This window comes from Candidatus Polarisedimenticolia bacterium (genome assembly GCA_036001465.1).
Classification (GTDB): Bacteria; Acidobacteriota; Polarisedimenticolia; order Gp22-AA2; family Gp22-AA2; genus Gp22-AA3.
This window is the reverse complement of the sequence record DASYUH010000010.1, coordinates 1-57671: the sequence shown is the minus strand read 5'-3', so window position 1 is coordinate 57671 and position 57671 is coordinate 1. Positions and strand designations below refer to the sequence as shown.

Genomic DNA, 57671 nt, shown 5'->3' with positions numbered 1-57671 from the left:
GACTCTGCTGCTCCGTCAAGGCAGGACTCGATCAGCCGACGTCCTGAGCGCGGCCCTCGACTCGCGGCCGCGACTGCCATTCAATCCACCGGGCGTCGAATTGTCGAAGGGCTTGCGGACCGGTGCCCTGGCCGAGGCGGCGGCCTACGCGTCACGCGAAGGGCGCAGCGCCGTGGTCGCGGACGACCTCCTGACAGCCCTTCTCTCGCCCGCCTCTGGTATTTCCGCCACTCTACGCGAGGAAGTAGGCCGGCGTGTGGGCGCGGAGGCCGCGGAGCGGGTCTCGCCACCCGACGAATCGGCGCGTGAAATCGTTCCCATGCCATCCACGGATGAGACGGGGCCGCGAACCAGTAATTGCCTGCAGCCCTTTCGGCCGCGCCGGGACGATCGCTTCCTGGTGGATCGGCGGCTCCTGGTGGAAGAAGTCCTCCTGAGCCTTCTCTATTGCAACCCTCTCCTCGTCGGGCCGGTCGGCAGCGGTCGCCGTTCGCTCGTCCGTCTAGTCATTCGAAGGATTAGGGAGGGGGCCTGCCCCGAGACCTTGAGGAAGTTGGAGTTCGCGGAGCTCGATCCGACCCGACTCGTCGCCGGCACGACGTACCGCGGCGAGCTGGAGCAGCGAGTCGAGTGTCTCGTCCAGGGGATCCTGGCGACCGAAACGCCCCACGTGCTGGTCGTCGAAGACCTGCACCTCCTCGCGGGGGGCGGCTCGACGGGTGGCGGCATCGACATCGCCTCCACCCTGCTTCCCTACCTCAAGAGCCAGGAGATCACAATCCTCGGCTGCACGACACACGATCTCTTGCGCGAGAAAATGGAAAAACAGGTCTCGTTCCTGCGCTGCTTCGGCCAGGTGCAGGTCGCACCCGCGACGGCCGAAGAAGGCCGCCGGCTTCTGGCGACCCAGTCCGAGCGGCTCCGCGAGAGTTTCGGGGTGGAAGCGGGCGATGACGCGATCGAGAGCGCGCTGACGCTGTGTCGCGAGCACCTGCCGCATATCCCGCTCCCGGGGGCCGCCGAAGGGCTGCTTCGCGGGGCGGCGGCGCGGGTCGCCTTCGAGGAGGGCATGCGACCCGAAGGGAGTGCCGGGTCCGTCACCAGAGTCGTGACGCCACGGGAGGTTCTGCTGTCTCTGTCCCAGCAACATCGTATCCCGATCGAGCACCTCGACAGCGGAGTCGGCGACAAGATTCGTGGTCTCGAGCGCGCCTTCGGCGAGCAGATCTTCGGGCAGGGCCACGTTCTCCCGGTCCTCGAGAAGACGGTCAAGGTGGCGCTCATGAACCTCTCCGATCCTCGGAGGCCACGGGGTCGCATCTTTTTCCTCGGACCGCCCGGCACCGGAAAAACGGAGTGCGCGCGCCTTCTCGCCCACTATCTGATGGGAAGCGAGTCGATGCTGCTGCGCTACGACATGAGCGAATACCAGTCGCGCTCCTCCATCTCCACCCTCATCGGCTCCGACAAGGGTCTTGTCCAGAGCGAAGAGGGGGGCCGTCTCACGGAGCCGCTGCGCGAGAACCCGCACCGGGTCATTTTGTTCGACGAGATCGAGAAGGCGCATCCGGCCATCTTCAATCTCTTCCTGCAGATCCTGGATAACGGCGAGATTCACGACAAGCGCGGTTGTCTCGTGTCGTTCCGTCATGCATTTTGCGTCTTCACGTCCAACGCCGGGTGTGAGGGCGGAGAGGCGCTCTCGGGCGCCACGCGCGAAGCGATCCTGGAGCGGCTGCGGCCGATCTTCCGTCCGGAATTCCTCGATAGAATCGAATCATTCGTTCCCTTCCAGGCGCTCGACGCCAAGGCACGCGCCGCGATTGCCGCTTACCAGCTCGAGCGCTTGCGTGCGCTCGCTCTTCGAACTCACGATGTCGATCTGACCTGGGATGATCCCGTAGTCAAGGCGGCGAGTCGGCCCGCGGACGGGGAGGCAGGAGCGCGACATATCCTGAGGTATCTTCAATCCGAGGCGACGCCGGCGGTCGTCGATGCCCTCCTCTCGGTGCCGGTCGATGCCCCCAAGGCCGCGTCGATCAGACTGGCCGTCGCCGAGGACGGCCGACTCCTGGCGCGCGCGGAATCCACAACGACGCCTCGATGATTGCCAACCTCGTCAGGCGATTCGCTGCCCTGCTCCCACGCTCCCTGACCCCGAGCCCGCGGTGTGAGCCGGATCGCGTCGTGATCGACTGCGTCGAGACGACTCCGCGACCGGATTCCGTGCGCCTTCCCGATCCGTCGTCGGTCTCCTGCTTGTTCCAGGCTCTGAACCTACCCCTGGGCGATCTCACGAGAATCTATTCCGAAGAGACGCTGAAGACACTTCGCATGGCCGCGCGTGACCTGATGGTGCTCATGGCCGGCAGCGATCGAGACTCCAGGTTCTGCCTGGAAGAAGCGGCGTACCTCGCGTTTCGCCTCAAGGAAGTGCATAAGGCCGCGGTCCTTCGGCTGCTCGAGATTTCGGTCCCCAACGAGACGCTGGTGAGGACCCTGGCCTGGGCGCTCGACGCAAGCCGGCCCTGGCGCTACTCCGTCGTGGCCGTGTCCCCGGAAGCCGCGCAGCTGCTGGCGGACACGATACACGGTCCGTTCCGTGCGCTTTGCTGGATGGCAGGGGAGCCGATCTCCAGCGATCTCCTGAGCACGGCGCAGGCCTCCGGGGTGGTCGTCATTGCGGACAGCGGCCAGTCAGGCCTCGAAGCCGCGGGATCGCACCTTCTGCTTGGCATGAATCAGGCCACGATCGAGCTGCCCGCGCTGGATAACCAGCCGCGCCGGCTCACCCTCTCCCCGATCGCCTCCATCGTGCAGGCGTTGCTGACAGGGCCCTCGGATGGCGCGTGGCGCCGCATCCGTCCACCAAAAGGGTTTCTGGCCCTGGCCGAGGACTGCTCGGCCCGCCAAGCGCGTGATCTCCTCGCGCGCGGCTTGATCTCCCTCGTCAGCGAGGGGCCGATTCCAGGACAAATCGTGATCGCCGACGATTTCTTCCCGAAAACCAGCTCGCTGGGCCGTTGGATCGAACGAAAGAAGACGGCAAGGTTCCTCAACGAAGGGGAGGATCTCAGGATGTCGATACCCAAGTCGGACATCGTTTATCCGCAGGAGATTTCGGGCGCCGATCCCGTATCGGACGGGACAATCGAAATCGTCTGTCCGTTCAATGTCCCGCCTGGTGGCCGAACGAAGGACGAGCTGGATCGCGGCCTGCGACAGATCAAGGTGAATAGCGTCCGCGACATCAGCCGCGGCTTCGATATTCGCCTGGAGGGGAACGTCAAGGGCGTAGGCGGCGAGACCGTTCATCTCTCGATCCCGGTCGAGGACGAGGACACCTTCACGCCCGACGGCATGACGCGCCGGGACCCGACGCTGTTCGGCTGGTACGTACGGTACCGGACGTACGAGGAGTGCCAGCGATACCTGAGCGAACGCGGCCGGGGTCGACTCACCCCCGAAGAGATCGCCAAACTCCAGTCCATGCTTCGATTCCTCGAGGAGGCGGAGAAGAACCATGAGTGAAGACATCGTCCAGGTCAGGGAACAAGCGAGTACGGCTTCGGCGCTCCCCGCCGATCCCGAGGTGATGCAGCCCGAGCTCATCGGCATGCTTCCGGGGCTGAGACCGGCGTCGGGCGATCCCGTGCGGATCGCGGCACCGGGCATCGCCATCAGGGAAGACGAGGCGGACTTCCAGCAGATTCTCGCCGGCCAGGATCCGGAGACCCGGATGCGGCGGCGCGGCCTCCTGGAGCAGATTCACGCCCTGCTCGAACTCGATCGTAGCGCGAGGGAAAAAGGGCTCACGCTCGCCGAGAGCGCGCGCGAGCAGGCGGACGTCTATCGGGACACTATGGAGGCCGCCTGGGTGACGCTCCTGGAAGGCAATCGTCAAAAGGAGGAAGCGGTCCGGTACGCCGCCCTCACCTTCGAGAACATGCAGAACGCCCGCGATCACTTCCGAGACAAGATCTTCGCGATCAACGCTTCGGCGGACGAGATTGCGTCCGACATCGGCTGTCGGTTCCTGGCCGACGAGCTGAGCCGGTACGTCGACAAGCCGGATCCACGCAAGTCCCGGGCGTTTCTCCTGGTACAGGGGTGGGTGGGCGGCACGACCAAGCTGAAGCGCCTGGCGCGCGTGGTCCACGAACATCGCTGCATCCTGTTCAGCGACGCTCCTTCCTACGACTCCCTCGACAAGCTCCGCCGGGCCTCGGCCGAGGGCGGGCTGCTCGAGACGCTGCCGGGCGACGAGGTGGACCTGCGTCACGCCGGGCTCATCGCGAACAAGGGTCTCGTTCGCCAGCGCATCGAAGGGCGGCATGCGGCCGAGAAACAGGACGTTTACATCTCTCTTTCGGGACCCTGGTTCGGGATGTATCTCGATCTGATTGCCCAGGGAAAGCCCTGGCAGCCCCCGGACGGTTACATGCACCCGATCGCCGGCGTGCAAGGAGTCTTGCTCGATCTGCGTCTCAAGGACAAGGACCACTCGGGTCTTTACGGGGCGCATCGCCTGAACCCCGCCATCACGCTCTCCGAGGGGAGCAACCAGGTCGTCGTGTGGGGTCCGTACATGCTCAGCCGGTCGGGCGGCGGGGTCCAGATCGGCATGGCGGTCGTCGAGATGCGCCTCATCCGCTACACCGAGTGGATCGTCAACAAGTACGGCCTGCTCCATGACCTGGAGGAGGCGCAGCGCGTCGTGGAGCACAAGCTGTCTGATTTCATGGTCCTCAATACCGGTGTCGATCGGATGTTCCGCGACGGCAGCCGGGCCAAGGTGACGACCGATGAGGCGAAACGCTCACTGATGATCGATTTCGAGCTGTACTACCGCGAAATCACAGAAAGGGCCGAAATCCGCCTGTCCAAGCCGTTGAAGAAGGAGAAACTCGGAGAGTACGAGATTCGCTAATCATCCCCCGCCATGGCGGCGTGCTCGGGGTCGAGGAGGCTGAAACATGGTGAAGCTGAAGGTGAAGTTGACGCCCGCGCAGGGCGGCAGTCAGTTCGAGGTCAAGAACGTGACCGACCTGAGGTGGGGCTTCGGGCGCCCACCCGGTCCAGGGGGCCACTTGGGAATGGATGGTTTCGACATCGATACCCTCCTCCTGAGCCGCATCAAATCGATGCCGGATGAGAACGGCAAAACGCAGCGTGAGGACGAGACCGTCCGGGCGGCCGCGGCTCTCGGTCAGAGGGCGACGCTCAAAGGGGAGATCACGGTCGCCCCGGCCAACGAGCCTACGAACATCATTCAGACGATTCGCTGGGACAACGGTTTCATTTCGGGCCTGAGAACCGCAGTGCATGGGCACGAGATGCGCGAGGAGATCGAGGTCACGGTCACTGGGCTGAAGGTCGGAGACTACAACATCCCGAGGTACAACACGGAGCGCGTCTGAGGAATCCACTCCCGATCGCGCCGCGAGACTTTTCGATGATGCATGGTATCCAGTGCCGCCTCGAGGTCCTCTCGTCCGGCCGGACTCTCCGGCCGCACGGGGAGATCGTTCTGACCGAGGATATCGACCGGGGCAGCCGGTTGTTCGCCCAGCTGGAGGAGACACCGGCTGCCCCCGGGATCGGCGAGCCCCTGCACATCCGCGTCCAGCAGACTGACCCGGGAGGGGAGCAGGTTCTCGAGGCGGCGCTCTGGACCTCCGAGGTATCACGGCTCGACGATGGCCGGATGCGAACCCTTTTCGTCGAGGCGATCGATCCGCTCGGCTTCTCGAACCTGCAAAGACAGTTCGTCTCCCGGGCGGGGCGGATCCCCCTCCTGCGCCTGGCCGATCAAGTCCTGGCGGCGCAGCCGGGTGCGCTCGCCGACCTGCGACCTTCCTCACAGGACTCCCCTCAGGTGCCCGAAGACTGGCTCCTGCAATGCGACGAGACGGGAAGGGAGTTCTTGAATCGGATCGCGCGCAGCCTGGGTCATCTCGTCTATTGGGCGAGGGGTGAGCTGCGCTGCGACGTCATCGGCCGGACGCCCGCGCAGGACGGACCGCCCGCCCGGCTGCAATTCGGGCGCGACCTCTTGTCACTGATGACCCGGGAAACCCCGGACCTCGATTCGCAGCGCATTTTTTGGACCGATCCGGTGACCCGCCATGTCAGCGCTGCCAATTTTGAAGGCCAGGTTGTGAACGGACGGACGCCCGCGAACGGTCTCGCCCGCCGTGTCAGCTCCTGCTCGAGACCCGAAGCGCCCTCCTGCGTAGGAGAGGTGGGAACCGACGAGTTCGGCGTCCGCCTTCTCATCGAGACGACGCGTCCGGACCTGGCCCTGGGGGCGCAGATTCAGGTCGAGGGCGGGCCGGCCTGTCTGGTGACCGCCATCGAACACCATCTCCACGCCCAGGGCTCGTACCGCAATCGCCTGGTCTGTGTTCCGGACAACCGGTGGGGTATCGGCGGCGCGCCTGCGATCCGCGGCCTGAAGGGGCCGTTCCAGGGGGAGGTCACCCACAACGACGATCCCCTGGGACAGCAGAGAGTCCGGATCATCCTCTCGGAGGATCCCGAGCGCCGGCCCACTCCGTGGCTGCCGCTCACCACGGTGTCCGCGGGCGAGGGGCGCGGCCTCTACTGGTTGCCGGAAGTCGGAGACATCGTCCTGGTGACCGCGAACGCGGAGTGCCCGGAGTCGCTCGTTTGCATCGGGTCGCTTCGCGGCAAGCATCAAAAGGCCGAGACCTCATGGCGGTCGGGTAAGAACGCCGTCAAGGTCCTTGGATTGCGAAACGGAGTTCGCATCGTCTTCGACGATGAGAAGAAGACGATCCGCCTCGAGACCGGGGGGGCGTACCTCGAGCTGCGAGGCGACGGTAAGTTTCACCTGAGCGGGCGGGAGTTGGACGTCGCGATGGCCGCGAATATACGACTCGACGCGGCCCGCATCGATCTGGGCTCGTGATCTGTCATGCATGACGAAGCGCGCGCAATGATCTTGAAGACGCTCCAGGGTATCGAAGAGGACCTGATCAGAAGGGTCGACCTGGCGCGTATGAATGCTCTCCTCGGTCTCGCGGATCCGGCCCTCGTCCTACCCTCCCCCGGCGTGGGGCTCATGGCCCTACAAGCGCGACGTCCGATCCGGACCGGTCCCTCGACTCTGTTGCGCTCGCTCGAGCCGATCTGTGCCGAAGGAGAGGTGCTCCTCGCCCCGGTGGAGCCGGAGATCACGATCCATCCGTGGCAGGTGCGCCGGGCCACGTGGCAGGTTCCGGGGAGCTTGACGCCAGAGGCAGGTCAGGTGGAAAGACCCCTCGTCCCGCGTCTCCAAGTTGAGCTGGTGTGCCCCGAGGACTCCGTTGGTTCGGCCGGATGGCTCTCGCTCCATGTGGCCGGCCCCGAGGGATTGCGATGGGCCTTGGCGCGGGCCCGGGTGTATTTCGCGGGCCTCCGACTTCCGAGCCGATCGATCGCTCCGCCCTCGCTGGCGAACGATGCCACTGGATCGCCGCTATCCGTGACGCTGCACCATCTACAGGAACTCTCAGAGAACCTGCTACTCGTCGAGATTCCCCAGCAATTGGCGTCCCGGACGGAGCTGACGCTCGAGCTCTTCTTCCCTGAGGGTCTCCGGCTCGCGGATCTCGGCAGGGAGCCGGTCGCTCTCGCGAACGTGTATCCCGTGTGGAACTCGCTCGCTTGTCGTGCTCCCGCCTTTCACGAGATCGATGCCGCGACGAGGGAGCGGGGGAACAGGTTCGTCCACCCTCTGGTACCCTCCGCGCTCGGGACCGCCTGGAGGGCCTGGAGTCTCGTACGCGTCGGTGCCGCCGTGGACGCCAGGCTGACGCTCTCCGACTTTCATCTCGCTTACCTGCCCGCCGAAGGATTGCTTCCCGATTCGGCACCCACGTCCCTCGCTGCGCGCGCGGCCTCGATGGGTCGACACGGAGCGGCGGGCTTGACTCTCATACCATGCGTCGTCCTCTCCGTGGCCGACCGCGAGCGCCTCGACCGGACCCATGCGAGGCTGGAGCTCGCCTATCGCGCGACGATGGGTACCCGCACCGGTGCGGTTCCGGCGGGCGCCGAGTTTCGGGTGATCGAGACGACTGGCTCCCCCGGACATCAGGAGGCGGCCGGGCGCCTGGTCACGGGGATGCTGGGGGCTTCGGACGGACTGCTCGGCGATCTTTCGGACGGGCGCGAGGTGAGGAATCTGGCGGCGCTTCATCCGGGGGCGGGTCGGGGGACGATCGGAGAGCTCATCCATCTCTTCGAGCGGGCGTTTGGAAACGACTTGGAGCTGGTCGACGAGCGTGATCTTCTGCGATTCGACGGGACCGTCGCGAACGCGCCGCTTGTTCTTCGGGTGCGCACCCGTCAGCCCGCACTCCCACCCGCCGAGCGCGCGGCTCTGGTGCGTTCCTGCGGGGCGCTGCTAGGGCGATACCTTGCGGTCCATGAGAAAACTCAGTTGCGGGTCGTCGAGCACCTTGATTTGGAGACCAATCTTGCGCTCACGAATCGATGAGGCGCTGAAACGCCACCGGACACGCGGCCATGACGCGGCACTCTCAGCGGTGGCGCTCGCAAACCTGCGACGCGCTGCCGAGAGCGCAGCCGACGACTCGATATCGCCCGAGGAGCATCAGGCCTGGGCAGCCCGGGCCAGCGCGGGCACACGCGAGGCATTGAAATGCCTGGATGAGCGCTCCATCCGCTATTGGATCTGTCGTCTCGATGTTCTGGCGTGGGCCCTGGCCGCCGACACGCCCGTGGAAGGATGGCGCACGGGTCCCGTGAAGCCGTCTCTGCCAAGGCGCACCTTCCGGATCCCCCTCGGCGGCCCCGACCCGAAGTCCGGAGTCGCCGGGATCGGAATCGCGGCACTCGGCGCCGTCGTGATCGCGCCGTCGGAGCCCCCATCGGCTCTGCTGCCGGTGGCGAGCAAACGGGACCTCGAGCGCGGCGATTTGAAGATGGACGACCTCCCCGTGGGAACTGTCGTCCTGCGGGACGTCGACCGTTCTCTGGCGCGTCTCGATCACGATCGTATAGCGGGGTACTGAGGCACCTCGATGGGCGCGATGAGCCGCATGGGGGACGGGATCGAGGGCGGTGTTCACTGCCACGGGCACCTTCACGGGCCTCGCCCCACGCCGGGAGCGATCGTCGAGGGGTCCACGAAGGTTTTCGTGGAAGGCCTGCCCGCGGCGCGCACGGGCGACCACGGCCTTTCTCCCCAGTGCTGCGGCGGCGTCGGGGAAATCACCATCCTTCAACTTCAAACCAAGGTGTTCATCGATGGGAAGCCCGCGGCCGGCGTCGGGACGCCGACCATGCATTGCGGAATGGCTCCAGGCACCGTGAAAGGCGGGGCGTCCCGCGTCTTCATTGCATCCTGACAGGCGAAAGGAGCGTGAGCGACACATACGCTTGAGCTAAGACGTTCAAACACTCATTCTCAACTTGACGAAGGAGGATTCAGTGAGTCCGTTAGTGTATGACCCCAACGCAATTGATCTCAGTCGCTTGGCGCCCGGAGGTGTGGAGAGAGCGCAAGGCATTAACGGCATGTTGATGGCGTGGCTCGAGGCAGCCATGAGCTTTTTCAACGACTCGCTCCAGAGACGCGCATACGAAGAGATCTTCCTTTGGATTCGAAAACATCGAGGAGAGCGGTTGTACTCCTACAGAAGCCGCAATGGGTACGTCGGCTACATTCGCAACCCTAGCGGGGTACTTGTGATCGAAAGATGGAGCGAGCCCCCCGACTCACGCATCAAGGCCTTCAGGGATTCCTCGATTTTCGGTTGGGGGAGCACACCCGGTAGTGCCTTTGTTCAGGGCAAGAACATGCCTTCCCTTCGATCGGGCCCCGATCTAGGCGATTTCTATCGATACGTCTTCTTCGATCTGCGAAGACTTCAAGTGCTGGGATCCAAGCATTACAGACCGGAGATCTTTCGATTGGACCGTGGTAGCGGCCTGCTGGAGAGAAGCCTTGAGTGATATGAACACAGCGTACCCACGTTTGGAGCCAGCTCGACGGGCCGATTCCGGCCGGACCAGCTCTTGATCTTCTCGACCCGACGTTGCATCATGGAGCACTTTGGCCAGCCATCCGCATGGGTCGTTCCGGAGGCAGGAACTGGTGTCGACGGAACCGTTGTCACATGCACGATTGCCTAAACAGCATGCCCGGCGCGGCTGTCGCTCGCCGGCGGCCGCCGTCGCAATCCTGTTCGTTTTAATTCGTGGATTCACAAGCCTCGAGGGGGGGAATGCGGCGGGCACAATCCGCGACCCTAGCCAGGGAATCGAGCGGATACGCGAGAAGGTCGACCATGGTGACCTCGGCCCCGCCGAATCGTTGGCGAGGCGACTCGTGGCCGAGGGTCGCCGACGATCGTGGGCCCAGGTGCCGGATCTGGTCCCGGCACTCGACCTGCTCGTGGAAATCCTCATCCGATCGGACAGGTCGGATGCCGACGAGACCCTGAAGCTGGCCCGGGAGGCGGTCACCCTCCACGAAGAACGGGACCAAGCCGACACGCTCGACATGGCGCGCAGTCTCTACAGGTTTGGTCGCGTTCGAAGAGCGCGGGGCGAATCCAAGGAGGCCGCGGTCGTCCTGCGGCGCGCCCTGAAGATTCAGGATAGCCTCCCCGATGGGGACGAGCTCGCGACGGCGGCGACACTCGTGCAGCTTGGTCACGCGCTCTGCGAATCGGGCGAGCAACTCCTGGCCGAACCCATCTACAGTCGTGCGCTCGAGATCCGAAAGCGTCGGCTCAAGAGCGACGATCCCCTGATCGCCGATATCCTGAACGGCCAGGCCAATCTGATCTCCGACCTCGGAGACTACGTCAACTCTCCGCCACTTTATGAAGAGGCCCTGCGCATCCGGATCGCCGCCCGCGGGTCCTACGACAAGAGCGTCGCGGCCAGCAAGCACAATCTGGCGATTCTCTACACTCTGACGAACGATTTCGAGAGGGCCGAGCAGTACTACAAAGACGCCCGTGAAATCTGGGAGGGACGGTTCGATCCTCGATCGCGTAACGAGGAGCGTCTCGCCGATACGCTCTCCGCGCGCGCCACGGAGAGAATGCAAGCCGGCGATTATGCGGAGGCGCGAACTCTCCTGAAGGACGCGCTGAAATTTCGAAAGCCGTTGCATCCCACCCTCGATGCCGTGGCCTCTTTCGAGCTCAATAACCTCGGCGTCGTGGAGTTCGAGGAAGACCACCTCGTCGAGGCCCGGCGCCTTTTTGAGAAGACGCTCCCGCTCCGTATCAGGGAGTGGGGAGAGAAGAACCCGCTGACCGCCACGACGCTCCTGAACCTCGGTCTGGTCATGGATGGTCTCGACGAGCCGAATCAGGCGAGAACGCTCTTGAAGCAGTCCTTGGATGCGTTCTCGAGTTCCCTGCCCCCGAGCCACCCCGACAGGGCGGATGTCCTGCAGGTGCTCGCCAGAGTGGAATTGAGACTTGGCGAGCCGAGCGAAGCGCTCGCCGACGCGCTCGAGGCCGAGCGCGTCAGCCGCGAGCATGTCCAGCTGACGGCCGGGGTCCTTCCTGAGAGCCAGGCGCTCTCCTATGCCTCCAAGAGACCTAGCGGCCTCGGGGTGGCCGTAACATTGCTCGAGACGGATGCGGATAGCCATACGATCCGAACCGTCTGGGACGAGGTCATCCGCTCCCGCGCGCTGGTGCTGGACGAGATGGCGGAGCGCGGGCGCTTCCTTCATGCGAGCCGCGATCCCGAGGTCATGTCGTCGTTCGCGGCTTATCGGGACGCCTGCGCCCGGCTGGCCAATACGCTGGTCCGTGCTGCCGGTTCGGGCACGCCGGATGAGTTCCGTCCCCTGCTCGCCCGGCAGATGCAGGAACGGCAGGAATCCGAGCGGCGCATGGCGGAAAAAAGCGCCGAGTTTCGGCGTCGGCTCGGCCAGCGAAACGCGGGGTTCGAGGTCGTGGAGAAGAGTCTTCGACGCGGCTCGGCGCTCGTCTCCTACGTTCGTTACCTCCGTCCGATCTGGAATCCGGCCCGTGTTCCCCCGACCCCACGGGGCGATCATCCGACGAGCCAGGAGCGGAGCACCGAGCCCGCTTACGGGGTGTTCTTCCTTCCCGAACGCGGATCCCCACCGGGCTTTATCCCCCTGGGGACCGAGAGTTCAATCAACGCACTGGTCGATTCCTGGCTGCGGGAAGCGGCCCATGGCCTGGACGATTCGCACCGCGCGGTCGAGGCGGCGGATATTGCCTGCAAGGAGGCCGGGATCGCCTTGCGCAAGGCCATATGGGACCGCCTGGCTCCGCATCTCGCCGGCGCGAAGCGCGTCCTGATCGTGCCAGACGGATCGCTCCAGATGGTCAATTTCGGGGCGCTGCCTTCCGAGGGCGATCATTTTCTCGTCGAGAACAACCTGGTGCTTTATGTCTCGTCGGCCGAGAGGGACATCGTTTCGCCGGACGAAGAACCGCTCCGGGGGAAGGGATTGCTGGCCGTCGGGGGGCCCGCGTTCGACGAAACGTCATTGTTCGCCGCTCTGCGCTCTCCGACCCCGGATCCATCCAAGGTCGCCAGCGCGGCTCTCGGGCACGGGGCGAGCGATCCCGTCGACCCCAAGCCTCGAGCGGTTCCCCAGGGGACAACTACGGACGTCGGCGGACCCGGACGCCGTCTACGTTCGGCGTGCGACGGAGATCGGATGCGTCCCTTCCTGCCGCTGGCGGGGGCCCGAGCCGAGGCGGCGGCGATTGTGGGGCTGTGGAACCGGCCGACCCGTCGTGCGAACGCTATCCTGCTGGCCGGGCTTCTCACCCTCGGCACAGGATTCCTCGCAGGCCGGATGCGGCGTGGCGGTCATCAGCCCTGGGTCTGCGCGCTCGTGATCACGGCCGCGGGCGCCAGCGGTGCTGTGACCGGCTACTGGACGATGCCGTTCTTCGGATCGGCCGTCGAGCTCGAGGGTCGTGCGGCCGACGAAGGAACTTTGAAGCGCCTGGCCCCCGGGCGGCGCATGCTGCACATCGCCACGCACACATTCTTCTCGGGCGATTGCCACCAGTCCGACGCGAGTCACGATGCGCTGGAGCTTTCGGGTCTGGCCCTGGCCGGCGCGAATCACCGATCGGCGGCGCGCGAGGACGAAGAGGACGGCATCCTGACCGCCGAAGAGGTCGCTCCGATGGATCTGTCGGGCGTGGACTGGGTGGTCCTCTCCGGTTGCCACACGGGTGGTGGGGAAATCAAGGACGACGAGGGGGTCGCGGGCCTGCGTCGGGCCTTCCGCATCGCGGGCGCGGAAACGCTCGTGCTTAGTCTTTGGTTCGTCGAGGACGAGCCAGCCAGGGAGTGGATGGAAGCCCTGTATCGCTCTCGTCTCCTGAAAGGCAAGTCCTCGGCGGACGCCGCGCGGGACGCGTCACTTTCAGTTCTGAAACAGCGCCGTGACTCCGGACAGAGCACGCATCCCTATTACTGGGCGGCGTTCGTCCCTACGGGCGGCTGGAATTAGGACGAGATTTCTCCCGCCGGAATCTGCGCGCCAGGAGTCGTTTGACAGAATGGACGATGCTGATCTATAGATATCCGCAGCGTAGCCCATCGGGGCGGCCGGACCGGATGACGCGGTCCCGAGTGAATCATGCAGCCGGAATCGTCGCATCGGACGGCCCACAAGTCACGAACCCCGCCGCCGATCGGCCCGGATCGCGAGGCGACGGAGAACGCTCTTCAACAGGGCTGGCCTTCCTTCCTGGATCTCCTGGACTCCGATCCGGAGAGGGCCTGGACCGAGTTCTACGAATTCGCGCGCAAGGCCCTCTCGATCATGCATATCCTTCGAACGTTCGGTCCCGACGCGATGTGGGACTGGATCCACGATATCAACATTCATTGCTGCCGCGACGATTTCAAGAAGCTTCGAACGTATCGGCCTCGCGAAAAGAAAACGTTCGCAGGATGGCTCCATACCGTCGCGCTCCACTATCTCATCGACCAGGGCGCGTATTACCCGCCGGCAACCGAGGAGCCAGATGAGAATCTTCCGGTTCCGGGGCCGCCCGCCATGGAGCGGCAGATTTACCGCGACCTCTTGGAGCGAGTGCAACGCCGGCTCGCGCAGATGGACGAGAAGTGTCGGCGGCTGCTCAAGCTCGCCAGCGAAGGCCGCAAACCCCTTGAAATCACGAAAATCCTCAATCTCCCCGAGAAGAAGAACAAGGAAATCTCCGAGCGGATCATCAACTGCCGTTCCCGATTGGCACGGGCACTCCGGAGAGATGGTATCGATCTGAAGACTGTGTTCACCTGAGATGGACGAACCCGACGACCGGCAACTCGACCCGCACGAGGAGACGACGTTGAACAGGCTTGTGGCGGAGTCCGTGCGCCTGGAGACGGAGGACGGCGTGGAGGTCGCAGAGGAGACCGTGCTCGCCTACGTCTGGGGGACGGCCGATGCGAGCCAGGTGGAGGCTGTCCAGGTCGCTCTGGAACGGTCGGCCGCGTTTCGTGGCAAGCTCCACGCGCTGATCAAGGCGCAGGAAGAGGCCGAGCGGTCGCTCTCGACCCCCGAAGCCGAACGGGCATTCAACGAGCCCATCCGCGCACCGATCCCGCGCATGCCTGCCGAGGTGCACGGCACCGACGCGTACGAATCCTCGCCGGACCCGGACACAATCCTGAGCCGGTTTCGATCGCTCGTGCTGCATCCCGGCTTCGCCTACGGACTGCTACTCCTGGTCCTCGTCTACCCGGCCTACCGCTTCATTGCCGGCAGAGCCGAAGGGACGCAGTCAATCGTCGCGACCCAGATCGAGGTCCTGGGCGGCCAACCGGGAGACATCCCTCGAGGGGAAAGTCTTGGCACCCTCCCTGCCATTACCTTATCGCCGGAGACGACCCAGCTCTCGCTGCTCCTGCGTGCGCCCGAGGACTTCGACGCCGGCGCCCCCTACGAGGTATCGCTGGTCCTCCCAAGCGGAGAGGCGATCGCACCTGCATTCGCCCCTCACTCACGAGTCATCGGGAACACTAGGTATATCATCCTGGGGCTGTCGAGGAGGGCGGTCCCGTCCGGTTCTGTCGTGGTCCGTCTGAACTACACGAGCAGCGACCCGTCGCGCAAAGCGGGACGCTTCTCGTACGCGCTTCGTCTTTCGGCCGGGCGGTGATTCAGGTCTAGTCGTCGGGTGTGTCCGGCCGTTGTCAAACCCCTCATATGAAGTCTCCCGTCCCCCAACGGTGCCCACACGGGTGCGCGACCGCGAGCGATGGTTCAAGTTCATTCTGGGGAATCGGCCAGAGTGGGAAGCCGAAGGCGACGAGGAAAGAGAGGAGGGCAGGCCGCTACCGCAGGCGTTCGGCGACCGGCTTAGCATCCAACAGGGCGTGCGAGGGCAGCGAGGGCTCCGTCCAGGCGCACGCGATTCCGCAGGTCCTGCCGGCTGACGGGCTGGTTCTGGCCGACCTTCTGTCGCCACACAGCAGCCTGGAACGATTGGCCGTTCCCAGAAGGTGCCCCAGGGCTTCCCTAGCGACTCACGCCAATTGGGATCACCTTGGCCGCGTGGGCCGCCATTTCCACCTGGTAGGCGGCTCGCTTCGCCACATCTTCCAGAACTCGCGGAAGCTCGTCCGGTTGGGCGGGCCCTCCACGACGACCCGGTAGCGCTCCTCCGAGACCTCGCCGTCGGGCGTGACCGGACCCCGGCCGGAACGCAGCCGCTCCTCCACCTCGGCGCGCAGCGCGCGGTAGTAGTCGACCGCCTCGGCGGTGCCGCGGAACGACGTGAAGATCGGGCCGATGTAGTACACGCCGCCGAAGTAGGCGTCGATCGGCGAGGGGACGTTGCGCGCCGACTGCAGCACCCACACGAAATCGTCCTCGGCCCGGGCCGACAGCGCCAGGGCGGCGCGCAGCCGGTCCTCGTCGTACGGCCGGCCGGTGGCCTTCTCCAGCGCCGGGATGATCTTGTCCCGCAGCTGGTCCACGACGTAGCGCCGCATCGCATCGGTGACCCGGCCCTCCCCCTGGTACGGGACGTGCAGCATGGCGACCGGGCAGCGGTATTCCTCGCGCAGCAGCTCGAACCACTTCATGAACGTGAAGCAGCCCGTGTACGACAGGAGCAGCAGGTCGGGAGGCGGCAGCCTGTCCCTCGTCGGGCCGACGTTCCCCGACTTCAGCATGCCGATGTCGCACTTGACGTAGGTGCAGACGTCCTCGGAGTGTCCGGCCTTCTCGGCGACGGCGATGTACTCCGCCGACTTGCCGCGCATCCCGGACTGCAGGGCGTTGATCTCGGGAAGGACCGGCAGCGCGTCGAAGGCCAGGAGCAGCTCGGTCAGGTTGCCCGGGACGAAGGTGTACACAGAGCGCGCGCCGCTCTCGGGGGCGCGGCCCAGGCGCGCGTAATGGTCCGCGATCATCCGCTTCTGCCGGACCTGGCTGGAGTCCTTGTGCACGTCCGCGGGGGGCCGGGTCGCCGCCATGGTCACGCTCCGCTCCACAGCTTGATCGAGTCGGCGAAGGTCCCCGCCTGCTCGCGGATCACCTGGAACTGGCCGCTGTTCTCGCTGTACTTGAAGGCGGTCCACGGGATACCCGACGCCTCGACCGCCCGGACGATCATCGGCTGGTCGAGGAGCGCCGGGTCGCAGAAGCTGGCGGCGCAGAACACCACGCCCTCGGCCCCGCTCCGCCGGACGCGATCGACGAGATCCTTCCCCTTCGCCTCCTCGCCGATGTAGCGTGTCGGGCCGGCGACCACGTCGTCGAGGCAGGCCCGCACGATCGCCTCCAGCGGGTCCCCCTCCTCGGCCACGTCCCGCCGGAGATACCGGTGGACCGGAATCAGGTCATCGTCGACGATGTAGCAGCCGGAGCGCTCGAGAGTCCGCAGCAGGCCCAGGGGGGGCTGCTCGCAGAAGCACCCGGTGACCACCACGCGTGCCTGGTCCATCGGCCGGCGGTCCGAGGCCGCCGCGGCCAGAGTGTGGTAGTCCCGGAGGAGCGCGGTGTGCTCCCCGACGGGCAGCACCAGGCCGGCGCGCAGCACGAGGTACAGCTCGTCGGTCGGCACCTTCCAGGGCTCGGCCCGGCGCAGCGCGTACAGGTCGCGCACCAGCCTCCGGTTCTCGTTGTAGAGGGCGATCGAGGCGCGCAGAGCGCCGGGCCGTGGTCGACAACCGAGGCCCACGATGAAGTGAGAGTCCCCGTGAATCAATACGCCGCGAGGCACTCGTTGTCAACTTGATCCTGCTGATCCGTCCGATCTTCTATGGAACCAAGTCCTAGGATGCTGATCCGTGGTTGACAGAATGAACTCATGCTAGGATTTTTATATCCGTCGTCCACGAACAGGGAGGTCATCTGTGCGAACTGGCCGACGCGTTTCACGATCCGCAGGGCTGGCGATCGTCTCGCCCTCCCGCTCCTGTCCGCCGGGAGGCTCGCACCTGAAATCACTTCACGTTGTTCGTGCATGTCTGTCGGGCCGCACGGCATTTGGTGCCGCCCGTGGCCCGCTCACAATACGGGCTTCCGCCTGGGAACAGGGGGGGGAGTGTCCCAGGCAATCCGACCATGAAAGGAGGTGAAGACGAGGTTGAGCGCCTCACCCATGAGGCCATCTGGCTTTCATGAATGCAGTCCAACTCGGGAACTCATGGAGGCAATGCCATGCGATACCGAAAGCTCATCTACCTGCCGTTGTTGATGGCGGCTCTCTTCGGGGAGACCACAACCTCCGCCATCGAATTCGCCACTGCCGATGGAAAGCTCGTCACGGTGCTCCTGCCCGGGGTGCCCGTCACGTTGATCCCTCCGCCTATCGTCTTGAGCAGCTATGTGGTCCCGGAGTCCACCGCCCAGCCGATGTCCCTGGAGACCACTTCTCCAACCATCAACAGTCCGCTGATCTGGGGGTACGAGGCCGCCGAGACGAACGCCCACCTCTTTGCCTACACCATCGACTCACCGCCGACCATGGTGGCGGACTGCGTCCCTCCCGGCTCGATCAACGGCCGCGGCGTGACGCTCGATCCTCTCGACGGGAACCTCTGGTACTCCTTCGTCACCTTCGATCAATTCCTCGGCGACGGGCTCATCCATAAAACGACGCCGCCGAACTCCGGCTCCTGCGTCGAGGTCGACCAGATCCCCTTCGAGGACGGCCCCGGAGGGATGATCCAGGACGACATCGGCGCCCTCGACGTCGACGGTGTCACGAAGCACCTCTGGGTCGCCGGCTACAGGGCGGTCCGTGTCGGGCTCGAGCACCGCAGCTACCTCTACCTCGTCAACCGCAACAGCGGCAAGATCATCCGGTCCTGCTGGGTCCCATCCCATGAGGGGGGTGTGGGCAACGACTCGCTGACCTATGCGCGTCTCGAGGGCCTGCCCGGGTCCGGGCAGTACTTGCTGACCGACGCGGGGGAGGTGAACACGTACTTGGATCAACTGCTGATCGTCGACGCCGCCGATTGCAGGGGCGGTGTCCAGGCCACGCCGGTGGCCACGTTCACCAAGAGCGAGGGGATGAGCGGCTTCGATTACGAGTGGCCCGGCCTTCTGGACACGGAGAATGCAAATCTCTTCAATCTGGGAGGTCAGCCCTTCTCATCGTCCCTCATGCACGGACCCTGGGGGCAGGCTACCGGGATGGAGGACCTCGGTCTCTGCGCCTCCAAGGGGGAGATGAACGGCAGCGACAACACGTGCCCCTACTGAGCGCGACGCCGCGGCTCTCCTGATACGGAGGGGCGCACGGGACGGTCGATGTCCCGTGTGCCCCGCCGTCGCCAGTGTCGTTGACACGGCTCGCCGGCTTCCTTTAGTCTTCCGCAATGCCAAAAGTCCCCCCGCCGCCTGTCCGTTCGATGGGTACGAGGTCGCGACTGGGGTCCGTCGTGGCGCTGGTCGCAATCCTCGTGGCCGCGGCTCCGGACGGATTGGCGCAGACGACGGCACCGCAGCCCGCCGCGGGCCTCATCGCGCTCGCGGTGGATGCCACCGAGGCGCCGCGCCACCTGTTCCACGTCCACGAGACGATTCCGGCCGCGCCCGGGGGCCTGACCCTCGTCTATCCCAAGTGGATCCCGGGAGAGCACGGCCCGACCGGCCCCGTGGCCGACGTCGTCGGCATGCGCTTCAGCGCCGGCGGGCGGCCGCTCGCCTGGAAGCGCGACGTGGCCGACATGTACCTTCTGCACGTGGAAGTGCCTGCGGACGCGGGCGGTTCGGTCAGCGCCGATCTCGACTTCGTCACCCCGGCGGAGGCGGCCGGATTCACATCCGGATCCTCCGCGACGGCCCGGCTGGCGATGGTGTCGTGGAATCAGGTCCTCCTGTACCCGGCCGGACCGAAGAGCGACGACATCCGCTTCCAGGCCGAGCTGAGGCTGCCGGCCGGCTGGCTCTACGGGACGGCACTCGAAACCGAGTCCGGCCCGCCGGTCGGCGGCCCCGCGCCGGGCGCGCCGGTGCCGACGTCTCCGGGTGACCACGCCGTGCCCGTAACGGTCCGCTTCAAGCCGGTCAGCCTGACGACGCTGGTCGATTCGCCGGTCCTGTCCGGGGCGCACTTCCGCACCCTGGCGCTGTCGCGGCCCGGCGATCCGCGGCCGGCCTTCCTGGACATGGCGGCCGACAGCGAGGCCGCCCTGGCGGCGAAGCCGGAGGTCCTCGATGCCTTCCGGCGCCTGGTCGCCGAGGCGCTCACGCTTTACGGCGCGCGTCACTACGACCGGTATCGTTTCCTGGTGACCCTCAGCGATCACACGGCCCACTTCGGTCTCGAGCACCACGAGTCGAGCGACGACCGGGTGCACGAACGCACTCTCGTGGACGACGACCTGAGGCTCCTGCACGCCGACCTCCTGGCGCACGAGATGACCCACTCATGGAACGGCAAGCATCGCCGCCCGGCGGGTCTCGCGACGCCCGACTACCGTCAGCCGATGGACGGCAGCATGCTCTGGGTGTACGAGGGGTTGACCAACTATCTCGGCTACGTCCTCGGGGCTCGGGCCGGCCTGATGACCCCCGAGCAGGCGCGCGATCACCTCGCGTCGATTGCCGCGACGCTCGACAACCGCCCCGGCCGCGCCTGGCGTCCGGTGGAAGACACCGGCACCGCGGCGCAGATTCTCTACGGAGCCTCGGACGCCTGGGAGAACCGGCGCCGCAGCACCGACTTCTACGAGGAGGGGACGTTGATCTGGCTCGAGGCCGACACCCTCATCCGCCAGAAAACCCGCGGCGGCAAGTCGCTCGACGATTTCTGCAAGCTCTTCCTCGGCGGGACCGACTCGTCGCCGGCGGTGAGGACCTACACCGCGGACGACGTCTACGCGGCCTTGAACCAGGTCACCGGGCACGACTGGAAGGGGTTCTTCAACGAGCGCGTCCTGGAGATCCGCCCGCGCGCTCCGCTCGGCGGCGTCGAGGCCTCCGGGTGGCGGCTCGCCTGGAGCGAGGAGAAGGGTCCCCGCCTTAAGGCGCAGGAGAACGCGGACTCCTACGACCTCACCGACGAGCGCTTCTCGCTCGGCATCCAGGTGCGCAAGGACGGCTCTCTCGTGGACGTCCTCGGTGGCACGCCGGCCGACCGCGCCGGTCTCGCCCCGGGGATGAGGCTCGTCGCCGTCAACGGCCGCCGCTACTCGCGCGAGGTCCTCGAGGACGCGCTGCGCCTCGGGAAGGGGCGCGCGCAGCCGGTCGAGATCCTGGCCGAGAACGCCGAGTTCTTCCGGACCTACAAGCTCGACTGGACCGGGGGGCTGCGCTTCCCGAAGCTCGAGCGCACCCCGGCGAAGCCGGACCTGCTCGGGGAGATCCTGCGGCCGCATGCGGCGGCCGGGAAATAACGCCCGGGCCACCGCGACCGTCCCTTCCTCCGTACGACACGCATCCCCTCAAGATTCAGGTGGTCAATAAACCATTTCCGCGGTACAAGACTCCCATACGTCGAACCGCGGGACGCGCACAGGGTGCGACATGCCGACTGCCCCTGCCACGAACCGTGTCTCGACCGGAGACATCTGAGCCGACCGCTCCTTTTCGAGGGCCCGGCGATTGTGCCGGGAGGAAGGAGTCGCCCATGCAGAGGCCCGTTCCCCATTCCTCCGGCATCCTGTTCCTGGCCATCCTCGTGATCCTGGTGATCCCGGGGAGCGTTCGCGCCGCCCCCCCGGCCGAGGTGGCCGGTCCCGACATCGACCAGGCATCGAACCTGACCTGGTCCGCGACGGCCGGGGCCGACGACTACAACGTCTACCGGGGCCTGACCTCGTGGCTGGCCCTCGGAGAGGGGGCGCAGTGCCACGGCGACGAGATTGCCGGGACGGCGTTCGCGAGCCCGGCCCAGCCACCGTCGGGGCAGGCCTATTTCTACCTGGTCACCGCCGAGTCGAACCTGGACGGCGAGGGGACGGCCGGCACCTCGTCGACGGGGACGCCGCGGGTGCTGCGGGGGCTCTGCGATCCGGTCATGCGCGGCCACATCCTCGATCGGACCGGCTACGGCTGGGACGAATGGTCGCGCGACCGGATCACGGCGCTCGGCGTGCAGGGGTACATCGACGAGCAGCTGAATCCTGCCACGATCGACGAGTCGAGCAACACCGAGCTGAGCTCGCGCACCGCGCTGCTGGTTCCGCCCGACACCGTGCAGGAGCTGGGCGGCCTCGACGTGGTGAACGCCGTCTACGCCCGGCGGCAGCTCGAGCAGCAGGCCACGATGTTCTGGGACAACCACTTCAACACCGACTGGCGGGAGAGCAGCGGCTTCTTCGGATTCTACGCCGCCTGCCCGGACACTCAGAACCTCCAGGCGACCAAGCTGCACTACGACCTCCAGAACGAGCTGCGCGACCTGGCGTTCAACGGCAACTTCCGGGAGATCCTCGAGGCGATGGCGCTCAGCCCCGCGATGATGATCTACCTGAACACCAACACGAACGTGAAGGCCCAGCCGAACGAAAACTTCGGACGCGAGCTCCTGGAGCTGCATTCGATGAGCGTGGACGGCGGGTACACGCAGCAGGACATCGTCGAGCTGGCCCGGGTCTTCACCGGCTGGAACGTCTGCAAGAAGACCGACGCCACGGCCGCCGATCCCCTCGCCGCCTGCCTGGTGATCTCCGCGGCCACGTACTGCACCCCCTCCGAGCCCGTGGGACAGTGGGTGCGAAACTTCCGGACCACCCAGCACGACACCGGCCAGAAAGTGCTGTTCCTGGGGACCCCCTACCAGGTGACCATCCCGAGCACGGCCGCCAACCCGGCCAACGGCATCAACGACGTGGGCCTCGCCCTCGACGCGATTCTCGCCCACCCGTCGACGCCGCGTTACATCGCGAGGAAACTGCTGCAGCGCTTCGTGGACGAGAATCCGACCCAGGCCATGATCGACAGCGTCGTCGCCGAATGGAACGACGCGGGCAACCCGCACGGCAAGGGCGATCTGCGCGAGGTTCTGCGGGCGGTCCTCGCCCAGGCGCGTCTGCGCGATCCGGGCGCCGTGGGCAACAAGATCAAGACGCCCTTCGAGCATGTCGTGAGCGCCCTGCGGGCGGTGCGCGGCAGGACCGACGGCCCGACCGTGTTCCGCGGCTACCTGCAGCGGATGCAGGAGCAATTCCACCTGAACTCGATCCCGACCGGCTACTCCGAGCTTGGCAACGACTGGATCGACACGAACAACCTCCTCGATCGGCAGAACTTCGGCTACGACATGGCGATTCGCACGGGCGCGGCCTTCGGAGCCGACGTCATCGGGCTGCTCAATGCCAACGGGGTCTCGACGGCGGCGGTGCCGAACAACGCGGCCGCCATCGTCGATTTCTACAACGGCGTGCTGTTCGGCGGCGCGCTGACCACAGCCGAGCGCCAGGCGGCGATCAACTACCTGAACACCGACGACAACGGGGTCACCATGAACTACACCGACGCCCGTATCCGGGAAACCGTCGGCTTCCTGCTGGGCTACGCCCAGTTCCTCGAGCAGTAGGAGGCGACCATGAGCGACCACCAGACCTGCGACTGCTCGCGCCGTTCGTTCCTGCGCGGCTCCGGTTTGACCCTGGCGGGGTTCGGCCTGTTTTCCCTCTTCCCCGGCGCCTTCATCCGCCACGCCATGGCGGCCGGCCCCTTCAGCAACAAGCGGCTGCTGTTCATCTTCATGCGCGGCGGCAATGACGGGATCAACACCGTCATCCCGGCCGGCGACCCGCAGTACAGCACGCTCAATCGCCCGAGCCTGTACATCCCTCCCGCGAGCTCGATCGATCTCCTGAACGGGTTCGCGCGGTTGCACCCGGGCATGTCCGATGTCATGGACGTGTTCAACGCCGGCGAGCTGGCGGTCGTGCACCGCGTCGGTTTCCCGAACAACAGCCGCTCCCACTTCGACGACCAGCGGGTCTGGGAAAACGGCGACCCCGCGGAGCCCAAGATGTTCGAGGGGTGGCTGTACCGCTACATCATCGAGAACGCCGTCGCGCAGGGGGTCGATCTCCCCGCGCTCAGCGTGCAAGGGACGCCGCCCGTCCTCCTGCGCGGGGACGAGAAGTTCGTGAATGTCGCCAATCCCGACAGTTTCGACTATCTCCCGGCAGAACCGAAGAAAACGAAGATCAAGAACGCCTGGCTCAATCGCTTCACCGGCCTGACCGGTCTCGAGCCGTTCCGGCCCGCCCTGATCGACACAGGCGTCAAGCTGATCGACACCCTCGACGAGTACCGTTCGTGGGACCAGAGGAACTGGCACCCGAAGGACCCGAACACCGGCTTCTACCTGTTCCCGATCTCAGACGCGACCAACCCGCCCGGACCGACCGGCCCGCGCTTCGGCACCAACTCCTACTCGTTCTTCAAGTCGCTCAAGGTCTGCGCCCTGTCCCTTCTCGAGAGCGACGCGGCGAGCCCGAACGGCACGCGCCTCGCGGGCACCGAGCTCGGCAGCTTCGACACGCACACCGGCCAGGGGCAGGTCACCGGCACGCAGGCCAACCTCCTGTCGTGGCTCGCCTACGGCCTCAGGTCGCTGCGCATCGTCCTGTCCGCGGCGGCGACCTACGATCCAGGCCAGGAGCGCACCTACGCGGCGATCTGGCAGGACACCGTGATCGTGACCCTGTCGGAGTTCGGCCGCACCTCCAAGGAGAACGGCAGCAACGGCAGCGACCACGCCGCCGCCTCGTGCCTGTTCGCGGCCGGAGGCGCGGTGAACGGCGGGGTGTACAACTGCGACGCCGGGACCTGGCCCGCCGGTGTCATGTTCGGCGATGCGGGCCGGTATCTCCTGATGCGCACGGACTACCGCGCCATCTTCTGGGAGATCCTCCGCGATCACATGGGGGCCGATCCGGCGAAGGTGGACGTGATCTTCCCCGGGTACAGCGGGCTGGGGCTCCAGGAGGTCGGCCTCGTTGGCTAGGAGCAGGATCGCCCTCCGGAGGTTGCGGACGCCGCCCGTGCTCGCCGTTTTCGCTCTGGCCGCGGCGCTGTGCCTGTCGCAGAGCGGGGCGGCGGATGTCCATCTGGACAGCGTGACGCCGTCCCACGGCCCCGCGGCGGCGACGATCCATGCGACGCTCGACGGGGAGGGATTCGAGGCCGGCATGCGCGCGGCCCTGCTGGGGGGCGGGCCGTTCCTGGAGGGGACGTACGCGGTGCCCGAAGGGATCCGCGGCCTGGAGACGGCCGACGGGCACGCCTGCGTCACGTTTTACAGCCACACGGCGAAGCTGGGCGGGATCCAGATCCTGGATCTCGACGATCCGGCCGCGCCTCTCCGTCTCGGCGCGTTCGAGACCGGAGACAGCGGACTGGACGTGCAGAGGTCGGGGGACCTCGCCTACTTCACCTTCATGAATCCGTACACCTTCCTGGGGGGGCTGCACATCGTCGACGTCAGCGATCCGGCCCATCCCCACCGCGTCGGCACGTTCGACATCCTGCTCGATCCGCAGCGCATCGTCGTGGAGGGACGGTACGTCTACGTCGCGGCGGGGTTTGAGGGGCTGAAGATCATCGACGTCCTGGATCCCGCCGCGCCGCTCCTGGCCGGCGAGCGGGACACCCCCGGCATGGCCATGGACGTGAAGCTGGCGGGGCCAATTGCCTACGTTGCGGACGGCGACGCGCTTCTCGTGTTCGACGTCGGCGATCCGCACCAGCCGGTCCTCATCGGGAGCCTCTACCGGGAGCGGCAAAGCCTGGCCGGCCTGGCGATCGCGGGGTCGCGGCTCCTGGCGGCCGATCGGCTCGGAGCGCTCCTGGTGATCGACATCGGCGATCCGGCCCATCCCGCGATGCTGGCCCAGGTGCCGCTCGCCGACGCCGCCGGCGGCGTGGCGGTCGACGGCCGCTTCGCTTACGTCGCCTCGGGGTACAGCGGCCTGCAGATCGTGGACCTGGAGCGGCGGGGCGGGCCGGTGGTGGTCGGCAGCCAGGGGATGTTCGGCAATTCCGCGTACTTCACGGGCGTTGCGCTGTCCGGCCGGAGGGCCTACGTCGCCGATCTGATCAACGGCATCCAGGTGATCGACGTCGCGAACCCCGCCGTCCCGGCGCTCCTGGGGAGCCTCGATCTCGCGCCCCTTCCTTCCGCCGTCGGCAACCCGGGGGTCGTCGTCGCGGGCCGTACCGCCTTCGTGGCGGACGCCGGGAATGGGCTTCTGGCCGTGGATGTGGGGGATCCGTCCTCCCCCTGGCTTCGGGCGAGCCTCGCAACCACGGGCCCCGCGGCCGGCCTGGCGGCGGGATCGGGCCCCGCCGAGGGATTCGTGTTCCTGGCGGCGGGAGCGAACGGCGTCCGGACCATCGATGCGCGCGTCCCGGGCTCTTTGACGGACGTCGGCGGCTTCGACACGGCGGGCGAGGCCCTCGGGATCGCCCATGCGGGCGGCCTCGTCTATGTCGCCGACGGAGCGCGCGGCCTCGCCATCCTCGACGTCGCGGAGCCGACCGCCCCCCGCCTGCTTGGATCGATCGACACCCCGGGGAAGGCGCTGGGCGTGGCGGTTCTGGGCGCCCTGGCCTTCGTGGCGGACGACTCGCGCGGCCTGCGGATCTTCGACGTCAGCCATCCGGAGGCCCCCGTCCTGGCCGGGGCCGTCGACACGCCGGGACGCGCCGTCGGGGTCGCCGTGGGGGACGGGCGGGCCTACGTCGCCGACCTGAACCGGGGCATCCAGATCATCGACGTGACGCGACCGGAGGCGCCGGTCATCGTCGCCAATCTCGGCACGCCCGGCGCCGCCGGCGCCGTCTGGATCGAGGGGGATCGGCTGCTCGTCGCCGACGGGTTCAGCGGCGTCCTCGAATTCGACGTCCGGGATCCCGCTCAGGCGCTCCTGACCGGTCTCTACGACACCCCCGGGATCGCATCCGGGATCGCTCTCTCGGGCGGGCTCGCCTACGTGGCCGATCGGACCGGCCTGCGCATCCTGCGCCCCAACCCGCCCCTGCCGGCGCCGTCGCTTTTGTCCTCCTCGACCGCCGTCCTCGAGGTCCCGGCAGGTTTCGCCCCGGGGCCGTACGACCTGGTGCTGGCGGGTGCCGCCGGGGCCGCGCCGGTCCTGCCGAACGCCTTCACCGTTCAAGGCATCGCCGGACCGGGACGCCGCCGGCCATGAGCCGCATCGGGCGCGCCATCGTCGCGTGCTTCCCTTTGTTGGGACTCTTCGCTCCGGCGCGGGCGGTGGACTGCACCGGCGTCGCCCCGGTGTCGAACACGTCCGTGACGGCCGTGCCGGTCGTCACCGGGCTTCCGGGGAGGCCTCTCTTCGTCACCGCCCCCCCGGGCGATCGGACCCGGATCTTCATCGTCGAGCAGGACGGGTTCATCCGGATCAAGAAGCGCGGGGACCCTCCCGACCGGTTCGTCACCTTCCTCGACATCTCGACGGTGGTGCAGGCGACGCGCACGCCGTCCCTGAACGAGATGGGGCTTCTCGGCCTGGCCTTCGATCCGGACTACCCCGCCAACGGATTCTTCTACGTCGATTACACCGAGGGACCGCTGGGCGGCCCCTGGTCCACCGTCATCGCCCGGTACTCGGTCCTGGCGGGGGACCCGGACGCCGCCGATCCCGACAGCGAGGTGCGGCTCCTGCGCTTCGCCCAGCCGCAGGCCAACCACAACGGCGGGCAGGTCCAGTTCGGCCCCGACGGACATCTTTATGTCTCGACCGGCGACGGCGGAGGGGCGAACGACCAGGGGACCGGGCACGCCGTCTGCGGGAACGGCCAGAGCCTTGGCACGCTTCTCGGGAAGATCCTGCGCCTCGACGTCCGAGGCACCGCCATAACGGGGCTCGACCCCGACTGCGGCGGCGCGACGGCCGACTATCGCGTCCCGGCCGACAACCCGTTCGCCGACGGCCCGGGCGGCCGATGCGACGAGGTCTGGGCCTACGGCCTGCGCAATCCCTGGCGGTCGGCCTTCGACGCCGCGAACGGCGACCTCTACATCGCGGACGTCGGCCAGAACTGCTATGAAGAGGTGAACTACGTGCCCGCGGCGCAGGCGGCCGGCCGGAACTACGGCTGGCGGTCGATGGAGGGGAAGCACTGCTTCAACCCATCGACTCCCCTCACGTGCAACCCTGTGGCCGCCACCTGCTCCGGGTCGCCCGCGTGCATGGATCCGTCCCTCACCCAGCCGGTCGTCGAGGTCCCGCACGCCGGCGGCGTCTGCTCGATCACCGGCGGGGAGGTCTACCGCGGCTGCCTCATGCCGGATTTCTCCGGCGCGTATTTCTACGGCGATTACTGTGCCGGCTTCGTCAAATCAATCCGCATGGCCGGAGGCGAGGTCACGAACGGGCAGGACTGGACGGACGAGGTCGCCCCCGGAGGGACGCTCGTGAACAGCCTCACGTCATTCGGCCAGGACGCGCAGGGGGAGATCTACATCACCGACCGCGACGGCATCGTGCTCCGGATCCTCCCCCTCTTCACCGACCTCGAGGTGTCCGGCGCGGGGGCGGCGGAGCCGTTCCGCCTCGACCTCGATGCATGGCGCTGGGAGGACCTGGGAGCATCCACCATGCAGCCGGTCGACCACTATCGCGTCTATCGCGGCCGGCCGGGGGGAGTGTTCACCTGCATCTTCACGACGCCGGCTCCGCAATGGGCCGGCGGCGATCCGGACGCGCCATCCACCGGCACGGTCTTCGCCTACGCGGTCACCGCGCTCAGCCCCGGTGGGGACGAGACCCACGGCGTCGCCCCGCCGCAGATCCTGGACCCGGCCGGGTGTCCCTGAAATCGGGGATCAGGAGCCTGCCCGAGTAGGGGGCCGGCTCCTAACGCGGCAGCGGAGGCGGCGGCGTCTTGCGCGGCAGCATGTCGGGACGCGTGGCGGCGTTGTAGACGAACGACGCCAGGATGGCGGATGCCTGCATCAGGTCGCCCGGCTGGACGTGATCGTAGACGTCCAGGTCGGTGTGGTGGGTGCGGGTCGAGTAGTCGAGCGGGTCCTGAATGAACTGGAACCCGGGGAGCCCGACACCATCGAACGAGACGTGGTCGGTATCGCGCGTGCCGGCGATGCTCAGGGTCGAGGCGCCCAGGTCGGCGAACGGCCGCAGCCAGGCTTCGAAGATCGGACGCACCATGTCGTTCCCCTCCAGGTAGACCCCGCGGATCTTCCCGGTGCCGTTGTCCACGTTGAAGTAGCCGGACAGGAGCCGGTGCTCGGGCCGGGTCTCCTGGGTGACCGGATCGCCGAAATGAGCGCGGACGTAGCCGCGCGAGCCGAAGAGCCCCTGCTCCTCCCCGTCCCACAGGGCCAGTCGCACGGTGCGATCGGCCTTGAGGCCGAGCGTCTTGAGGATGCGCATCGCCTCCAGCGCCACGGCGCACCCGGCGGCGTTGTCGGTGGCCCCGGTGCCGCCGTGCCAGGAGTCGAGGTGCGCGCCGAGCATGACGACCTCGTCCTTCTTCCGGCCGCCGGGGATTTCGGCGATCACGTTCTGCCCGCGCGGCCGGTCGTCGTAGAAGGCCACTTGCACGTCCAGCTCGACCTTGGCGGGGATCTTTTTTTCCGCCAGCCGGAACAGCCGGCCGTACTGCTCCGGCGGCAGGGCGACCACGGGAGGGGGCGTCGGCCCGCCCGGCTCCCACGACCCCGCCAGCGTGGCGAACACGATGCCGCCGTCCCCGCGCGCATCGGACGACAGGACCGCGACCACCCCCTCCTCGCGCAGAAAGGCGTGCAGCGCATCGCGCGCCTTGACCCAGCGCGCGTAGTACTCCTCGCCGACCTCGTCGGGAATCGACTCGAGGAGCCGGCTGCGCTTCTTCGGATCCTCCGGCAGGCTCTTCAGGGGATACGCGTAGGCCAGGGGCGCCTGGGGCTCCGGGGCCGCGGCGATCGATTTGAGCGCCCCCCCGTCGTACCTCTCCCCCGCCGGCACGGTCGGCAGCGTCAGCTTGGGCGCCGGCTCGATGAGGACGATCTTCCCGGACAGCCTGCCCCGCTGCTCCTGCGCGAACCGCGCGATGCGGGCCGTCAGGGTCGGGATGTCGTAATCGTCCTCCCGATCGATCTCGGACGCCGTGAAGAGGGGAGCCGCGATCACCGGGGCCACGACCGGCCCGCGCGTGCCGCCCGACCAGGCCCTCGGTACACCGTAGAGCGGCGCGTAGACCGGCTCTCTCAGGTGGGCCGAAAAACGGGTGACCGCCCAGCCCCGCCCGAAGGCCCCCCAGTCCTCCAGCCGCGCGCTGCCGACGCCCCAGGCGCGCAGCGTCCTGACCGACCAGTCGGCGGCGGCGCGGTATCCCGGCGATCCGGTGAGCCGCGGCCCGTTCACGTCCGTCAGGTAGAAGAGGTGGTCCATCACCTTCGAGTTCTGGAACGCCTCGCGCTTGATCCGGTGGAGGGTCGCGAGATCCACGCTCTCCTCGGCCCCGAGCGCCGGTGGGAGCGACAGGGACGCGGCCAGAATCAGCGCGCCGGAGAGGAGCTTCATGGTCGAACCACCTCCGATATCAGAACTCGATCTGGAAACCGACCTCGAACCGTCTCCCGAAGCGCCGTTCCGAGTCGAGCTGCAGGGCGTGCTCCGCAGCGTTCCGGTTCTCCGTGTGAATGGTCAGGTCGTCGGAGTTGAGCAGGTTGTCCGCCGTCATGAACAGCTTCGAGCTCAGGCGCCCGAGCACGAACGCCTTCGAGGCGCGCAGGTTGATGTTGTAGACCGCGCCGTTGCGCTCGGAGTTCCGCCGCACCGGGATGAAGACGGGCTCACCGCCTTCCTCCTGCACGTAACCGAACATGGTGCGGTCCTGCAGGTAGTCGAAATTGTCGAACGCCCTGACCTTCGAGATCACCGAGAACGGCAGGCCCGAGTGCCACGACAGGACGCCCCCCACCTGCCAGTCGCGCGGAAGATAGACCACGGCGTTCAGCTTCACCTGGTGTCTCATGTCGTAGGCGAGGTAGCCGTGCTCCAGGTCGGTCACGGACGGATCATCCCCCAGATCGGAATCGAACGACTCGGCGTTCCCCACCGCCCGCGAGTAGGTGTAGGAGGCGTCCATCTGCCACTTGCGGCTCAGCCTCCGGGTCAGCTGCACCTCGATGCCGCTGTAATCGGCCGCGTTGACGTTGGCGATCTGGTCGATCCGGCTGAAGAAGAAGTTCTGGATGTACAGATCGGGGAAGCCGTCCGGGGCCCGGGTGATCTTCACGAGGCCCTGGGGGGTGAGGTTCGAGAGCAGCCCGCCGATGAAGTCGATCGGCCGGCCGTCCTTGAAGCGCAGCGTGTGGTTGACATCCCGGCCCTGGAGCTGCTGCCGGTACTTCCGGTTGATGTAGGTGAGCCGCAGGGCGACCTCGGGCGCGATCTCCCGCTCGAGCCCGATCGTCAGCTCGTCGGAGAACGGCGTCTGCAGGCCGCGATCGACCTGGACGCTCGACGGCGGCGCCTTCGAGATCGTCGGCCCGATGCGGCCGTCGGGGATTCCGGCGCCGGTGACCCCGTCAGGGTCGACCCGGTAGGAGCGCGTGGTGAAATCCGGCCCCTCCTCGGGCGTCACGGCGCTCAGGAACAGCTTGTCGAAGAAGCGGCCCCAGTTGACGTAGATCTTGGTGCGGGCGTCCGCGAACGGGTCCCACGACACCGACACGCGGGGGGCCAGGTTGTTGTTCGTCAGGCGGAATGACTCCCGATCCTGGAACGTGGCGGAGCCCTGCGCACGCAAGATCTCGCGGTCGATGATCAGGTCCCCCGTGGCCTCGTCCGTGACGATGGCGCCGGGGAACAGGGAGCGCAGAGCCTCCGCCGTCACCACGGCGGCGCTGTGGTGCTGGGTGAGCCGGGAGGGGTAGATGCGCGGCAAAAGGAAGAGATCCGCCACGTGCGGGTTCTCCGCCGGTCCCCCCACGCAGTGCACGACCGGATCGTTGCAGAATCCCAGGCTCCTGATCCCGTCGCCATTGCCGACCAGCTGATCATCCAGGAGCCGCTCGTCGCCGCTGAGGCTCAACAGGCGATCGTAGAGCCGCCTCTCGGCCGCCGGATCCACCGGGGAGTACCCGAACGAGTCGGTCGCCTCCCGATCGAAGCGCAGGCCGAACCCGAACGACAGGTTGGGGAGCGGCTTGAAGCCGTCCTGGATGTAGCCGCCGAACGTCAGGCTCGAGGCCTCGTTGGAGACCCCCGGCTCGGTCGGCACGTCCACGCCGAGCTGGGGTGGCCCGCCTTCCTCGGCCTTCAGAAGCTTGAGCATCGGGCGCACCACGGTCTCCTGGCGGAAGCTCTCGTTTTCGAGGATGGCTCCGACCTTGATGTCGTGCGACCCGTGGAACTCCGGCACGTACACCGTCAGGTCGTGGCGCAGCGTGAACCGGCCGACCTCGCGATCCTGAGTCAGATTGTTGGGACCGCTCACGCGGGAGGTGGCCTCGTCCTGCTGATAGTCGCGGTCCGGAGGAAGGGGCACGAACGAGACGTACGGGTAGCTCGACGGCAGCCGGACGATCGTGCCGTCGGGCCTGAAGTCGAGAATCACGTCCGTGGGTCTCGGGCGGGGCCGGTCGTCGAGGCGCAGGTTCCCGTTGCGGTCCTCGATCCCGGAATCCAGCCGGTGGTCGCCGTCCCTGTCCTCGCCGCTGTCAAGGATCCCGTTGCCATTGGCGTCCTCCACGATCCGGTCGAGGTTGCCGTCGCAGTCCAGATCCTCGCGCATGCCCGGCCCCTCGCACCCGCTCCGCGCCACGGTGAAGCGCCCGTCGCCGTCGCGATCTTCGTCCTTGTCCACCATACGGTCGCCGTCCGCATCGCGCTCGAAGACATCCCAGGCCCCATCGTCGTCCCAGTCGTCGCCGGAATCACGCTCGCTGGCCTCGAACGTCCGGTTGCCGTTCCGATCGATGTACAGGTACCCGTTGTGGTTGGTGTCGGGCCCGGTCGTCGGGATCCGCCTGGGCTGCGACACGAAGTCCTGCACCGTCGTCTCGAGAAAGACGCTCGGATTGAAGATGGCGGTCTCCTTCAAGATCAGGTTGCGACCTCCGCGTTCCATCGTGTACCCGCTCTCCAGCGGGGTGAACGAGTCGAGGCCCTCGTTGTCGTACTCCTGCGGGTCGTAGATCGCGGTGAATACGAGTTTGTGCCCCTGGGCCATGTCCCAGCTCGCCTTGCTGAAAAGTCGCTTCTCGCGCAGGCCGCGCACGAACGCCTGGGTCTGGGTATTGACCGGGTCCTCGATCTGGATGTACTCGGCGCTGACGAAGAACCAGGCCCTGTCCTTCGCGATCGGGCCGCTGGCCGAGGCGAACGGCGTCAGGGTGTTGAACTTCAGGTCCCTGAGGCCGGTGTCCCCCACCCCGAGGTGCAGAGCCGGGTCGTCGATACCCGCGCCGTCCCCGTCCAGCAGGCTTGCCCGCCAGAAGAACTTGAAGTTCCCCTGAAACTGGTTGCCGCCCGACCTGGTGATGATGTTGACGAACCCTCCCTGCGCCCGGCCGAATTCCGCCGAGGCGCCGGATGTCTTGACCTCGATCTCCTGGATCGACTCGAGGTTCAGCTCCTGTCCTCTCCGCCCGGTGAGCGGATCGACCGTCGAGACGCCGTCCACGAGCGTGACGACGTCCGTGTCGCGGGCGCCGTGAATGTTGACGTTGCCGTCTCCGTCCACGTCGGTCACCCCCGGCGCCAGCGTGAGCACGTCCTGATAGTTGCGACCGAGGATGGGCAGCGCATCGATGAACTCCGCGCTGAAGGTCGTCTGGAGGGTGGTCTCGTCGGGGTTCACCGCCTCCGCCTTCTCGACGACGCGCAGCCGTTCCTTGAGCTGGGACTCGGGGAAGAGCGTGATCTGGAGCGAGGAGACCCGCGAGGGCGGCAGGTCGACGTCCGGCAGGACCACCGTGGCCATGCCCGGGAAGGAGACGCGCATGCTGTAGCCGCGACCCGGGCTGAGCGGCACGACGCGGAACTCCCCTTTCGCGTCGGTGACCGCCCCCTGATTCAGGCCGAGCGCCCGGTTCTCCACCCGGACCGTCGCGCCCGGGATCGGGGCGCCGTCCCGGTCCAGGACGGTCCCCTTCAGGCCGACCGGCCCGGACGCCAGCACCGGCAGCCATGCCACCCAGAGCCACACCCCCGCCGCTAGACCGGCACAGCGCATCAATCGCAAGACAACCGGCCCCCGGCTGAAGGTGGATGACGTCGGCGACCGCTCCGGCGGGCCCCCTCTCGGAGTCCCGGCCCGGGACGGCCTTGGGAGTATAGCGGACTGCGCCCGCGTTGCGGGGAAAACTGTAAGTTACGGTCAATGCGGCCCTAGTCAAGAGAAAACGGCCGCGCCGGGGAGGGGGCGGCGCGGCCGTCAGGTGCGTGGACTTGCACCAGGTCGTCTAGGTCTTGTGGGCCCTCTGCGCGGCGCGCGGGAAGAAGGCCTTGTAGAAGTGGTAGGTCATCAAGCAGAACGGCACCCAGAGGAAGAAGACCTGCAGGCCGTAGTGCTGCCGCAGCACCCCGATGAGGATGACCAGCGACGCGCCCGCCAGCTGGCTGTTGATCGTCCAGGAGTACTTTTCGTACCATACGCGGAACGGATCGACCTTCTGCTCCAGCCCGACGGCGACCGACACCAGGGCGGTGTTGACGACGAAGAAGGTCAGCACGCAGAGCAGCAGGGCCAGCAGCGAGTCCGGCGTCGTGACGTCCCCGGTGCGGCCGCCGCTCAGGTAGAAGACGTGCCCGCCCAGCCAGGCCGACAGGACGAAGTTGCAGATGTTGAACACCCCTTTGTGCGCCTGCAGGCGGGGCCGGCCGACGACCCAGAAGTAGACCATGCTGACCGCCGCCAGGATCATCGCCTCCTTGACCCCGAAGAGCGCAATGGCGCAGAGAAGGAACGGCTGCAGGGTCGAGATGCGCGCGTTGTGCCCCAGGTTCAGGGTGTGCGGGGCCGCCACGCAGGCGAAGACCAGGAGCAGCAGGAAATCGGGGCTCAATCTGGCCATGCCGTGCATCAGGGTTTCGAGGGCCGCAAGTCCGCCCAGCAGGGCCACCGTCGCGAGAAAGGCGCTCATCATGGCCTCTTCCCCCCGCCCCAGATCCCACCGAGGATGTCGAGGGAGCCGGAGGCGGAGTCGAGCGAGCAGCGGTCGCCCGCCCAGATGAGCCCGGAGGCGGTGATCATGTTGTTCTCGAGGAGCGAGTGCGTACCTCCCCTGCCGCCCCAGATGCCGCCGTAGACAGAGACGATGGATTCGGGAACGTCGAGCAGGCCGATCCCGTCGAGGCCGCCCTTCGTCCCGCCACCCCACACGATGCTCAGCGTGAACTCATTCCCCCAGATGAGGCCGGTGTCTTCGATGTACACGTTGCCGTCGGAGGCCAGCATGGCCAGGGGGGAGGCGCCGCTCTTCGCGGTGCCGGTCGCCAGGAGGGCCACCTCCACGTCGAGGTAGCCGGCCCCCGTTTCGAAGATGAGCCGCTTGTCCTTGGCCGCCGCCTTCATCAGGCGGGCCTTCACGGTCGCGGCGGTCAGGGACGGGTCCTTCTGCAGCATCAGCGCTGCGGTCCCCGCCACCATCGGCGCCGCCATCGAGGTCCCCGACAGGACCAGGTAGTCGCCGACCCGGTCGGGTCCGGAGAGGGTGCCGATCTTGTATTCGCTGAGTCTCAGCGCCTGATCAGGATAGGTCGCGTCGATGTACGACCCGGCGGCGCGCAGCGACACGATCGACGTGCCGGGGGCGACCAGGTCCGGTTTCACCACGTAGTCGATGAGGGTGGGCCCCTTCGAGGAGTACCAGCCCAGGACGTCGTCGGACGTCGCCACCGTGTCGGCGTCATCCATGGCGCCGACCGTCACCGCGGTCGGCTCGTTGCCCGGACTCGTGATCGTCCCGAAGCCGCTGCCGATGGCGCCGTCGTTGCCGGCCGCAACCACCACGACGATGCCGTTGTCGTAAGCATTGCGCACGGCGCGGCACAGCGGGTCGTCCTTGTACGACTCGTACACCGGGTGGCCGAGCGACAGGTTCATGACCCGGATGTTGTAGGCGGTCTTGAAACGGACGGCCCAGTCGATGGCCGCGATGATGTCCGACGTCACGCCGGTGCCGTCCGGGTGGAGCGACCGGATCGAGATGAGCTGCGCCCCTGGGGCCATCCCCTTGAAGGTGCGGAACGATGGCGGGTCGCTCGACGCGGCGCCGTTGCCGTTGAGGATGCCGGCGACGTGCGTGCCGTGACCGAAATAATCGGCCAGGCCGTTCTCGTGCCCCACCACTTCGACTTCGACCACCTGCGGCGCGCCTTTCGGCCGCAGCAGGTCACGGTGCCCCGTGGCGCCGGTGTCCACCAGCGCGATCCCGACTCCGCGTCCGTCGAGCCCGCCCGAGGCGACGCCGGCCAGGTCGGCCCTCACCGACCGGTACGCCACATCCATGTGCGCCTTGACGGGCGTGTCGAAGGACACGTGCTCGATCTCGGGGTCGTCGGCCAGGGCCGCGAGCTGGGACGCCGGCACGCGCGCCGAGTAGCCGCGGATGGCAAGGTGCCGCGATTTCACCGCGCCGCCCCGGCCGTGGAGCCGGGCGAAATGGCCTGTGGTCGGCTCGCCCACTGTCTGGATGATGACGGGAATGAGGTCGTCCGCACCCGCAGCGCGGATCTTCGCTTCGACTTCGCCCGACAGCCTGGTACCGCCCTGCGCGCCCGACGCGTTCGCAGCAGGCAGAACAATCAGGAAGGCGGCAATAATCGCCAGAATCCTTTTGCCCTGTCTGGATGAGCGGTCCATGCACTCCCCTTCTCCGGCCACGTGCCGGATGCGCCGCGTCGATTCGACCTGCGCGGCACCCAGACCTAGAGCAAGGGGGCTGCCAGTCCGTGTTTCGTAACGCACCAGCCTGAATCCCTTGACAGTAAAGGGTTTTCAGAGAGATCCGCGTGGCGGGCTGGAGGGGAACGATCGGTGCCCGAAGTGGCGCTTCTGGACACCCCCGTCGCGGCGGAGCCGGCGGCGGGCCGTTAATGCTGGTTGTTCAGGAAGTTGGATCGGGGCGCTGGAATCTGGACGCGGCTGTCCAGATCCTGATCACGGAAGGTTGGCCGAAGCGGGTCAGGAAGTCAGCCGTCCGTTCGTGAAGAGCCGGCAGACATCGAGGGCGCTGACGATCCCCACGAGAATCTCCCCGCGGACGATCGGAACTCGATGGATCCGTCGCTCCCACATGAGAAGACACAACTTCTCCACGGTGGCATCCTCGGGAGCGCTGATCACTCCCCTGGTCATGATCTCGCCGACGATCACGGGTCCACCATTCCCTTGATCGAAGCCGACGAACCCGGAGGTGAACAGCAGCTTGATGTCAGCAGTTTGACGAGTTTCGGAATCGGAGTTCCGTCCCCGGAACAGGACATCATCCTTGGAGACGATTCCCAGGAGTCGCCCCTCCGCATCGACCACGGGCGCACCGGTGATCTTCCGGTCCCGCAGGAGATCGCAGAGATCCTCGATTCGAGTCTCAGGAGTGACGGTCGCCACTTCCCTGGTCATGATGTCGGATGCGCGCATGGTCTCCTCCGGGCCGCGAAAAGAGCCCGCAGACCGGGGATCATTGACGATCGCCGGCTCCGCGTCAAGCGCGGGGCGCCAGGAGCCTGTCGAGAGCGCCGGCCCGGGGGCCTGGGAGGACCTCCGGCGGGTGGCGCCAGCCGTCCCGGAACTTATATTGCATCGAGGCACGGGCCCGGGGGCCCTTGTGCCGTTGTGTGAGGCGGGACCCGGATGGACTTGAACGGGCTGAAGGAAATCGTCAAGGACCTCACCCAGAGCGCCGAGAGCCGCGCGGTCTCCAAGGCGCTGAAGTGCTTTTCGAAGGGACAGCTCGACAAGGCGATCGAGATCCTCACCGAAGCCAAGGCCGAGTCCCCCGAGAACAGCGACATCCTCTTCGAGCTCTCCCGCTACCTGGTCCTGGCGAACCGGGGCCACGAGGCGGCCGAGGCGCTGCGCACCGTCCTGCGTCGCCATCCGAAGGCCTACCAGCGCGCCAATGAAATGATCGAGGAGATGCGCGCCCGCCACGCGAACGTCTCGCCGCTGTTCGACGCCGTGGCCGAGCACTTCATCCGCCACGACGACTTCAAGAGCGCCCTGGACGCGCTGGAGCGCATGAAGGCGGACGAGATCCGCGCCTTCCTGCCGCGCCACCGCGGCAAGTGGGAGGGCCTCCGGAAGAGCGCCCCCGACGCCAAGATGGCCAGGACGTCCCTGCACTCGGCCTACTACCTGGCCCTGTGTCACGAGGCGCTGCGCGAGTACGACCCGGCGGCCACCATCTTCCGAATCATCGCGAAGAACAACCCGGAGGAGTTGCCGAAAATCCTGAAGCGCCTGGAGGCGCTTCTCGCGAAGGACTACCAGAACGCCGCGCTGCGCGTGGCGGTCGGCGATCTCTTCCTGCGCGTGGGACGCGAGGAGGACGCGGCCCAGCAGCTGGCGCTCGTCCTGGAGACCGACCCGCGCGGCGCGCCGCACGTTGCCGAGAGAATGGCCGAGTACCTCCGGGAAAAGGGGGAGAAGCCCGAGCTGCGCTGGATCCTGGTCTCGGCCCACCTGGCCGCGAAACAGGCGGAGGCGGCGATCCGTGAGATGCGCCCGCTCGTCGATTCGGGCGCGCTTCTCGACCGGGTCGTGCCGGCCCTGGAATCGCTTGCCGCCTCCGATCCCGCCCGGGCGGTGGAGGCGCGCCTGCTCCTGGCCACGGCGACGGCACGGCGCGGCCACGCGCAGCCGGCGGTCGACATCCTGCTCGGCATCGCCGAGGAGAAGGGGATGGCCGCCATCCGCGAGCCGCTCGAGGCGATCGCGGCCTCCGCCCCCGGGAGCGCCAAGGCGCAATACCTGCTGGCGGACGTTCACCTGGCGGAGAAGCGCAGCGCCGAGGCGGTCGACTGCCTGCGCAAGGCACGGGCTGCGGCCCCCCAGGAAGAGGGTCTTCTCGTTCCGAGGCTCCACAAGGTCCTGGAGGCCGACCCGGCGAGCGCCGACGCCCACCTGCTCCTCGCCGATCTGCTGATCCGGAGCGGCGAGCGCGAACGGGCGACGGTCGTGCTGCGCCACCTGGTGCGCGAGGCCCCGGCTTCCGCCGGCGAGGCGGTGGCGCGCTTCGCGACGCTCCTGAAGGAGGACGCGCCGCCGCCACGAGCCCGCATCGGCGCCGCCGAGGCGAATCTCGAGATGAAGCGCTTCCCGGAAGCGTTGCAGCAGCTTCAGGAGGCCGCCGCCTCGGCTCCCGAGCTCGCCGCCGAGTTCCTGCACACGGTCGGGCTTCTGGCGGAGGCGGCCCCCGACCTGCACGAGGGGACCGCCGCCCTTCTGCGCGGGCTCGAGTCCCGCACTCCGCTCACGGAGGCCGTGCGCTTCGCTCTCGGCGAGGCCCTGTTCTTCGGCGGCAAGGTGAGCGCCGCGGCGACGGTGTTCCGGGACCTGCTGCAGGCCGCTCCCGAGCGCGCCCAGGAGATCAGGGCGGCGCTCGAGCGTTTCGATCGCGACAGCCCCGAGGCGGCGGAAGTGCGAGTGCTCCTGGCGACCCTCTGTCTCGACCGCGGGGACCATCAGGGGGCCCTCGCCGAGCTGTCCCGCGGCGCCGCGATTCCGGCGCTGATCGATCGCATCATCGCCCGCTACGAAGAGATCGTGAAGGCGGCGCCGGACGACCTCGACGCCCGCGTCGCCTTCGTGCAGATTCTCGCGATCGGCCGGCGCTTTGACCGCGTGCTGTCGCTCGGCGCCGAGACGCTCAAGATGCGCGACGACGCCACATCGGCCCCCGTCCTTCTGGCCATGGGGGACGCCCTCAGGGAGAAAGGGGACGGCGGCAGCGCCACGAAGCGCTTCTTCGCGGCCTATGGCCGCGACCGCTCGCTGGGGAGCGCGGTGATCGAGAGGCTGCGCCGCATGATCGAGGCGGAGGGCTCCCTCCCCCTGGGATCCCTGGCGCTGGGCAAGGTCCTGGCCTCCGAAGGGCTCTGCGGCGAGGCGGTGGATTCGCTGCGCGCCGCGCGCGCCAGCGATCCGAAGCTCTCCGACACCATCCTCTCCGAGCTGCAGCGTCTGCGGGACGCCTTCCCCGCCGATCCGCAGCCGGCGCTGGAGATGCTGGTCATTCTCCAGGAGTCCGGCGATCACAAGCGCGCCGTGCAGGCCATCTCGCCGATCCTGGACGCCAGGCCCGACCTCGCCGCGGTTCTGGCCGGCCATCTCGACCGGATTCTCAAGGCCGACCCGCAGCAGCCGTTCGCCACCTTCGAGATGGGGCGCGCGCTGCAGCACCTGAAGCTCTTCCCCCGCAGCGCCGCGAGCTATCTCGCCGCCTTCCGCCTCGACCCGTCGCTGGCGCCGATGATCCTGAAACGGCTTCAGGAGATGATGGACGCGGTCCCGAACTGCCCCGATCCGTACCTGGTGGCCTGCGCCGTCCACGCCGGGCGCGGCAAGTTCCAATCGGCGGCCGAGAAGATCGAGCAGGCGCTCAAGAACCTTCCGGGCGAAGTCGACCGGCTCCTGCCGCGCCTGGAGGAGATCCAGAGGCAGGAGCGCGGCAGCACCGCCATCTCGCTGATCTACGCCGATGCCTGCCTGCGCGCCGGCCGGCACGACAAGGCGCTGGCCGCCTTCGGCGAGACGGCGCGCCGCGATCCATCGGCCCTGGATCGCGCCTGCGAGGGGATCGAGGCGATCGTGAAGGCCGCGCCGGGCCTGGGCGAGGCCTACCTCTGGCGGGCGCGCATGCGCGCCCAGCGCCTGCAGGTCGACCAGGCGCTGGCCGATCTCAAGGAGGCCTCCCGCCTGGCCCACCAGCTCGGGCCCCGGATCATCGAGGAGGCGGAGGCGCTCCGGGAGCGCGCTCCGGAATCGCACGGCGTGACGCTCCTCCTGGCGGACCATTACGTCGCCGCGGGACGGGACGCCGATGCCTCCCGAATCCTGCGCGAGGCCCTCGAGCGGGGCGGCGTCCGCGCGGAGCGGCTGGCGGTCCTGGTGCGGCTGTGGCGCGTGGCGGCGTCCGGCGGGGACGACGACCAGGCGCGCCACTACCTGTCCGAGGCGGCCCGCCTCTCCCCCGACCGCAACCAGTTCCTGCTGCGGGTGCACGAGACGCACCTGTCCCTGCTCCGCGCCGCGGCGGCGCGGCTGCGCGGGCAGATCGAGCACGGCTCCCGCCGCGGCGCCGAAATCCAGTCGATGCTGCGCGTCCTGTGCGACCTGGGTCAGGTCGACGAGGCGGCGGCCACCCTCGAGCACCACGCGCCCGACCTCGCGCCCCAGGAGGTCTCCCGCCTGCGCGCCGAGATCGCCCTCTGCCGGGGGGACTATCCGCGCGCCGCGGAGCACTTGATGCCGCTGGGCGCCAGCCGGGCCCTCGCGTTCGCCGCCTCCCAGGCCGGTGATTTCGCCCTGGCGGCCCGCACGCTGGAGGCCCTGGTCAAGAAGGGCGGTGAGCCGGGCCTGCAGACTTCCCTGGCGCGCGTCTACCGGGAGCTGGTTGCCGCCGACCTGATGGGCGGCCGGCGCCGTCTTGCGGGCGAGACCCTCATCTCGTACGGCGAGGAAGCCTCCGCATGAAGGACACACACCTGTCTGCGAGGACACGATGATCTGCCCGATGCTGTCGGCGCTCAAGCCGACCGATGACAACGGCCAGCCGGTGAACCGGGAGTGCATCTACGAGGAATGCCGCTTCTTCAACGTGGAGCAGCGCGACTGCAATCTCATGATGGCCAGCCGGGCCATGCTGCTCGTGGCCGGCCCGGGCGCGCCGCGGGCGAGCGCGACGCCGGGGGTCACGGGCGCCGAGCTTCTCGACATGGAACGGCGGCTGACCGAGCTGGGAAAGGGGCTCCTGCACTCCTCCCTCGAGGTGCAGGGCGTCGTGCGGGAAGCCGGCCATGCGACCATCGGGCGCGTGGCCGAGGCGGGCGACTCGCTCTCCCGCCAGGTCGCCGAGATCGCCGCGCGGCTGGGCGCCGGCCCCCAGGAGCTCGAGTCGCGCCTCGCGACCTCGCTGCAGGAGCTCGAATCACGGGTGATGGCCGGCCGGATGGAGAGCGAGACCCGGCTCTCCGAAAGACTGCAGGCCTGCCTGGGCGAAATGCAGACCATGCTCCAGACGACCCTGGCCCCGCTGCAGGCGCGGCTCGACGAGCAGTCTCGCGGGGTCGGAGTGACCGCAGCCGCGACGTCACAAAGCATCGAACAGCTCCAGTCGATCGGCGAGCTGCAGCAGAAGATCGCCGACCGGGTGCTCGAGGAGCTGGCCCTGGTCAGCGCCACGTCGGCGAAGCTGGAGCAGGCGGTGGCCTCCCTGGACAAGAAGATGGACCGGGCCGCCGACGAGTCCATGCAGATCTCCCAGCTCATGACTCTGGTGAAGGGACAGGCGGAAAGGACCCACGCCGCCATGCGCTCCATCAACGAAGGCAACCGCTCGGTCATCCAGGCCATCGAGACCCAGCTGAAGCGCGACCAGGCCGATCTCTCGCGGCGCGCCCGGGAGGAGGCCCAGGAGTGCAACAACCGGGGCGTGGCCCTCTATTATCGGGGCGCCTTCGAGGCGGCCCAGGCGGCCTTCCGCCAGGCCATCCATCTCCTGCCGGATTACGCCGAAGCGCACAACAACCTCGGGCTCGTCCTGTCGAAGATGGGGCAGGAGGCCGAGGCGGTGCAGGTCTTCCAGGAGGCGCTGCGTCTCGACCCGGCCATGAGCGAGGTCTACAACAATCTCGGGTTCCTGTACCACACGACGTCCCATTTCGATCGGGCGGTGGAGATGTTCGGCCAGGCGATCCAGAACAGCTCCGACTCCGCGGTCGCCTACGCCAATCTCGGGAACTCCCTGTACAAGATGAAGCAGCCCGCGAAGGCGGTGGAGGCCTGGCGCCGCGCCCTCGAGCTCGACCCGATGAACGAGCCGGCCCGACGCAGCCTGCGCATGTTCCAGCAGGACACCGCGAACAACTAGGAGGGCCAGGTGGCTTCACCCGGCAGGGACATCTACCAGCGATTCGAGCTCCAGGTGAGGACGCCGAAAAAGCGCACCCTGCTCGACGCCTTCCTGCCCGCCCCCGAAAGCCTCGAGTCGTCGGTCGCGCCCCAGATCCCCCCGCCGATGCCGGTCCCCGAGATGTCGCCCGAGGAGATGAGCTACTACACCTCGAGGCGGGACCGCGACGACGAGCCGCCGGCCGAGGAGCCGAAGCCCCGCGCGAAGAAGAAGGCCGTCGCGAAGAAGAAGGAAGCGGCGAAATCGCTCAAGGACGAGATCGCCGAGTTCATGAGCCGCGACGGGGCCGGCCTGGCGCCCGACGACGACCTCTCCGCCTCCATCAGCTCAGCGCTCGACCCCAAGCCCGATCCCGAAAAGAAGGACTGAGGTCCTCCGCCTCATCGGGGGTTCGGACTATGATCGTGCGGCGCGGCCGCGCGCCGCCTCCGATGCGAACGATTGAAGGCCACCACGACTTCTCGGTCCTGGAGGATCGCCTCGCGGCGCTCGTCCAGGAAGCGCGCGGCGGGAGCCCGTCCCTGCCGCCGCCCGTCGCCGTGGTCGCTCCCACGCGCGGCCTTCTGGCCTACCTGCAGGTCACGCTGGCGGACAGGCTGCCGGTCCTGGCCAACGTCCACTTCTTCAGCCACGTGTCGCTGGCGGAGGCCGCGGGCGCCGCGACCGGATCGCCCGCGCCGGACCTGCTCGGCGACGACGCCAGGATGACGATCCTCTCGGGGCTGGTCGAGGAGCGCGGCGGCGCGCTGGCGGAGTACGTCGGCCGCCGGCCGGGAAGCCTCGCCGCCATCCTGTCCACCCTGAACGATCTGCGCGAGGCGTGCGTGCCGGCCGGTGCCGCGGCCAGGACCAAGGGCCTCTCGGCCCGCGGGAATCAGATCCTCGACCTGCATGCGGCGTACTCGGAGAGGCTCGATGCCCCCGGCTCCCGGGTCACCGACCGCGCCCGCTGGATCCGGGAATCGGCCCCCGCCGTCCGGGAATTCTGCCGCCGCTTCCGTCTGGTGATCCACTACGGGGCGTACGACCTGATCGGCGTCAACCTCGAGCTCCTGCGCGCCGTCGAGGCCTCGGAGGCACCGCTGGTCCTCCTGGTCCCGCACCACGCCACCTCCCCCGCCTACGAGATCGCCGGGCGGTTCTGGCCGGAGATGCTCGGAGAGCGGCCGGCGCCGCTCCCCGACGCGCCTTCCGACCGACTGCTGGCCGCGCGGCTCCCCTTTCTCTACCGGGAAGGATCCGGTCCGGCGCCGCGCGATCCCGAACCGGCGCCCCGCGTCCGCTTCTTTCACGCCCAGGGGGCGGCGGCCGAGCTGCGCGAGGTCGTCCTGGACATCGTGAGCCGGTGCGCCGATTCGAGCATCCCGCTGCACCGCATCGGCGTCATCGCCCGATCCCTGGAGCCTTACGCCGCCTGGCTCCGGCCGATCTTCTCGGAGCACGCGCTCCCCTTCACCACCTCGGAGTCCCTGGGCGCCGTTCGCGAGTCACGGGTGCAGGCCGCCCTGCAGCTGGCCCGCGCGATGCTGCGCGATTTTCCCCGCCAGCCGCTGATGGATCTCCTCCGGGGAGGTCTGCTGCGGATCCGGGGAGGCGGCCCGTCCTCCCGCGCCCATGCCTGGGACCGGCTCAGCCGCTCCTGGCACATCGCCGGCGGGTACCGGACCTGGACGCAGGACCTGCCCCGCTGGATCCAGGACTGGGAGCCCTACGTCCCGCCGGATGCGAGCGAAGACGAGCGCGCCCGACAACGCGGGCGCAAGGCACGCCTGACGGAGGACACGGCCTCCCTGGTCTCGGTGGTGGATCGACTCCGACGCGACGCCCGTCCCCTGGAGGGGGCCGCGTCCTGGAGCGCCTGGGCGGAGGCGATGGATGCGCTCCTCGTCGAACGGGTCGACGGCTTCGATCCCCCGGCGGCGGAAGCGCAGCACGACCCCGGGGCCTCGGCGGTGCGCGCCGTCCTGCGGGACATGGGGCGCCTCGACGCCGCGGGCGTGCCGCTCCGGCGGGGATCCGCCCTGGCGTTCTTCGAGAAGGCCCTGACGCGCGCCATGGTACCGATCGGTTCCCACGGCGGCGCCCCGCGGCGGGACAGGGACAACGGCGGTGTCCGCGTGCTCGACGCCATGCAGGCCCGGGGCCAGGCGTTCGACGACGTCTACCTGATCGGATTCAACGCCGACCTGTTTCCCAGGCGGACCACCGAGGACCCGTTCCTGCCGGACCGCGACCGCCTCCTCCTGCGGGAGCGCCTCCGCCTCCCGGTTCCCGTCAAGACGACGGGGCCGCAGGAGGAGCGTCTGCTGCTCGCCCACCTGATCGGGTGCGCGCGCCGCCGCCTGACGGTGTCCTGGCAGCGGGCCGACGATTCCGCGAAGGCCCGCGTCGCCAGCCTGGCGCTGCGGGAGGTGGCCCGCGCGGTGCACGGCGCGCCGCTCCTGACACGGGTCGTCGCCGATGCCCGTCGCGTGAAGGCGCATCCCGCCGAGGCCGGGGAGGACGCGGCGCGCCGCTTCGGCATCCTGCCGCCCCTGGACGCGTGCGTCAACGTGGCCCTGCAGGGGCGCTCGCCCGGGCGCCTCCTGGAGGCCTTCGCGGGGCTGCCGCTGCCGCCGGTGAGGCAGGGATACACCGACGCGCTGCGGGCCGGCCTTTCGATGCTGTCGGCGATCGAGCCGTGGACGGGGACGGGGGCCGCCGGCCTGCGATTCGACGCCTTCGTGGGGGAGGCGGCGCAGCGGCCGGATCGGCTGTCCCCCTCCCGCCTCGAGGTGCTTGGATCCTGTCCGCAGCACTACTTCTTCCGCCACGTCCTGCGGGTGCAGGAGATGGCGGAGGTCCGGGAAGGGTACGAGCTCGACGCCCGCGAGGTCGGCACCGCGGTCCATGCGGTCTTGCACGACCTGTATCGGGAGCTCTCCGCTCCTGACGGCTCTCTTTCCGAATCCGTGCCGGGCGATCTGGCGCGCCGCGCGGTCGAGCTCGCCCGGCGATCGTGGGAGCGCCACACCCGGATCCTGGCGGCGCGCGCGCGATCGCATTACCCGCTCCTGTGGGAAACCACCGAAACGCTCTGGCTGAACGCCCTCGCCGCGTTCCTCGCCCGCGACCTGCCGGCCCTGCTGCGGCAGCGGGCGCGCTTGGCGGGACTCGAGAAGGAGGCCGCCGCCCGACTGGGTCCCGGTGATACCGGGACGTCCCCGGAGGTCCGGGGCCGGTTCGATCGGATCGCCGCCGGCGACGAGGGGGTCGTGGTGAGCGACTACAAGACATCCGGCGATCTGGAGCGCCACGTTTCGCCGGCGCGCATGCTCAAAGGACTGAGCCTCCAGATGCCTCTCTACCTGCTCCTGGCGGAAACGCTGGCGGCCCGCGGCGAGCTGGAAGCGCCTCCGGTCCGCGCCGAGGTCCTGGGCGTCGGCCCCGGGTACGATGACGACGCGCGCGCCCCCCTCGAGGCGACCGCTCTCGCGAGCCATCGCGAGGCGATTCTCGAAACTCTCGGGGTCCTCCACGGGCTCAGCGCCTCGGGGAGCTTCCCGCTCAACGAATCGAGCTGGCTCTGCGAGCGCTGCCCTTACGCGAGGGCCTGCCGCCGCTGGCACGTCCCGACGCTCAGGCGTATCGCCTCGGCGCCCGGCGCCTCGGACTACGCGCTGGTGCGACACAAGAACACCCGACAGCCGACGCTCGAGACGGTCCTGCAGAGAGGAGGCGGGGAGGAGACATGAACCTTTCCGACGCGGCCGACCGGCGGCGCGCCGCCACCGAGTTCGATCGCAACCTGGTGGTGGTCGCGGGGGCCGGGACCGGCAAGACGGCGCTTCTGGTGGAGCGCGCGCTGAACCTCGTCGCCGGCGCCGGGATCCCGATCGGGCAGCTGGCGGCGATCACCTTCACCGAGAAGGCCGCCGCCGAGCTGCGCGAGCGGCTGGCCGCAGGCCTCGAGGAGCTCCATGCCCTGGCGGCCGGGAGCGCCCGGGCGGACGCCGCAGGCGGGGCCACGGAAGCGGCGCGCGCCTACGCCTGGCTGAAGAACGAGGCCGGCGCGGACGCGGAGGCCATCGCGCGGCGCGCGCTGGCCGCGCTTCTCGACCTCGACTCCGCGTCCGTCTCGACCCTGCACGCCTTCTGTTCCGAGATCCTGAGGCGCTTCCCGCGCGAGGCGGGAGTCGACCCGGCCTTCCGGGTGGACGAGGGGCCGATCTTCAGGTCCCTGTTCGAGGAGGAGTGGGATCGCTTCCTCCTGGACGAGATGGGGCCGGGCGCGCGGCGCGCCGAGATCTGGCGTCGAGCCCTCGGACACCCGGGCGCCCTGGAGGCCGTCCGCGCCCTCGGCCCGGTCCTTGCGCTGTTCCGGCTCCCCTGGGATCCGGAGCGCGAGCCGGGCTGTCCCGCAGGAGGCGCGCGCGATCTCCTGGCGGGGGAGATCGCCCTCATGGTCGACCGGATCGCCGGGATGCGCCGGCGCGCCACGGGCATGAACCGCAACATGGAGCGCTTCCTGGATCAGTCCGCGCGCTGCCTGCAGGCGTATGCCGCAGGCGGCGCGTCCTCCCTGGCTTCGGTGCAAGGAGAATGGTCCTTCCGGGAGTACCTCGACAAGGACATCCCCTCGCCCGGCCAGAAACTGTCGGGCTGCACGCCCGAGGAGGTCAGGGAAACGGCCGGCGAGGCCCACGAGCTCGTCGTGACGCTCTCGCGGGTGGACGAAGAGGCCATCGCCGCCATCGTCGAGGCCGCCGCGCCGCTGGCCCGCAGGGCGCGCGAACGGCTCCTGGCATCCGGGTACGTCTCCTTCGACGGCCTGCTGCGGCTGGCGCGCGACCTGCTCGCGGGGCACCCGGAGATCCGGCGCGAGCTCGGCGGGCGTCACCGGGCCATCCTGGTCGACGAGTTCCAGGACACCGATCCGCTGCAGTACGAGATCCTGTTGTTCCTGGCGGAGGAGCACGGCGATCCGTCGAGCGATCCGTACGCCGCCCGCATCGCTCCGGGGCGCCTGTTCATCGTCGGAGATCCGAAGCAGTCGATCTACCGTTTCCGGGGGGCCGACATCGCGGCCTATCGGCGCGCCGTGGATCGGATTGCCGCCCGCGGAGGGGATCGACTGACCCTGAACAACTCGTTCCGGAGCCCCTCGGGGATTCTCGAGCCCCTCAACGCCTTGTTCGAAGCCTTCATCGGACGCGAGTCGACGGGGGAGCAGCCGGCCTACGAACCGATCGTCTCCGCCCTGCAGGCGGCGGAGGACCGCGCGCCAGCGCTGGAGATCTGGTCCGTCGCGGCCGTCGGCGGCGTCGAGGAGCGCCGGCGCGCCGAAGGCGAGGCCATCGCCGCGTGGATCTCCGAACACCTCGACCGGCGGGAAGCGACCGGCGAACCGCTGCAGCGCCGGGGCGTCGCCCTCCTGTTTCGCGCTCTGACGAACGTGGGGGTCTATGCACAGGCCATGAGGAACGCCGGCCTCGAGTTCGTCGTGGAAGGAGGCAAGAACTTCTACGAGCGACCCGAGGTGGGGGATCTGATCGCCTTCCTTCGTGCCGCGTCCAATCCCAACGACGGCGCGGCGGCGCTCGCCGTCCTGCGCGGCCCGCTGGGCGGCGTGGACGACGCCGAACTGGCCGCCTTTGCCGCCGCCGGAGGGCGTCTCGACTCGCCGTGGCCGGCCGGTCTCGACGGCGCGCGCTTTCCGGGCGTTCGCCGCACGCTGGATTTCCTCGCATCGTTTCGCTCCGACATGCGCGGACAGTCCCCGGACGACAGCATCAGGGCGGCGCTGCGCCAGACGCCCCTGCTGGTGCTGCACGCCTCCCAGTTCGAGGGGCCGCAGCGGGTGGCCAACCTCAACAAGCTGTCCGCCCGCGCCGAGGATCTCGCCCGCCGCGGGCTGTCCCTGGAGGAGACCCTCGGGGCCCTCGAGGAGGAGTTCCAGGAATCCCGGGACGAGGGGGAGAGCCCGCTGGCGGACGAGACCGTGGACGCGGTCCGCATCCTGTCCGTGCACAAGGCCAAGGGACTGGAGTTTCCCGTCGTGTTCGTGCCCGATGTCGGACGCGAGCGCAGGAGCGGCGCGCTTCCCGGGTTGGAGGCCGGCTGGGTGGAGGGCCCGGAGGAAGGCCTCCTCGCCGTCAGGCTGAAGGACGGGACGACCAATGCGGCGTGGATCCGGCATGCGCGATCGGCCCGGCGTCACGAGGAGGCCGAGGAGAAGCGGGTCCTCTACGTCGCCTGCACCCGGGCCATGAACCGACTGATCCTGGTCAACAGCAACGACGGGCGCCGCGCTCCATGGCGCGACGCGCTGGCGGCCCTGGGCTACTCGACCGCAGGGGGATTTCCGGCGGCCGGCGTCCTGCCGGGAGGGTCCGTCGCGCACCGGATCATCCCGGCGCCCGCGACGCGGCCGGTCTCCGCGCGGCCGGCTGTCGACCCCCTGTGGCGGGAGGCGGCGCTCTCGTTCGAGCGGGCCGCCGCCGACCTGGCGGCGACGCGGCCTCCCCTGCGCTCGCCGGCAGGCGCTGCGGACGCCTCGCCGCAGGGCGGGACGGAACTCCTCGAGGGCCCGCGACGCGCAGCGCCGTCCCGCGCGGCGCGCCCGGCGGATCGGGCGCGCGACGCCGCCCGGCTCGCGGGGAGCGCCCTGCATGCGGCGCTCGAGCGGTGGGATTTCAGGTCGCGGGCGCTGCTCCGCGATCTGGCCCGCCAGGCCGTCGATCGCGTCCTGTCGGAGGAATCGGACGGGGCCGTCTCCTCCGGTCTCCGCGCCCGGGTGACGGAGGAAACCGGCGGCATCGTGGACGAGATCCTGCGCTCTCCCCTGCCGGCCCGCCTCGCCTCCCGCTCGATTCTCGGCCGCGAGGTCCCGCTGATCTTCCGGGACGAGCGGGGCGTGACCTGGTCCGGCGTGTGCGACCTCATCTACCGTGACGAGCGCGGACAGGTCGTGGCGGCCGACTACAAGACCGAGCGCCTCGACGGCGACCCCGGCCCCGCGGCGGAACGGTACCGGCCGCAGATGCGGCTCTACGTGGAAGCGCTCCGGCGCGCCCTGCCGGGCGAAACGGTGCGCGCCGAGATCCTCTTCGTTCGCTCCGGAATCAGCGCGGCGCTTTGAGGCGCTCGAGCGCCGCGTCCCAGTCGAACGGGGCGATGTCCTTGGGATCAGGCGCGAACAGGCGGTGCTCGAGGCTCAGGTCGGTCGACGAACCGTCCGCCGCCTCCTCCAGCCAGAGGCGCACCACGGACGGGCGCTCCTCGAGCCAGGTCAGGACGAGGAAGCGATCGGGATCCCAGACCACGAAGCGCCCCTTGACGGGGGGACGGCCTTCGCGCTCGAGGCGCAGCTCCCCACCCAGGGTGGCCTCGGCGACGGCCCGGTCGGCGATCCAGGAGGACAGGCCGGCCGAGGTCGTGAAGCGATCGAAGTTCGCCTCCGCCCCGCCGGGCAGGCGGGCCTCGTGGAAGCGCGAGCGGTTGACCATGCCGCGCGCCGCTTCCAGGTAGAGCTTCAGGACCTGGACCTCCGACTGCCAGCCCTGGTCCACGGTGCGGAAGGCGTCGTCCCAGGCCTCCTCCCCCGGGAAGCCGGCGTGCGACACCGTCAGGATCGTCCCGTCGCGCCACGCTTCCAGGCTGAACTCCAGCGTGGTCTCGGTCTCCTCCACCCTGGTGCTGAGGCGCAGGTATACCTGTGGTTCGAGCGTGACGAATTCTCCCGACGCGACCAGCGCATCAGGTCCGGCGCGCCCGGTCCCCTCGCCGAACACCCACCGGTAGGAGCCGCCGGGGCGCAGGTCGACGCTCGCCTCCGACACGAACCAGCGCGACAGCTCGCCCGGGTCGGTCAGCGCCCTGTAGACCTCGGCCGGGGAGGCATGGATGCCGACGCTGTGACGGCTGCAGCGGTCCGGCTCCAGGGTCAACCCCCGGGGTTCTTCGGCCATGCTCGGAGTCCTCTCTCGCGGGGAACGACGGGCGATTCTCGCCGATGGGACCACTCCCCTGTCAAGGCTTTTCGGCCGATGCTACAATCCCCGCCGTTTTCTCACATCGGAGGCCTCCTCATGTCGACGCGCGTCACCACGGGCGCCCTGGCCGTCGCCGCGGCGCTCTGCTCCCTGTCGATCCCGTCCCGCCCGCTGGCCGCGTCCGCCGAGGGCCCCACGCTCATCCGCGGCGGCACGCTCCTGACCGTGACGCACGGCACGATCGAGAAGGGGGACCTCCTGATCCGCGACGGAAAGATCGCCGCCATCGGCCCGAGCCTCGAGGCGCCGCGGGGGGCGCGGGTGATCGACGCGACCGGACGCTACGTGATGCCGGGGATCGTCGACACCCATTCCCACATGGGGGTCTACCCGTGGCCCGGAGTCGACGCCAACAGCGACGGCAACGAGCTGACCGACCCGATCATGCCGGCGGTGCGGGCCATGGACGCCGTCTGGGCGGAGGACCCCGAGTTCGAGAGGGCCCGGGCCGGCGGCGTCACCACGGTGCAGATCCTGCCGGGGAGCGGCAACCTGATCGGCGGCGAGTCGGTGACCGTCAAGCTGCGGCCGTCGGCCGACGTCACCCGGATGCTCTTCGCGGGGGCGCCGCGGGGCATCAAGATGGCTCTGGGCGAGAACCCCAAGAGGGTGTATGGCGGTCGCACCAAGTCCCCTGCGACGCGCATGGGGAACATGGCGGTGTTCCGGGACGCCTTCAACGCCGCGCGCAATTACAAGACCAAGTGGGACGCCTGGCGCGCCAAGAAGGAAGCGGACCGCGGGGCGCCGCCCGATCGGGACCTGAAGCTCGAGACTCTCGTGGACGTCCTGGAGGGAAAGATCCGGGTGCACGTCCACAGCTATCGCAAGGACGAGATCCTGATGTTCCTGAAGATCGCCGACGAGTACGGCTTCAAGGTGGCCTCCTTCCAGCACTGCCTCGAGGCCTACAAGATCGCCGACGAGCTGAAGCGGCGCGACATCGCCGTGGCCACCTTCGCGCAGTGGTGGGGCTTCAAGGTCGAGGCCTGGGACGGCATCCCGCACAACGCGGCGCTTCTGGCCCGGAAGGGCGTGCGCGTCAGCCTGCACTCCGACTCGGGGACGCTGGTGCAGCGTCTGTACGCGGAGGCCGCGGTGGCCGCGCGCTACGGCCTGTCCGAGGAGGACGCGCTCCGCGCCATCACCCTCAATGCCGCCTCGGCCCTCGGCCTCGAGGATCGCATCGGCTCACTCGACGTCGGCAAGGATGCCGACATCGCCATCTTCACGCGCCACCCGCTCGACGCCTATACCCTGGTGGCGGCCACCCTGATCGACGGCGAGGTGGTCTACGATCGCGGGACGATCCCGACGCCCGCCGGCCTGCCGGCCCCTCCCCCGCCGCCGAAGGGACCCTCGGGCCCGCCCGCCGCCGACCTGGTTCCCGCTGCCGTCGCAGTGAACGAAGCGGGGCTTTACGCGTACGTCGGCGCGCGCGTGCATACCATGGCCGGACCGCCGATCGACGACGGCACGGTCATCGTCGAGAACGGCACCATCAAGGAGGTGGGGGCCGGGCTCAAGCCCCCGGCCCGGGCGACGGTCGTCGACGCGAAGGGACTTCAGATTTTCCCGGGGTTCATCGAGCCCCACACCAGCCTCGGGCTTTCCGAGATCGACCTGGTGCAGGTCATGCGGGACGAGGACGAGGGGACCGACCCGCTCGCCCCGCAGCTGCGAGCCATGGACGCCTATTACACCGAGAGCGAGCTCATCCCCGTCGCCCGCCTGCACGGCCTGACCGCCGCCTTCGCGGCCCCGGGGGAGGGGGACGTCTTCGCGGGAGTCGGCGCGGTCGTCCATCTGGACGGCGGAACCCCCGACCAGGTCCTGGTGCGCGACGGCGCCGCCCTGGTCGTCAACCTCGGCGAGACTCCGAAGGAGCGCTTCGGGGCGCGCAACCAGAGCCCCGCGACCCGGATGGGGACCGCCGCCGTCGTGCGCGACGCCTTCACCAAGGCCAGGGACTACCGGGCGAAGTGGGCGGATTACGAAGCGAAGCGGAAGGAGCGTGGCGCGAAAGGGACCGCTTCGGGCAAGGGGAAGGACGAGGGCCCGCCGTCCCCTCCCGATCGCGACCTCAAGATGGAGGCGCTCCAGCCGGCTCTCTCGGGGACGATGCCGGTCTTCGTGAGGGCGCACCGCGTCGACGACATCCTGACCGCCGTCCGCCTGGCGGAGGAATTCAAATTGAAGCTCGTGATCAGCCATGGCACCGAGGCCTACAAGGTCGCCGACCTTCTCGCCGCGCGGAAGATCCCGGTCGTGGTCGGCCCGATCACCGTCCAGCCGGAGCGCATCGAGACGCTCGGGGCGATCTACGACAACGCCGCCCGCCTGTCGCGCGCCGGCGTCACCATCGCCATCCAGACCGGCGAGTCCCTCAACGCCCGCATGCTGCCGTACGAGGCGTCCCTGGCGGTCGCGTACGGGCTCCCCTGGGAGCAGGCGATCCGCGCCCTGACCGTGAATCCCGCCGAGATCTTCGGCGTCGCCGATCGGATCGGGAGCCTCCGCCCCGGGCTGGACGCCGACCTGATCGCGACCGACGGCGATCCGCTCCAGCCTTTGGCGCGGCTGCGCCACCTGATGATCAAGGGGCGCCCGGTGCCCTTGACCAGCCGCCAGACGGCCCTGTACGAATCCTGGCGTCGATGACCGATCCCGTCCATAGTGGCGCTCAGAGTGTGGAAGCGAAGCACATGGGTTTTACGACCTCCCGGTCCATGTCAATCACTCATCAAGCTTCACGCCAGGACTCCTCTCCCTCTGGATCGAGGATTCGCGGCCGTGACCGACCTGCGCTGCGTTCACGGGTGGACATTTGACCGCGGACAGGTGCTGCCCGTGAACACTCCCATGAACTCGTCTCCTCACCACACTCTCGGCGCCACTATGGATCCCGTCTGCGGCATGGAGGTTGATCCCGACCGCGCCGCCGCGAAGCTCGAGCACGAAGGCAGGACCTACCTGTTCTGCTGCGAGGGCTGCCGGGACCGCTTCCGCGCCGCCCCGGGGGCCTACCTCGCGGCCCCCGCCCGCTCCCCTGCCGTCCACTCGCCCGCCGCTCCGGCCGGACATCCGGCGCATGCGCCTGGCGGGCCGCACCCCCCACCGGACGCGCGATACACCTGCCCGATGCACCCCGAGATCGTCCGCGATCGCCCCGGCGCCTGCCCGATCTGCGGCATGGCCCTGGAGCCGGTCGTTCCCTCCCTCAATGAAGACGACGGCGCCGAGCTCCTCGACATGACCCGGCGCTTCTGGATCGGCCTGGTCCTGACCGTTCCCCTGTTGCTTGTCGCCATGTCCGGGATGGTGGCGGGCTCGAGGGTGGACCATGCGGGAGCCTCCTGGCTCCCCTGGCTCCAGCTGGCGCTTGCGACGCCTGTCGTGGCCTGGTGCGGCCGGCCGTTCTTCGAGCGCGGATGGGCCTCGATCGTCCATCGCCGGTTGAACATGTTCACTCTGATCGCCCTCGGCACGGGGGTGTCCTATCTGTACAGCGTCGCGGCGACCCTTGTCCCGGACCTGTTCCCCGCCTCGCTGCGCTCCCACGGCGGACAGGTGGGGGTGTATTTCGAAACGGCCGCCGCGATCACCGTCCTGGTGCTTCTCGGGCAGGTCCTCGAACTGCGCGCGCGCTACCGGACCGGCGGCGCGATTCGGGCGCTTCTCGGGCTGCAGCCGCGCACGGCCCGCCGATTGAGGGACGACGGCGCCGAGGAGGACGCTCCCCTCGACCGCGTGCTCCCGGGCGATCGGCTGCGGGTGCGGCCTGGAGAGAAGGCACCCGCGGACGGCGTCGTCCTGGAGGGACGAAGCGCCGTCGACGAGTCGATGATGACCGGCGAGCCGCTCCCCGTCGCGAAGGGGCCGGGCGATCGGCTGATCGGCGGCACGGTCAACGGGACGGGGAGCCTGGTGATGCGGGCCGAGCGGGTCGGCGCCGACACCCTCCTGGCCCGGATCGTCCGGATGGTGGGCGAGGCGCAGCGCAGCCGCGCCCCGATCCAGAGGCTGGCGGACGTCGTGTCGTCGTGGTTCGTGCCGGCCGTGATGGCCGTGGCCCTCGCCGCGTTCCTCGCCTGGCTGTACGCGGGACCTGAACCGCGCCTGGCCCATGCCCTGACGGCGGCCGTGGCCGTCCTGATCATCGCCTGCCCGTGCGCGCTGGGGCTCGCCACTCCCATCTCGATCAGGGTGGCGACCGGGCGCGGGGCGACGGCGGGGATCCTGGTCCGCGACGCCGCCGCCCTGGAGAGCCTCGAAAGGGTGGACACCCTGGTGGTCGACAAGACCGGCACGCTCACCGAGGGGCGGCCGCGGCTCACGACGGTCGTGGCCGCGCCCGGAATCTCCGAGGAGGAGGTGCTGCGCCTCGCGGCCGCGCTCGAGGCCGGCAGCGAGCACCCCCTGGCCGCGGCGATTCTCACGGGCGCGCGCGAGCGCGGCATCCGGACGGCCGCCGCCTCCGACTTCGAATCGCAGACCGGCGCCGGAGTCACCGGGATGGTCGGCGGCCGGCGCGTGGCCCTCGGCAACCTCCCGATGATGGAGCGGGCCGTAACGGCATCCGGGCCGACGCCCGCCACGGGCCTTTCGGCAGCCGACCCTTCGGCCGGACTGACCCGGCGCGCCGACGAGCTGCGCCGGGAGGGGCAGACGGTCATGTTCCTCTCGCTGGACGGCCGCCTGTGCGGTCTCCTCGGGGTCTCCGACCCGATCAGGGCCACCGCCCCCGAGGCGATTCGCGACCTGCGCCGGGACGGCGTGCGTGTCCTGATGGTGACGGGGGACAACCGCACGACCGCCGAAGCGGTGGCGCGCCGACTGGAGATCGAGGAGGTCCGTGCCGAGGTGCTCCCGGCCCTCAAGGTCGAGATCGTCCGGAGGCTCCAGGAGGAAGGCCGGGTCGTGGCCATGGCCGGGGACGGCGTCAACGACGCGCCGGCGCTGGCGCGGGCCGACGTCGGGATCGCGATGGGGACCGGAACCGACGTGGCGATGGAGAGCGCCGCGATCGTCCTCGTGCGCGGTGACCTGCGCGGGATCCTCCGCGCCCGGCGCCTCAGCCGTGCGACCCTGCGCAACATCCGCCAGAACCTGTTCTTCGCGTTCGTCTACAACGCCCTGGGGGTGCCGGTCGCCGCCGGCGCCCTCTACCCTGCCTTCGGCCTCCTCCTGAGCCCGATGATCGCCGCCGCGGCCATGAGCTTCAGCTCGGTCACCGTCATCACCAACGCCCTGCGGCTCCGTCGCGCGCGCCTGTAGTAGAATCGATCTCCCCTGCCAGGGAACCGAGTCACCGAACAGACAAGGAGGATCCATGCCGAGTCGTCGCGTCCTGATCGCCGTCGTGTTCGCTGTCGTCGCCGCATGGTGCGCCCCGCCTTCGGCCCAAGCGCTCGAAGAGCTGGCCATCGGCGCCCAGGGCGCCGGCTTCACCCTCAAGGGCACCGACGGCAAGACCCACTCGCTCGAAAGCGTCGCCGGCACGAAGGGGACCGCCGTCATCTTCACCTGCAACGAGTGCCCCTACGCCAAGGGATACGAGAACCGCCTGATCGCCCTCGCGACGGACTACCAGGCGAAGGGGATCGGCTTCGTGGCGATCAACTCGAACGATCCGACGATCGTGCCGGGCGACGGGTTCGAGTTCATGGTCAAGCGCGCCAAGGACAAGAGCTTCCCCTACCCCTACCTGTTCGACGACACCCAGGAGATCGCCAAGGCCTACGGCGCCAGGGTCACCCCGCACATCTTCCTGCTGGACGCGCAGGGGAAGCTGGTCTACCGCGGCCGGATCGACGACTCGCTCGAGGAGGGCAAGATCAAGGAGCGCGACTTCTCCGCCGCGCTCGCGGCGATCGTCTCCGGCCAGCCGATCAAGGTCGCCGAGACCAAGGCGTTCGGCTGCGGCGTCAAGTACGCGAAGAAGTAGGGGCGTACCTCAGGAGCCGGCCCAATACTCGGACAGGCTCCTCGCTCAGTCCTGCGGCCGGCTGGTCGTCTGGTGCTGCGGCTTGCCGTCCTGGATGTCGAACCAGGGGACCTTGCTGCGCACGTAGATGTGGTACGCGGGGCGCTCCTTGAGCGGCGTGTCGAAGGTGGCGGCGGTCACCTCGATGAGCCCGTCCCCTTCCACGAAGCAGATGAGGCTCGAGCCGCACGACTTGCAGAACTGGCGCTGCGTGCCCGATTCCGCCTTGTGCGTCTGCAGCTGGTCTTCGCCCTTCACGAACGTGAAGGCGCGGCGCGGGAACTCCGCCCAGGTCACGAAGGCGGCGCCGCTGTTCTTGCGGCAGTCGGTGCAGTGGCAGTTGGCCAGGACGGCAATCGGGCCCTGCACCCTGTAGCGGACGCGGCCGCACTGGCAGGAGCCTTCGTACATGTCTTGGGAAGCGGTCATGGGCGGATCCTCCGAGGCCCCGACCCTAGCCCGCCGTGCTCCAGCCTGTCAAGGGCGGCGGGCGGGGGGCAGCGGCCTGTAGGACAGCACCGGGCGGGATACCGGAACAGGGCCTCGACCATTGACAGTTGCGAGCGCGGGCCCCATACATTCCGCATGGCCTCGCTCCGTCTCTCACGCCGTCGGGCCGCAGCCCGTGCCGTCCTCCTGGCGATGGCTCCCCTGCTGCTCGGCGCCACGTTTTCGGTCGCCGAGCTGACCCGGGGATCCGAGCGGATATTCAGGGGACGCTGCGTCGCCGCCCTATCCGAGACAGTGGACTTCAAGGGGCGGCCGCTCCAGGCGACGGCCTACTCCTTCAACGTGAGCGAGTACCTCAAGGGAGATGGCCCGCGCACGCTCTCCTTCCGCCAGGCGGGGACCCCCTTCCGTGCGACCAACGACCTCGGCCGCATCGCCGGCCTGACGGTGTTCGAGCCGGGAAGGGAGTACGTGATCTTCCTGCGGCCCGTAAGCAAGGCCGGGCTGACCTCGGCCGCGGGACGCGGCAAAGGCGTCCTTCTGATGACCGGGGAGGTCGCCCAGGTCTCGGATGCCGACGGCCGCGCTCCCGCGCCCGGCGCGGAGCGGATCGCCTACGAGGCGATCCGCCGGGCCGTCCGGCAGGTCCTCGAG

Annotated in this window: 35 protein-coding genes (1 of these 35 running past the window's edge); 26 read left to right on the top strand and 9 right to left on the bottom strand. The window is 68.6% G+C overall.

All coding sequences use genetic code 11. The features are described from left to right. The 11 genes from VGV60_01955 to VGV60_01905 form a co-directional block, all read left to right on the top strand. Positions 1-2107, top strand: the 3' portion of a protein-coding gene (locus tag VGV60_01955; GenBank protein HEV8700018.1) for an AAA family ATPase. It extends 98 nt beyond the left edge of the window; only the last 2107 of its 2205 coding nucleotides appear in the window; its start codon lies beyond the left edge, outside the window; its stop codon occupies positions 2105-2107. 254 nt (positions 2108-2361) lie between these two features. After that, a complete protein-coding gene (locus VGV60_01950) occupies positions 2362-3531 on the top strand; it encodes a hypothetical protein (GenBank protein HEV8700017.1) in 1170 nt (389 codons plus the stop codon). Then, entirely contained in the window at positions 3524-4930 is a 1407-nt protein-coding gene (locus VGV60_01945; GenBank protein ID HEV8700016.1) for a hypothetical protein, read from the top strand. The genes VGV60_01950 and VGV60_01945 overlap by 8 nt, the downstream gene beginning before the upstream one ends. A 46-nt stretch (positions 4931-4976) precedes the next feature. Beyond that, complete coding sequence (locus VGV60_01940) at positions 4977-5420, top strand: hypothetical protein (GenBank protein ID HEV8700015.1); 444 nt, start codon at positions 4977-4979, stop codon at positions 5418-5420. Positions 5421-5455: 35 nt separating this feature from the next. After that, positions 5456-6934, top strand: coding sequence for a phage baseplate assembly protein V (locus VGV60_01935; protein HEV8700014.1), 1479 nt, complete (start codon positions 5456-5458; stop codon positions 6932-6934). Between the two features lie 27 nt (positions 6935-6961). Beyond that, the gene (locus VGV60_01930) at positions 6962-8506 is read left to right on the top strand and encodes a hypothetical protein (GenBank protein ID HEV8700013.1); all 1545 of its coding nucleotides are present in this window, start codon (positions 6962-6964) and stop codon (positions 8504-8506) included. 160 nt (positions 8507-8666) lie between these two features. Beyond that, complete coding sequence (locus VGV60_01925) at positions 8667-9044, top strand: hypothetical protein (protein HEV8700012.1); 378 nt, start codon at positions 8667-8669, stop codon at positions 9042-9044. A 9-nt stretch (positions 9045-9053) separates the two neighbouring features. Next, on the top strand, positions 9054-9380 hold the full coding sequence (locus tag VGV60_01920) for a PAAR domain-containing protein (GenBank protein HEV8700011.1): 327 nt from the start codon (positions 9054-9056) through the stop codon (positions 9378-9380). A gap of 983 nt (positions 9381-10363) precedes the next feature. Beyond that, positions 10364-13507, top strand: coding sequence for a CHAT domain-containing protein (locus tag VGV60_01915; protein HEV8700010.1), 3144 nt, complete (start codon positions 10364-10366; stop codon positions 13505-13507). Positions 13508-13636: 129 nt separating this feature from the next. Next, positions 13637-14305, top strand: coding sequence for a sigma-70 family RNA polymerase sigma factor (locus tag VGV60_01910; protein ID HEV8700009.1), 669 nt, complete (start codon positions 13637-13639; stop codon positions 14303-14305). A gap of 1 nt (position 14306) precedes the next feature. Beyond that, the gene (locus VGV60_01905) at positions 14307-15167 is read left to right on the top strand and encodes a hypothetical protein (protein HEV8700008.1); all 861 of its coding nucleotides are present in this window, start codon (positions 14307-14309) and stop codon (positions 15165-15167) included. Positions 15168-15549: 382 nt separating this feature from the next. On the opposite strand, the gene VGV60_01900 is transcribed toward VGV60_01905, so the two are convergent. Together VGV60_01900 and VGV60_01895 are read right to left on the bottom strand one after the other, a co-directional pair. Beyond that, positions 15550-16488, bottom strand: a complete 939-nt coding sequence (locus VGV60_01900) for a 2-hydroxyacyl-CoA dehydratase (GenBank protein ID HEV8700007.1) — start codon at positions 16486-16488, stop codon at positions 15550-15552. 2 nt (positions 16489-16490) lie between these two features. Next, the gene (locus VGV60_01895) at positions 16491-17237 is read right to left on the bottom strand and encodes a 2-hydroxyacyl-CoA dehydratase (GenBank protein ID HEV8700006.1); all 747 of its coding nucleotides are present in this window, start codon (positions 17235-17237) and stop codon (positions 16491-16493) included. Between the two features lie 440 nt (positions 17238-17677). On the opposite strand from VGV60_01895, the gene VGV60_01890 reads away from it, so the two are divergent. The 6 genes from VGV60_01890 to VGV60_01865 all read left to right on the top strand — a co-directional run bounded on the left by VGV60_01890 (position 17678) and on the right by VGV60_01865 (position 28274). After that, entirely contained in the window at positions 17678-18727 is a 1050-nt protein-coding gene (locus tag VGV60_01890) for a hypothetical protein (protein ID HEV8700005.1), read from the top strand. Between the two features lie 179 nt (positions 18728-18906). Further along, positions 18907-20865 carry a M61 family peptidase gene (locus tag VGV60_01885; GenBank protein HEV8700004.1) on the top strand — a complete coding sequence of 653 codons (1959 nt, stop codon included), beginning with the start codon at positions 18907-18909 and terminating at the stop codon, positions 20863-20865. Between the two features lie 233 nt (positions 20866-21098). After that, positions 21099-23009, top strand: a complete 1911-nt coding sequence (locus VGV60_01880) for a DUF1800 domain-containing protein (protein ID HEV8700003.1) — start codon at positions 21099-21101, stop codon at positions 23007-23009. A 9-nt stretch (positions 23010-23018) separates the two neighbouring features. Then, positions 23019-24437, top strand: a complete 1419-nt coding sequence (locus VGV60_01875; protein HEV8700002.1) for a DUF1501 domain-containing protein — start codon at positions 23019-23021, stop codon at positions 24435-24437. Continuing rightward, a complete protein-coding gene (locus VGV60_01870) occupies positions 24430-26640 on the top strand; it encodes a hypothetical protein (protein ID HEV8700001.1) in 2211 nt (736 codons plus the stop codon). Before VGV60_01875 ends, VGV60_01870 begins: the two co-directional genes overlap by 8 nt. Next, positions 26637-28274 carry a PQQ-dependent sugar dehydrogenase gene (locus VGV60_01865; protein ID HEV8700000.1) on the top strand — a complete coding sequence of 546 codons (1638 nt, stop codon included), beginning with the start codon at positions 26637-26639 and terminating at the stop codon, positions 28272-28274. Before VGV60_01870 ends, VGV60_01865 begins: the two co-directional genes overlap by 4 nt. A gap of 40 nt (positions 28275-28314) precedes the next feature. Here VGV60_01865 and VGV60_01860 read toward each other — a convergent pair whose 3' ends face one another. From VGV60_01860 to VGV60_01840, 5 genes are all read right to left on the bottom strand, one after another. Further along, entirely contained in the window at positions 28315-29985 is a 1671-nt protein-coding gene (locus tag VGV60_01860) for a M20/M25/M40 family metallo-hydrolase (GenBank protein HEV8699999.1), read from the bottom strand. Positions 29986-30004: 19 nt separating this feature from the next. Continuing rightward, positions 30005-33607 carry a TonB-dependent receptor gene (locus VGV60_01855; GenBank protein ID HEV8699998.1) on the bottom strand — a complete coding sequence of 1201 codons (3603 nt, stop codon included), beginning with the start codon at positions 33605-33607 and terminating at the stop codon, positions 30005-30007. A gap of 268 nt (positions 33608-33875) precedes the next feature. Continuing rightward, positions 33876-34556, bottom strand: coding sequence for a hypothetical protein (locus VGV60_01850; GenBank protein ID HEV8699997.1), 681 nt, complete (start codon positions 34554-34556; stop codon positions 33876-33878). Further along, positions 34556-36277 (bottom strand): S8 family serine peptidase, encoded by a 1722-nt coding sequence (locus VGV60_01845; GenBank protein HEV8699996.1) that lies wholly within the window; start codon positions 36275-36277, stop codon positions 34556-34558. The genes VGV60_01850 and VGV60_01845 overlap by 1 nt, the downstream gene beginning before the upstream one ends. 321 nt (positions 36278-36598) lie before the next feature. After that, the gene (locus VGV60_01840) at positions 36599-37054 is read right to left on the bottom strand and encodes a CBS domain-containing protein (protein HEV8699995.1); all 456 of its coding nucleotides are present in this window, start codon (positions 37052-37054) and stop codon (positions 36599-36601) included. Between the two features lie 213 nt (positions 37055-37267). Here VGV60_01840 and VGV60_01835 point away from each other — a divergent pair, with 213 nt between their 5' ends. The 5 genes from VGV60_01835 to VGV60_01815 all read left to right on the top strand — a co-directional run bounded on the left by VGV60_01835 (position 37268) and on the right by VGV60_01815 (position 49668). After that, the gene (locus VGV60_01835; GenBank protein HEV8699994.1) at positions 37268-41110 is read left to right on the top strand and encodes a tetratricopeptide repeat protein; all 3843 of its coding nucleotides are present in this window, start codon (positions 37268-37270) and stop codon (positions 41108-41110) included. Between the two features lie 28 nt (positions 41111-41138). Beyond that, positions 41139-42506 carry a tetratricopeptide repeat protein gene (locus VGV60_01830; protein HEV8699993.1) on the top strand — a complete coding sequence of 456 codons (1368 nt, stop codon included), beginning with the start codon at positions 41139-41141 and terminating at the stop codon, positions 42504-42506. Between the two features lie 9 nt (positions 42507-42515). Then, positions 42516-42917, top strand: a complete 402-nt coding sequence (locus VGV60_01825) for a hypothetical protein (protein ID HEV8699992.1) — start codon at positions 42516-42518, stop codon at positions 42915-42917. Positions 42918-42979: 62 nt separating this feature from the next. Next, positions 42980-46282 (top strand): PD-(D/E)XK nuclease family protein, encoded by a 3303-nt coding sequence (locus tag VGV60_01820; protein ID HEV8699991.1) that lies wholly within the window; start codon positions 42980-42982, stop codon positions 46280-46282. After that, complete coding sequence (locus VGV60_01815; protein HEV8699990.1) at positions 46279-49668, top strand: UvrD-helicase domain-containing protein; 3390 nt, start codon at positions 46279-46281, stop codon at positions 49666-49668. Before VGV60_01820 ends, VGV60_01815 begins: the two co-directional genes overlap by 4 nt. On the opposite strand, the gene VGV60_01810 is transcribed toward VGV60_01815, so the two are convergent. Beyond that, positions 49652-50497: an SRPBCC family protein gene (locus VGV60_01810; GenBank protein HEV8699989.1), complete on the bottom strand. Its 846-nt coding sequence runs from the start codon at positions 50495-50497 to the stop codon at positions 49652-49654. The two genes, VGV60_01815 and VGV60_01810, sit on opposite strands and share 17 nt — an antisense overlap. Before the next feature lie 120 nt (positions 50498-50617). Between VGV60_01810 and VGV60_01805 the strand changes: the two genes are divergently transcribed. The 3 genes from VGV60_01805 (at position 50618) to VGV60_01795 (ending at position 56528) form a co-directional block, all read left to right on the top strand. Further along, entirely contained in the window at positions 50618-53242 is a 2625-nt protein-coding gene (locus VGV60_01805) for an amidohydrolase family protein (protein ID HEV8699988.1), read from the top strand. Positions 53243-53443: 201 nt separating this feature from the next. Next, a complete protein-coding gene (locus VGV60_01800) occupies positions 53444-55858 on the top strand; it encodes a heavy metal translocating P-type ATPase (GenBank protein HEV8699987.1) in 2415 nt (804 codons plus the stop codon). 55 nt (positions 55859-55913) lie between these two features. Beyond that, positions 55914-56528, top strand: a complete 615-nt coding sequence (locus VGV60_01795) for a thioredoxin family protein (protein ID HEV8699986.1) — start codon at positions 55914-55916, stop codon at positions 56526-56528. A gap of 45 nt (positions 56529-56573) precedes the next feature. On the opposite strand, the gene VGV60_01790 is transcribed toward VGV60_01795, so the two are convergent. Then, positions 56574-56996, bottom strand: a complete 423-nt coding sequence (locus VGV60_01790) for a GFA family protein (protein HEV8699985.1) — start codon at positions 56994-56996, stop codon at positions 56574-56576. A 156-nt stretch (positions 56997-57152) separates the two neighbouring features. Here VGV60_01790 and VGV60_01785 point away from each other — a divergent pair. Next, positions 57153-57671: hypothetical protein (locus tag VGV60_01785; protein ID HEV8699984.1), on the top strand; the 519-nt coding region annotated here is incomplete at its 3' end.

Excerpts from the sequence above, each read along its gene's own strand:
- VGV60_01950 (HEV8700017.1), top strand. The coding sequence starts at position 2,362 with ATGGCCGGCAGCGATCGAGACTCCAGGTTCTGCCTGGAAGAAGCGGCG.
- VGV60_01945 (HEV8700016.1), top strand. The coding sequence starts at position 3,524 with ATGAGTGAAGACATCGTCCAGGTCAGGGAACAAGCGAGTACGGCTTCG.
- VGV60_01940 (HEV8700015.1), top strand. The coding sequence starts at position 4,977 with ATGGTGAAGCTGAAGGTGAAGTTGACGCCCGCGCAGGGCGGCAGTCAG.
- VGV60_01935 (HEV8700014.1), top strand. The coding sequence starts at position 5,456 with ATGATGCATGGTATCCAGTGCCGCCTCGAGGTCCTCTCGTCCGGCCGG.
- VGV60_01930 (HEV8700013.1), top strand. The coding sequence starts at position 6,962 with ATGATCTTGAAGACGCTCCAGGGTATCGAAGAGGACCTGATCAGAAGG.
- VGV60_01920 (HEV8700011.1), top strand. The coding sequence starts at position 9,054 with ATGGGCGCGATGAGCCGCATGGGGGACGGGATCGAGGGCGGTGTTCAC.
- VGV60_01910 (HEV8700009.1), top strand. The coding sequence starts at position 13,637 with ATGCAGCCGGAATCGTCGCATCGGACGGCCCACAAGTCACGAACCCCG.
- VGV60_01905 (HEV8700008.1), top strand. The coding sequence starts at position 14,307 with ATGGACGAACCCGACGACCGGCAACTCGACCCGCACGAGGAGACGACG.
- VGV60_01900 (HEV8700007.1), bottom strand. The coding sequence starts at position 16,488 with ATGGCGGCGACCCGGCCCCCCGCGGACGTGCACAAGGACTCCAGCCAG.
- VGV60_01890 (HEV8700005.1), top strand. The coding sequence starts at position 17,678 with ATGCGATACCGAAAGCTCATCTACCTGCCGTTGTTGATGGCGGCTCTC.
- VGV60_01880 (HEV8700003.1), top strand. The coding sequence starts at position 21,099 with ATGCAGAGGCCCGTTCCCCATTCCTCCGGCATCCTGTTCCTGGCCATC.
- VGV60_01875 (HEV8700002.1), top strand. The coding sequence starts at position 23,019 with ATGAGCGACCACCAGACCTGCGACTGCTCGCGCCGTTCGTTCCTGCGC.
- VGV60_01865 (HEV8700000.1), top strand. The coding sequence starts at position 26,637 with ATGAGCCGCATCGGGCGCGCCATCGTCGCGTGCTTCCCTTTGTTGGGA.
- VGV60_01860 (HEV8699999.1), bottom strand. The coding sequence starts at position 29,985 with ATGAAGCTCCTCTCCGGCGCGCTGATTCTGGCCGCGTCCCTGTCGCTC.
- VGV60_01850 (HEV8699997.1), bottom strand. The coding sequence starts at position 34,556 with ATGAGCGCCTTTCTCGCGACGGTGGCCCTGCTGGGCGGACTTGCGGCC.
- VGV60_01845 (HEV8699996.1), bottom strand. The coding sequence starts at position 36,277 with ATGGACCGCTCATCCAGACAGGGCAAAAGGATTCTGGCGATTATTGCC.
- VGV60_01840 (HEV8699995.1), bottom strand. The coding sequence starts at position 37,054 with ATGCGCGCATCCGACATCATGACCAGGGAAGTGGCGACCGTCACTCCT.
- VGV60_01835 (HEV8699994.1), top strand. The coding sequence starts at position 37,268 with ATGGACTTGAACGGGCTGAAGGAAATCGTCAAGGACCTCACCCAGAGC.
- VGV60_01830 (HEV8699993.1), top strand. The coding sequence starts at position 41,139 with ATGATCTGCCCGATGCTGTCGGCGCTCAAGCCGACCGATGACAACGGC.
- VGV60_01820 (HEV8699991.1), top strand. The coding sequence starts at position 42,980 with ATGCGAACGATTGAAGGCCACCACGACTTCTCGGTCCTGGAGGATCGC.
- VGV60_01815 (HEV8699990.1), top strand. The coding sequence starts at position 46,279 with ATGAACCTTTCCGACGCGGCCGACCGGCGGCGCGCCGCCACCGAGTTC.
- VGV60_01810 (HEV8699989.1), bottom strand. The coding sequence starts at position 50,497 with ATGGCCGAAGAACCCCGGGGGTTGACCCTGGAGCCGGACCGCTGCAGC.
- VGV60_01805 (HEV8699988.1), top strand. The coding sequence starts at position 50,618 with ATGTCGACGCGCGTCACCACGGGCGCCCTGGCCGTCGCCGCGGCGCTC.
- VGV60_01800 (HEV8699987.1), top strand. The coding sequence starts at position 53,444 with ATGAACTCGTCTCCTCACCACACTCTCGGCGCCACTATGGATCCCGTC.
- VGV60_01795 (HEV8699986.1), top strand. The coding sequence starts at position 55,914 with ATGCCGAGTCGTCGCGTCCTGATCGCCGTCGTGTTCGCTGTCGTCGCC.
- VGV60_01790 (HEV8699985.1), bottom strand. The coding sequence starts at position 56,996 with ATGACCGCTTCCCAAGACATGTACGAAGGCTCCTGCCAGTGCGGCCGC.